At 58.1% G+C, this 57,671-nt stretch carries 40 protein-coding genes (2 of these 40 only partly in view); 17 read left to right on the top strand and 23 right to left on the bottom strand.

What is annotated here, in order from left to right:
• Window positions 1–183 carry the final stretch of a sugar porter family MFS transporter gene (locus tag ACUIAI_RS01325; RefSeq protein WP_445342373.1) on the top strand. It extends 1,188 nt beyond the left edge of the window, so the window shows 183 of its 1,371 coding nt (coding positions 1,189–1,371); its start codon lies off the left edge, out of view; the stop codon is at window positions 181–183.
• A gap of 63 nt (window positions 184–246) precedes the next feature.
• Here the strand turns inward: ACUIAI_RS01325 and ACUIAI_RS01320 are convergent, their stop codons facing one another.
• Together ACUIAI_RS01320 and ACUIAI_RS01315 are read right to left on the bottom strand one after the other, a co-directional pair.
• On the bottom strand, window positions 247–450 hold the full coding sequence (locus ACUIAI_RS01320) for a hypothetical protein (protein WP_015021464.1): 204 nt from the start codon (window positions 448–450) through the stop codon (window positions 247–249).
• 113 nt (window positions 451–563) lie between these two features.
• Entirely contained in the window at window positions 564–1,598 is a 1,035-nt protein-coding gene (locus ACUIAI_RS01315; protein ID WP_445342372.1) for an alpha/beta hydrolase, read from the bottom strand.
• A 153-nt stretch (window positions 1,599–1,751) separates the two neighbouring features.
• On the opposite strand from ACUIAI_RS01315, the gene ACUIAI_RS01310 reads away from it, so the two are divergent.
• From ACUIAI_RS01310 to ACUIAI_RS01300, 3 genes are all read left to right on the top strand, one after another.
• Complete coding sequence (locus tag ACUIAI_RS01310; RefSeq protein WP_445342371.1) at window positions 1,752–2,471, top strand: DUF4391 domain-containing protein; 720 nt, start codon at window positions 1,752–1,754, stop codon at window positions 2,469–2,471.
• A 47-nt stretch (window positions 2,472–2,518) separates the two neighbouring features.
• The gene (locus ACUIAI_RS01305) at window positions 2,519–2,698 is read left to right on the top strand and encodes a hypothetical protein (RefSeq protein WP_445342370.1); all 180 of its coding nucleotides are present in this window, start codon (window positions 2,519–2,521) and stop codon (window positions 2,696–2,698) included.
• Window positions 2,699–2,782: 84 nt separating this feature from the next.
• On the top strand, window positions 2,783–3,913 hold the full coding sequence (locus ACUIAI_RS01300; RefSeq protein WP_445342369.1) for a glycerate kinase: 1,131 nt from the start codon (window positions 2,783–2,785) through the stop codon (window positions 3,911–3,913).
• 135 nt (window positions 3,914–4,048) lie between these two features.
• On the opposite strand, the gene ACUIAI_RS01295 is transcribed toward ACUIAI_RS01300, so the two are convergent.
• A complete protein-coding gene (locus ACUIAI_RS01295; RefSeq protein ID WP_110412512.1) occupies window positions 4,049–5,167 on the bottom strand; it encodes a zinc-binding dehydrogenase in 1,119 nt (372 codons plus the stop codon).
• Between the two features lie 226 nt (window positions 5,168–5,393).
• Between ACUIAI_RS01295 and ACUIAI_RS01290 the strand changes: the two genes are divergently transcribed.
• Together ACUIAI_RS01290 and ACUIAI_RS01285 are read left to right on the top strand one after the other, a co-directional pair.
• Window positions 5,394–6,089 carry an SOS response-associated peptidase gene (locus tag ACUIAI_RS01290; RefSeq protein ID WP_445342368.1) on the top strand — a complete coding sequence of 232 codons (696 nt, stop codon included), beginning with the start codon at window positions 5,394–5,396 and terminating at the stop codon, window positions 6,087–6,089.
• 137 nt (window positions 6,090–6,226) lie between these two features.
• Entirely contained in the window at window positions 6,227–7,303 is a 1,077-nt protein-coding gene (locus ACUIAI_RS01285; protein WP_445342367.1) for a LacI family DNA-binding transcriptional regulator, read from the top strand.
• A 215-nt stretch (window positions 7,304–7,518) separates the two neighbouring features.
• Here the strand turns inward: ACUIAI_RS01285 and ACUIAI_RS01280 are convergent, their stop codons facing one another.
• The 11 genes from ACUIAI_RS01280 to ACUIAI_RS01230 form a co-directional block, all read right to left on the bottom strand.
• Window positions 7,519–8,838 carry an ABC transporter substrate-binding protein gene (locus ACUIAI_RS01280; protein ID WP_445342366.1) on the bottom strand — a complete coding sequence of 440 codons (1,320 nt, stop codon included), beginning with the start codon at window positions 8,836–8,838 and terminating at the stop codon, window positions 7,519–7,521.
• A gap of 69 nt (window positions 8,839–8,907) precedes the next feature.
• Window positions 8,908–9,885 carry a carbohydrate ABC transporter permease gene (locus ACUIAI_RS01275; RefSeq protein ID WP_445342365.1) on the bottom strand — a complete coding sequence of 326 codons (978 nt, stop codon included), beginning with the start codon at window positions 9,883–9,885 and terminating at the stop codon, window positions 8,908–8,910.
• Entirely contained in the window at window positions 9,882–10,718 is an 837-nt protein-coding gene (locus ACUIAI_RS01270) for a carbohydrate ABC transporter permease (protein ID WP_445342783.1), read from the bottom strand. Before ACUIAI_RS01270 ends, ACUIAI_RS01275 begins: the two co-directional genes overlap by 4 nt.
• A gap of 565 nt (window positions 10,719–11,283) precedes the next feature.
• Window positions 11,284–11,937: a peptide deformylase gene (locus ACUIAI_RS01265; RefSeq protein WP_110412507.1), complete on the bottom strand. Its 654-nt coding sequence runs from the start codon at window positions 11,935–11,937 to the stop codon at window positions 11,284–11,286.
• 49 nt (window positions 11,938–11,986) lie between these two features.
• A complete protein-coding gene (glmM, locus tag ACUIAI_RS01260; protein WP_445342364.1) occupies window positions 11,987–13,363 on the bottom strand; it encodes a phosphoglucosamine mutase in 1,377 nt (458 codons plus the stop codon).
• Window positions 13,364–13,527: 164 nt separating this feature from the next.
• Entirely contained in the window at window positions 13,528–14,466 is a 939-nt protein-coding gene (gene rbsK, locus ACUIAI_RS01255) for a ribokinase (protein ID WP_110412505.1), read from the bottom strand.
• A complete protein-coding gene (locus ACUIAI_RS01250) occupies window positions 14,463–15,062 on the bottom strand; it encodes a KpsF/GutQ family sugar-phosphate isomerase (RefSeq protein WP_445342363.1) in 600 nt (199 codons plus the stop codon). The genes rbsK and ACUIAI_RS01250 overlap by 4 nt, the downstream gene beginning before the upstream one ends.
• 119 nt (window positions 15,063–15,181) lie before the next feature.
• Window positions 15,182–15,604 carry an RbsD/FucU family protein gene (locus tag ACUIAI_RS01245; RefSeq protein WP_445342782.1) on the bottom strand — a complete coding sequence of 141 codons (423 nt, stop codon included), beginning with the start codon at window positions 15,602–15,604 and terminating at the stop codon, window positions 15,182–15,184.
• A gap of 82 nt (window positions 15,605–15,686) precedes the next feature.
• Window positions 15,687–16,796, bottom strand: coding sequence for an exo-alpha-sialidase (locus tag ACUIAI_RS01240; protein ID WP_445342362.1), 1,110 nt, complete (start codon window positions 16,794–16,796; stop codon window positions 15,687–15,689).
• Window positions 16,796–18,247 carry an MFS transporter gene (locus ACUIAI_RS01235; protein WP_445342361.1) on the bottom strand — a complete coding sequence of 484 codons (1,452 nt, stop codon included), beginning with the start codon at window positions 18,245–18,247 and terminating at the stop codon, window positions 16,796–16,798. The genes ACUIAI_RS01240 and ACUIAI_RS01235 overlap by 1 nt, the downstream gene beginning before the upstream one ends.
• Before the next feature lie 107 nt (window positions 18,248–18,354).
• A complete protein-coding gene (locus ACUIAI_RS01230) occupies window positions 18,355–19,248 on the bottom strand; it encodes a dihydrodipicolinate synthase family protein (protein ID WP_445342360.1) in 894 nt (297 codons plus the stop codon).
• Window positions 19,249–19,347: 99 nt separating this feature from the next.
• Between ACUIAI_RS01230 and ACUIAI_RS01225 the strand changes: the two genes are divergently transcribed.
• Complete coding sequence (locus ACUIAI_RS01225; RefSeq protein WP_445342359.1) at window positions 19,348–20,364, top strand: DUF4862 family protein; 1,017 nt, start codon at window positions 19,348–19,350, stop codon at window positions 20,362–20,364.
• Between the two features lie 7 nt (window positions 20,365–20,371).
• Here ACUIAI_RS01225 and ACUIAI_RS01220 read toward each other — a convergent pair whose 3' ends face one another.
• Window positions 20,372–21,034, bottom strand: a complete 663-nt coding sequence (locus tag ACUIAI_RS01220; RefSeq protein ID WP_181414864.1) for a GntR family transcriptional regulator — start codon at window positions 21,032–21,034, stop codon at window positions 20,372–20,374.
• Window positions 21,035–22,032: 998 nt separating this feature from the next.
• Window positions 22,033–24,648 carry an aminopeptidase N gene (gene pepN / locus ACUIAI_RS01215; protein WP_445342358.1) on the bottom strand — a complete coding sequence of 872 codons (2,616 nt, stop codon included), beginning with the start codon at window positions 24,646–24,648 and terminating at the stop codon, window positions 22,033–22,035.
• A gap of 696 nt (window positions 24,649–25,344) precedes the next feature.
• On the opposite strand from pepN, the gene ACUIAI_RS01210 reads away from it, so the two are divergent.
• From ACUIAI_RS01210 to ACUIAI_RS01190, 5 genes are all read left to right on the top strand, one after another.
• Window positions 25,345–26,418 (top strand): LacI family DNA-binding transcriptional regulator, encoded by a 1,074-nt coding sequence (locus ACUIAI_RS01210; protein WP_445342357.1) that lies wholly within the window; start codon window positions 25,345–25,347, stop codon window positions 26,416–26,418.
• A gap of 144 nt (window positions 26,419–26,562) precedes the next feature.
• Window positions 26,563–27,900, top strand: coding sequence for an ABC transporter substrate-binding protein (locus ACUIAI_RS01205; protein WP_445342356.1), 1,338 nt, complete (start codon window positions 26,563–26,565; stop codon window positions 27,898–27,900).
• Window positions 27,901–28,010: 110 nt separating this feature from the next.
• A complete protein-coding gene (locus tag ACUIAI_RS01200; protein WP_445342355.1) occupies window positions 28,011–28,949 on the top strand; it encodes a carbohydrate ABC transporter permease in 939 nt (312 codons plus the stop codon).
• 33 nt (window positions 28,950–28,982) lie between these two features.
• Window positions 28,983–29,867 (top strand): carbohydrate ABC transporter permease, encoded by an 885-nt coding sequence (locus ACUIAI_RS01195; RefSeq protein ID WP_445342781.1) that lies wholly within the window; start codon window positions 28,983–28,985, stop codon window positions 29,865–29,867.
• A 208-nt stretch (window positions 29,868–30,075) separates the two neighbouring features.
• On the top strand, window positions 30,076–31,143 hold the full coding sequence (locus ACUIAI_RS01190; protein WP_445342354.1) for a 2,3-butanediol dehydrogenase: 1,068 nt from the start codon (window positions 30,076–30,078) through the stop codon (window positions 31,141–31,143).
• 88 nt (window positions 31,144–31,231) lie between these two features.
• On the opposite strand, the gene ACUIAI_RS01185 is transcribed toward ACUIAI_RS01190, so the two are convergent.
• The 7 genes from ACUIAI_RS01185 to ACUIAI_RS01155 all read right to left on the bottom strand — a co-directional run bounded on the left by ACUIAI_RS01185 (window position 31,232) and on the right by ACUIAI_RS01155 (window position 45,685).
• Window positions 31,232–33,085, bottom strand: a complete 1,854-nt coding sequence (locus tag ACUIAI_RS01185; RefSeq protein ID WP_445342353.1) for a ribonuclease J — start codon at window positions 33,083–33,085, stop codon at window positions 31,232–31,234.
• Window positions 33,086–33,151: 66 nt separating this feature from the next.
• Window positions 33,152–34,057 carry a 4-hydroxy-tetrahydrodipicolinate synthase gene (gene dapA, locus ACUIAI_RS01180; protein WP_445342352.1) on the bottom strand — a complete coding sequence of 302 codons (906 nt, stop codon included), beginning with the start codon at window positions 34,055–34,057 and terminating at the stop codon, window positions 33,152–33,154.
• Window positions 34,058–34,097: 40 nt separating this feature from the next.
• Window positions 34,098–34,835, bottom strand: coding sequence for a 4-hydroxy-tetrahydrodipicolinate reductase (dapB, locus tag ACUIAI_RS01175; protein WP_445342351.1), 738 nt, complete (start codon window positions 34,833–34,835; stop codon window positions 34,098–34,100).
• A gap of 30 nt (window positions 34,836–34,865) precedes the next feature.
• Complete coding sequence (locus ACUIAI_RS01170; RefSeq protein WP_445342350.1) at window positions 34,866–36,173, bottom strand: MFS transporter; 1,308 nt, start codon at window positions 36,171–36,173, stop codon at window positions 34,866–34,868.
• The gene (locus tag ACUIAI_RS01165) at window positions 36,160–36,900 is read right to left on the bottom strand and encodes a GNAT family N-acetyltransferase (protein WP_445342349.1); all 741 of its coding nucleotides are present in this window, start codon (window positions 36,898–36,900) and stop codon (window positions 36,160–36,162) included. Before ACUIAI_RS01165 ends, ACUIAI_RS01170 begins: the two co-directional genes overlap by 14 nt.
• A 128-nt stretch (window positions 36,901–37,028) precedes the next feature.
• Window positions 37,029–41,069 carry a UvrD-helicase domain-containing protein gene (locus tag ACUIAI_RS01160; protein ID WP_445342348.1) on the bottom strand — a complete coding sequence of 1,347 codons (4,041 nt, stop codon included), beginning with the start codon at window positions 41,067–41,069 and terminating at the stop codon, window positions 37,029–37,031.
• Window positions 41,066–45,685: a PD-(D/E)XK nuclease family protein gene (locus ACUIAI_RS01155; RefSeq protein WP_445342347.1), complete on the bottom strand. Its 4,620-nt coding sequence runs from the start codon at window positions 45,683–45,685 to the stop codon at window positions 41,066–41,068. Before ACUIAI_RS01155 ends, ACUIAI_RS01160 begins: the two co-directional genes overlap by 4 nt.
• Window positions 45,686–45,828: 143 nt before the next feature.
• On the opposite strand from ACUIAI_RS01155, the gene ACUIAI_RS01150 reads away from it, so the two are divergent.
• From ACUIAI_RS01150 to ACUIAI_RS01130, 5 genes are all read left to right on the top strand, one after another.
• Window positions 45,829–47,397 (top strand): serine/threonine-protein kinase, encoded by a 1,569-nt coding sequence (locus ACUIAI_RS01150; protein WP_445342346.1) that lies wholly within the window; start codon window positions 45,829–45,831, stop codon window positions 47,395–47,397.
• 185 nt (window positions 47,398–47,582) lie between these two features.
• The gene (locus ACUIAI_RS01145) at window positions 47,583–53,021 is read left to right on the top strand and encodes an Ig-like domain-containing protein (RefSeq protein ID WP_445342345.1); all 5,439 of its coding nucleotides are present in this window, start codon (window positions 47,583–47,585) and stop codon (window positions 53,019–53,021) included.
• On the top strand, window positions 53,014–54,546 hold the full coding sequence (locus ACUIAI_RS01140) for an AAA family ATPase (RefSeq protein ID WP_445342344.1): 1,533 nt from the start codon (window positions 53,014–53,016) through the stop codon (window positions 54,544–54,546). The genes ACUIAI_RS01145 and ACUIAI_RS01140 overlap by 8 nt, the downstream gene beginning before the upstream one ends.
• A gap of 3 nt (window positions 54,547–54,549) precedes the next feature.
• Window positions 54,550–55,797 carry a DUF58 domain-containing protein gene (locus ACUIAI_RS01135; protein ID WP_445342343.1) on the top strand — a complete coding sequence of 416 codons (1,248 nt, stop codon included), beginning with the start codon at window positions 54,550–54,552 and terminating at the stop codon, window positions 55,795–55,797.
• On the top strand, window positions 55,794–57,671 hold the 5' portion of the coding sequence (locus ACUIAI_RS01130; RefSeq protein WP_445342342.1) for a transglutaminase-like domain-containing protein. 537 nt of this gene lie beyond the right edge of the window; only the first 1,878 of its 2,415 coding nucleotides appear in the window; the start codon lies at window positions 55,794–55,796; its stop codon lies off the right edge, out of view. Before ACUIAI_RS01135 ends, ACUIAI_RS01130 begins: the two co-directional genes overlap by 4 nt.

The raw sequence follows: 57,671 nt of genomic DNA, 5'->3' as shown, positions 1-57,671 counted from the left end.
CTGACCAACTTCGGACTCTCCCTGGTCTTCCCCACCCTGCTGGCCCGGCTGGGCGGCACCGGCACCTACCTGCTCTTCGCCCTGATCAATGTGTGCGCCTTGGTTTTCGCCTGGGTCATGGTGCCCGAGACCCGAGGCAAGAGCCTGGCCCAGATCGAACAGGAGGCCCGGGCCCGGGCATGAAAAGAGGGCGGAACCGGATAATGGCCCGCCCTTATGGAATCTGATATCTCAGCTTCTGATGCTTCAGATGTTGAAGACCTGCTTGGCCAGCTTGGCGATGGTGTCGCCGCCCAGCTGTGCGACATCATTCTTGCACTGGTTGATCCTGCCGAAGAGCTGGTCCGCATCGTTGTATGACAGGGGCTGGCCGATCTCCTTGGACAGGTCAACCAGCTGGTCGATGGTCTCCAGGTTGCTCAGCTTCTCTACCAAGGTCTTCTCGTCCATGAATTACTCCTCTATAAGCGGCGGTGCAGACACCGGGGGCCTTGCGCCATCGATGCCCACCTTTCTCTTCCCATCATAGCCAGCGACCGGATGAACCGGGCGCGCAAAGAGGCTTAAATCAGGTCATAGGAAAAATCGTGGATCTGATCCAGGGCCTGCCGACTCTCCTCCAGCCAGGTCATGGCCACCGGATAGACGTGTCCCAGGGTCTGCAGACGGTTGGGCCTCAGGTCGTGCAGCTCGAAGTCACGGCCTTTCCTGCACAGAATCTCAGCCATCTTGAGCGCGTCGCCCTGCAGAAAGTCGTCGGCGCTGGTGTTTAGGAAGACCGGAGGCAGGCGGACCATATCAACCATGGTCGTCAGGTCGGCCACTTGATCGCCCCCAGCCTCCACGAAGCTTCTAAAGAAGGATGGAGCAACTATAGTCAGGCCATCGGTGGGCGAACCAGTCGGATGGAAGCCTTCCAGATCCACCGACAAGTATGGAGTCAGATCGAGCAGGCCTGAGACCAAGGCAGCGCCCCGAGGCCGCAAACCGGCAGGCTTCAGCCCCAGCCTTTGTGCAAATTGGTTATCGGACTCCACTGCCAACGTATAGAGAGCCAGCGTGCCTCCGGCCGAGTCGCCCGTCAGAAAGATCCGATCAGGCGAAACCGGGTACTCGTCCAGGTGGCTCTTGATCCAGGTCAGCGCCGTCAGCACATCACCCAGCTGGCCCATGAAGTCCGTGCTGGGGATCAGCCGATAGTTGACCGAGAAGACTGCAAAGCCACGCTGGGCCAAGTGGGTGCAAAAGTTCCGGTTGAGCTCCTTGTATCCGTACATGAACCCGCCGCCGTGGATGTCGATGTAGACCGGGATCACCCTGCCGTTGCGCAGCAGGGCATCGTGAGGCAGATAAAGATCCAGCTTGTGTGCGCGCAAATCATCGTCCACATAGGCGATGTCGTTGAGACAGTCCACCCCCTCGGGCACCTGCCAGTGACGGGAGCGGGGAGCATCCATACGCCCAAATGTCAACCGGGAGCCCAGAACAGCCCGAGCAATATCCGGACTGCAGCCATCCAGGTCCCCGTCGACCTCGGTCCAGCCCTCCAGCAGTTCGCGTTCCTGGTTGGTTACCGTCATCTCTGAATCTTTGCTCATTATTCAGCCCTCATCGCTCCAACCCGCAGATCACGTTCTCACATCCGGTCGTGTGGGTTTACAGCCAATATACATTACCGGCAAACGGACATTCTTGCCCATGATCGCGCCCCTGTCGGTAGAATAACGGAAACAGCGACAGAAAGGCCAAGGATGACAATCGCAACCTACCAAGGCGTGTCCGCGCTCTCCCTGGGCCTGCCGCCCACCACTGCCATTCCAGCAGCCAAGGGCGAACTGCCCATACGAGCTTTCACTACGCGACCGCCCGTCTCTTCACGGCTGCGCCAGCACTTCTCCACCAGCGTCGACAAGATCGTCATGCTGGCCCTGCTGCGGCCCGGAACCATTCCTGTGACAGACGGCGCGCACTGCCATGAGGTACTGGTCATGGCCATCGGGCTGAAGATCCCCGATGTGCCGGAGGATGTGCTGGAACATATCGCCGCCATGCGCTCCTCAGGCATGGTCTTCATCACCGTTCACCAGGGTGAAAAGGGTCTCGTTTGCACGCCGGCCGTCCGCCGAGCCCTGCCCACCAAAGCAGGTCATGAAACCAGACATACGCTCCACCTGGGTAGGCCTCGCTCAGCCGATAAGACCAATCTGACCCTGGTCGGCGACGATATGGACCAGCTCTGGGACAGCCTGTGCGCGCAGGTAACCTTGGACCAGACTGACGGCAGGGATCTGGACAACCGACTTGCCGTACGCGAGCGCATCGTCCTGCTCAAGGCCCAGGAGGCAAAACTGACCGGAGACCATGGCCGGGCCAGAACCACCCAGGATCGCAACACAGCCTTCGCCAAACTCCAGAAGGTCCGTGCCGAGCTGAATCAGCTTTCCTTCGATGACCAGACAACTGAGGTTTAGACGGCAAAGCCGAGCCAGGCCTAGTCTGACATAGTTCCAGCCCAGACTTGCCCAAGCAGATCGCAAACCTCATCCAAGCCATGTGCGTGCCTGGACCTATGCTGGCACCCATCGCCAGCATTCTCATAGCAGCCGCCATCTCCGCAAGCGCCATCCTGGGCAGCAGCTCCTTCGCCAAGCCCGTCAACATGACCCTGGACGAGCGAATGAAGGTAGTCCCCCTTTGAGTTGCGGTAGACCTGACCATGACACTGGTGGCCATGCTGGTCTATCTGGTCTTCTGAATCGACGAGTCAGGAAAGGTCGCAACCATGAAAATCATCATCGCACCCGATTCTTTCAAGGGCAGCCTGACCGCCAAGGAAGCCGCAAAGGCCATCGAACGCGGATTGCAACGCAGCCCCCTCAAGGCTGAAATGGTCCTGGTGCCCATGGCCGACGGCGGTGAGGGCACGGTCCAGTCTCTGGTCGATGCCACCGGAGGCCATATGATCCAGACCCAGGTCACCGGACCCCTGGGCCAGACCGTGAATGCCAGCTATGGCATCCTAGGCGACGGGCGGACAGCCGCCATCGAGATGGCTGCGGCCAGCGGCATCCAGTTCGTCAACGAGCAGACCCGAAATCCGCTGGTCACCACTACCTACGGTACAGGCGAGCTGATCAGCAAAGCCCTGGACCAGGGCGCGCAGGAGATCATCTTGGGCTTGGGCGGATCAGCCACCAATGATGGTGGCGCCGGCATGGCTCAGGCCCTGGGTGCCCGGCTCCTGGACGCTGACGGACGCGCATTGTCCCAGGGAGGAGCGGCGCTGGCCCGACTGGACCGGATCGACGTCTCCGGGCTAGATCCCCGTCTTGCCCGCACCCGGATTCGTCTGGCCTCAGATGTGACCAACCCCCTGACCGGCCCCGAAGGAGCATCGGCCGTCTTCGGCCCGCAAAAGGGGGCGGACCCATCCATGGTTGCCATCCTGGATGCGGCCCTGGCTCACTATGCATCTGTTATTCGCAAAGACCTGCACCGAGAGGTGGAGACCAAGCCGGGCGCAGGGGCCGCCGGAGGTCTGGGCGCAGGATTCCTGGCCTTTACTCCGGCGGTCATGGCCTCGGGCGTCAATATTGTTGTGGACACCACCCACCTCAAGGAACTGGCCCGTGACGCTGACCTCTGCTTCACTGGCGAGGGCGACATCGACTTCCAGACCGCTTTCGGCAAGACCCCCATGGGTACAGCCCAGGCCGTCAAGGAGTCCTCCCCCAGCTGCAAGGTAATCGCCCTGGCAGGTAACGTGGGCGCCGGGACCGAAGAGCTCTACAAGGTGGGCATCGACGCCATCTTCAGCATCAGCCCCGGGGCCGTCAGCCTTGAGGATGCCATGGCCAAGGCCGCTGACAACCTCGCCGCAGTGGCCGAGAACATTGGTAGACTCCTGGCCTGATCGGCTTTAGGTTGTCAGAACGACATAAGGGACTCCGGATGTCTTTCGCACCCGGAGTCCCCTGTAATCCAGAACTCCTGTCAGGACCCCTGTTCGGCATGACCTTCAGCAGTCATGCCGAACAGCTGGAAGTGATCAGTCGAATTCGGTGATGACCGAACGGACGACCTCGCCATTGATCAGCTGCTTGTAAGCCTCGTCGATCTGGCTCAGCTTGATGTGCTGGCTGACGATGTCATGCATGTTCAGCCGCCCATCCACAGCGAAGTCGGCATACATGGGGATGTCGTGCTTGATGTTGGTGGAGCCCATCAACACACCCTTGAAGCCGCGCTGATGATTCAGCAGGTCGGCCGGGTTGATCTCCAGAGTGATTGTGGCATCCGGCTTGGCCATGCCGATCGCGTAGGCGGTGCCGCCCACGCCCAGTATGTCCCAGGCCTGCTTCATGGTGACGGGCAGACCGATGGCCTCGAATGCCTTGTCCACGCCGCCGTTGGTCAGCTCGCGCACCTTGGCCACGGGGTCCTCATTCTTGGAGTTGATTACGTCGGTGGCACCGAACTTACGGGCGAACTCCAGCTTGTTGTCCAGCAGGTCGATGGCGATGATCCGCTTGGCGCCGCAAATCCTGGCTCCCGAGATGATGTTCAGACCGATGCCGCCGGTGCCGATCACGGCCACGGTATCGCCGGGGCGTACATGGGCGGTGTTGATGGCCGCACCTGCTCCGGTAATGGTGGCGCAACCGATGCAGGCTGCCTCATCCCACTTGACCTGGTTGTTGACCACAGCCAGCTGGTTCTCGTGGACCAGTGCCTTCTCGGCGAAGCCGCCGATGCCGAAAGCCTGGGTGATGGGCCGGCCGTCGGGGAAGGACAGACGGGGCTTCTCACCCGCGCCGCGTACGCACTCCTGCTGCTGAGTGCAGGACTGAGGCTGACCCTTGAGGCAGTTGGCGCAGTGTCCGCAGACCTGCTCCAAGGAAGCCACCACGCGGTCGCCAACCTTGATGGCGGACACCTCGGGGCCCACAGCCTCGACGATGCCCGAGATCTCATGGCCGATCACAGCCGGGAACGGGAAGGCCTTGTCGTCATCCTCCACCAGATGCAGATCCGAATGGCACAGACCCGAGGCCTGCACGTCCACAAGGACCTCCGCGCCGATAGGATCGTCAATGACAACCTCCTCGGGCTGGGCGAATCCCTTGCCGATACCGTAAGCAATCGATGCCTTGATCTTCTGAGGCATAAGCCATCTCCTAATAACCATGTTCCTGTCGGTTCATTCCGGCAGGACAAATGTATATCGTTAAATAATGTACTGTAGCCACGGTGGTCTTCAATGCACACGCCATTGTTGCAGAACACCTTATATTATAGCAGGGAAAGGCCTCAACTGCCATGTAAACTTTTCCCAGTAGAGGCCCTCCGGCGTTTCCTCTACGCTGGCTTCAAACCTCCATAGAATGAGGACCATGTGTGGACGATTCGCGGCTGACCTAGACTACTCCAGCCTGGCCGAGCATTATGGTGCCCAGCAGGCTCCGGGACTGCCCAAGCCCTCCTGGAACATCAGTCCTGGATCGGCCATCGCCCTGGTGGCCCAGGACCGACATGGACGACGGCACCTGCATACGGCCCGCTGGAACCTGGTCCCGTCCTGGTCGGACAGCGATCAGATGGCCTATCCCACCCACAACGCCCGAGTGGAGAGCGCTCTGACCAAGCGAACCTACGCGGACTCAGCCAGGAGTCAGAGGGCCATCATTCCGGCCAGCGGCTACTACGAGTGGACACCTGACCACCAGCCCTACTACTTCCAGGCTCCCGACGGCCACACCCTGAACATCGCCGGTCTCTACTCCTGGTGGCGGGCCAGACCCGGCCAGCCCTGGCTGCTGACGGCCACCATTCTGACGACGCAAGCCACGCCAGAGGCCGCCCGGGTGCACGACCGGATGCCCCTGCTGATCACCGATGAGAACCTGGAGTCATGGCTGGATCCAGGCATGGATGGTAGGACGATTCTGCCAAAGGCTGTGGAGCCTGGCCGTCATGCCTCCGAAGAATTGATCATGCACCCGGTGGCGCCCTTGAAAGGGGACGGACCGGAACTGACCAAGGATATGGCTCTGAATCAGAGTGTCAAAAGGAGTCAGATTTTCAAGTAGCTAGTGCAGGCATCTTAATAAGATTATTCACCGAGCAGTCTACAGTAAGATGGACATATAGCTGAGGAAAGAACCGGCCAGCAGATTTCTTTCGGTTGGATACCGTGTTCGTACTTTCGGTAGACGTTGGAGAAAACATGCCAGCCAAGAGGACCACCATAAAGGATGTTGCCAAAAAGGCTAACGTATCCATTAGAACCGTCTCAAACGTCATCAACAACCGTGATGACCAGATGAGGCCAGGCACTAAGTCACGTGTCGAAAGGGCAATTAAAGATCTTGGTTATCAGGTGAATCGCTCGGCTAGGGCACTGAAAACCGGTAAAACCAAGGTGCTTGGTTTAGCTATGCCAGACTTCGACCAGCCTTTCATCGGATTCCTGGTGAACGCTTTCGACGAGGCTGCTCGCCGGAGGGGATACGCCACGGTAAGCAGTCTTTTCGGCTTCTCCAACGAGAGACGCAGAGACTTCGCTGATAGTATTCCTAGGATCAACGCGGACGGTTGGGCTTACCTCTTTGAAGAGCCCATTCACCCCGACTCACCTCTTTTCCAGCAAAACGTGCCTCTAATCTTGATCAGTGACTATTCCTCCGCCGGCATGTATGACATCATCACTATGCCTAATGCGGAATCCTCTCAATATCTCACCAATACTCTGTTCGACCAGGGGTGCTCTAGCATTGCCTTCATAGGCGCTCCCGAAAGCTTGTATGATGAATCAGCAGCAGATAACGATAAACTCAAGTACCTCATCATGAATGCAACGGACGGGAATGGCACCCTTCGTTTGAAAGGGTATGTGCTGGCTCATCTTCAACGTGGAAAGGAAATCCCCTGGAACCAGGTCATACCCACCAAACACATGACCAGCTTCAGTGGAGTGACAGCTACGTATAATCTTCTTAAAAACAAGGTGCTACCTGATTCTATAGTCTGTGTCAACGACGCTGTAGCTATGGGAGTTATCTCCACACTAACCCGTAATGGTTTCTCTGTCCCTGAACAGATCCGCGTATGCGGTTTTGATAATATTCCTGAAAGTGAGATCTCAGTTCCGCCGCTGACTACGATCAACTTTCATATAGATCAATATGCTCAGCTTGCAGTTGATGCTCTAGTGAGCCGGATCAACGGGAACCATGAGCCCGCGAATACCTTCACGTCCGGTTTCAATCTTATCGAGCGTGAATCGACTAGGATTTTCTCATAATCAATAGGACCCCAGAGGCTTGATAAGCACAGTATCTTTTGATGTGATCTTACGGACTCGTTGCGGTTTACGGCTCCATAATCCTTATATATTCGTATCGATAAGCAGCACTGAACAATATATAAGTGTGGCTCAATATTCTGATCCTCTTCTATTATTAGCAGGGAGGGCTGTTAATCCAGGCCCTCCCCGTAAATAGAGATGATCCTACCTATTTATTCCCTGACTTCGAATCCCTGGTCCTTCCCATATTTCAAAAGGCCTTTACGCCAGTTGTTCAATCCTTCTTTTAGTGTTACCTCACCAACAACAGCTTTACCGGCCGTATCTCCGTAGGTCGTCTGCGCATAAACCTGATAGGGCAAGAATTGCCATTTTGTATCAACGGTATCAGGCGCCTTGGCAAGAACTTCGTTTATCTTTTGGTCGCCGAAATAAGGATCAGAACGATCTAAAAAGTCTTTGTCCTGTAGCGTCCTTTTGTCAGCAGGGAACTGTCCCTTCTCAACGCGTGCTTTGATACCAGCAGAGTTATGGCAAACGAAATCTATGAACTTATAGGCTGCATCAGCCTGCTTGCTTGAAGCGAGGATGGCAAGAGAGGAGCCGCCATCTTCACCATTTGAGGGATGCCCTTCATCAAGCATGAGCATGGGGGCGACGCGCCATTGGCCCTTAGTATCAGGAGCGGAATCATCCAACATCGAACCCATCCACGCCCCGCACAAAAGCGAGGCGATGTGCCCATTATTTAAACTATGATTCCACTCATCTGACCATTGCACGGACTTAGTATCAAGCAATCCTTCGTTGAGCATCTTTTGCCAGACATCCAGTAGCCTGTCCAGGTTAGGGTTATTGTCAAAATTAATACCGAGCGTTTTGTCTTTGACTGTAAATGGATGGCTTCCTACGGCCCACATCATCTCCTCTAAAGGAGCAAATGCACCACTGTCATAGGAGATGTAATAGTCACTGCCAAGCGCATGAATCTTCTTAGCGGCTTCATAATATTGGTCAAATGTCTTAGGAGCCTCAGTCACACCCGCCTTATCAAAAATATCTTTATTATAAAAAAGTGCCATAGGACCTGTATCGACAGGCAAAGAATAAATATCCCCATTCACGTTGACGGAATTCCAAGCACCTTTAGTATAAAAGTCCTTGTACGAGTTGGCCCCATAGCCGGAAAGTTTCTTCAGCGAGCCCTGCATGGCGAACTGAGGAACTGCACCGTATTCTATCTGAGCCACATCCGGGGCTCCGGAACCCGCGGAGATGGCATTGCTTAGAGCTTGGTAATGCTTGTTGCTGGTGCCGACATTCGTTATCTTAACCTTGATAGATGGATTCTTTTTCTCGAAGAGTTTGGCGGCATCCGTATAGGTTGGTTCCCAGGCCCAGACATTCAGAACAACCTGGTCACCATTACCTCCCGCGCTGCTTGAGTTACCGCTCCCGGATCCACAAGCTGACACCGACAGAAGCATTGCACCCGCAATACAACCAGTCACTAATTTCTTCGTTGAAACCAATTTGTTATCTCCTTCTTGCTATTTGCTTCTTTAGAAATGCTAAAAATGCCAATTAATGCCGCCTGTTTATTACTCTTTGACTGCACCGGCAGCCAGACCAGACTGCCAATAACGTTGCAGGGTCAAAAAAGCAATAACCAGAGGTATGATTGTGATTAGACTCCCTGTGATAACAAGGTTCTGGATGGCCTGTCCCCCAGCTGTGCTTGCCTGATCTTTCCATTGATTTAGGCCGATGGTCAGCGGATACCATTGCGCGTCTTTGAGCATGATCAGGGGAAGGAAGTAGTTATTCCAAGTGGCGACAATGGTAAAAAGCGAACAAGTCACAACACCAGGCGCAAGAAGCGGAAGGCTAATCTGCCTGAATGTGCGCCATTCGGAGGCACCGTCCACTCTTGCCGCTTCCAGAAGTTCAGAGGGTACAGCTTGTTCTGAAAAAATCCACATCAAGTAGAGACCGAATGGACTAATCAGACTGGGAATGATCATGGACCAGGGAGTATTGGTCAGCCCGACTTTGGCAAAGAGAAGGAACTGAGGCACAGCAAGCGCTATACCGGGTACGCTGATTGAACCAATGATCACAGCGAATACAGCCCGCCGACCAGGAAACCGGAACTTGGCCAAAGCATAGCCACCCATTACAGCAAATATCGTGGCTCCGCCAGCACCAATGACGACGTACACAAGAGTATTAAGAAACCATCTTCCGAATATGCCATCCTGATACGTGAAGACAGTTCGGATGTTATCCCATAAAGCGAATGAATGCCCTAGACCCAAGCCAAAAGTACCCGTGAAGTCAGACTGGGTCTTGGTGGCGTTGATAATCAAATAGACAAAGGGAAACAGACAATAGACAGCAAATATACCGCAAACTAGCGTCATCCACATGGACCGGCGAGGGTTTGAGGGATTGTAGAAACCTTTAGTCGCCGCCCGTCTCCGCTCAGCTCGTTCATCTTTGGCAATTCTGCGCTGACGTAGCTGTTCCCGTCGCTTAGTCGTTCGGGCGTCTTTGATCAAAGTAATATAACTACTCATCGCATCTGCTCCTTCATGCTGTTCAGCTGGACCACGTATGCGATGGCCATAGTTATAGCAGCCATCACAATAGCCAAGGCTGCCGCATAGTTGCTTTGATTCCCCGAAAAACTCAGATTATATGCATACATGTTCGGGGTGAAATAAGAAGTGATTGAATTCCCCGGCACCATGCTTTGCATAACACTAGGTTCATTGAAAAGCTGGAAGGACCCGATAATACTGAAAATCACGGTGATTGCAAGCGAGCCGCGCAGCTCAGGCATCTTAATATTTCGCACTATCTTCCACTCAGATGCTCCGTCGATAGCTGCAGCCTCATAAAGGGAATGGGGAATGGTAGATAAGGAGGAGTAGAAAATCAGCATGTTGTATCCCGTAAACTCCCAAGTCACGATGTTGCCTATCGAGGCAAGAAGGACCGAAGGCTGCAATACATCTATATGGGTCCCAAAAAAGGAGTTGAATGTACCCACGAGGCCATATTTAGCCCCATACATGAAGCCCCAGATCAGAGCTGAGACCACAGCCGGAACCGCATAAGGGAGGAAGGTCGATATCCGGAAGAATTTGGTCCCATGCAAGCGCATGGAATCTAGCGCAAGGGCCATCAAAGCCGACAGACAGAGCATGATGGGAACCTGGACGATGGTGAATACAACGACCCTACGAACAGAAGACCAGAACTGGGCATCACGGAAAAGGCGGGTGTAGTTTGCCAAACCAACAAATGAATTGCCACCAACTAGACGTTGCTGGTAGAGCGAAAGCCAGATTGCATAGACGATGGGAATGACAAAGACCAGGATAAACATAACTGCGAATGGCCCCATGAATTTCCACCCGCGCCAATCTTTATGGTGACTTATTTCACCAACCACATGGCCCTCGCTACTTTCTCCCCTGGGAATCGTCGGTGAGGTGCTGACCCTATCCATCACGTCCTCCTCTTTGAAGGAAAAGCCTACAGTGTTGTAAGCACAACAACGTTATAGAAGTTAGAGCAGATTATTTATCTTGAATCAAAAGAAATCGCTTGATTCAAGGTAAAAATATCTGTCTTTGTTTCTATAACGTTATAGTTATAACACCTGCTTCTCAGTTTTGCAAAGCACATGGTCGTTTATAAAATCGTTAGGCATCGTTGCATAGAAGAATAGGAACGTCCTGAATAGATATTCTTCGGCCTTCGCGCGTCTGTGCGTTCAATGCCCGCTTACCTGGTCCAAGTTGGACATTGCTCTCGACTATGACACGAGTATTCGCAGGAACTGAGGTCGCGGCCAGTACAAGATGAGATGGATCTAAACAACCTAAAAGATAGGCTGACTTAAGAACGTAGTGATTTTGCTGTACCCTCGTACCGACATGTAAGAATATTCCGACTAGTAAGTAAATTTAAAACGAAAATCCCAACTCCATAGCAGCCTCGGTAGGTACCGGATCAAAAGCCCAGTATTCACTCAGGTTATCGTCTGAAGAGAGGCTGCGGATCTCAGCCTGGTCTATATACACCTCTCCTGAAAGATGGTCGGTCTCATGTTGAAAGATACGGGCCGGCCATCCGTGCATGGCCTCCCGATGCTTCTTGCCAGTCTCATCCTGCCAGTTGGCGGTGATGTCAAGCCAACGACCGCGGACAGCCTGGTACCCCTCCAGGGAAAGGCATCCCTCATAGAAGGCCTTCCTGGCAGTACCCACAGGTTCATATGAGGGATTAATGATGGCCCTAAAAGGTAGTTCTGCAATCTCGCGTGGGTCGTCTTCGTCATCACGCAAGTGGTCCTCAACCACCGCAATGGCTAGACTCAGACCGATCTGGGGAGCAGCCAATCCCACGCCCGGAGCCTCAAGCATTGTCCTGCGCATGGCCTTCACCAGACGGTTCAAGGTCTTTCTGGAGAGTTGACCAGTATAGGTTTGCGTCTTCTGACGCAGTACCGGCTCTCCCATCTGGACAATGGGTAGGGTACCCTGTCTCCCAGCGCTAGAGAGCATGGTATCGACCTGACGATTCAGGGAAGTGTCTATTCTGCCGTTTCTTTCGAACATGGTGTCCTTCCTGGATTCCAGACAGGCGAGTCATTGGCCCTACTAAGCTTTAGATGGCCAGCTCGTCGGCCACAACTGATGCCAGCCGCTGGCAGACCTGGTCGGCCTGCTCCTGGGTGGCCGCCTCGACCATGACCCTGACCAGGGGCTCGGTGCCCGAGGGCCGCAACAGGACCCGGCCGGTGCTGCCCAGCATCCGCTCCTCCGCCTCGACCGCATCCTGAACCTTGGCATTGGTGCGGGCCGCGTTCTTGTCCACGCCAGGCACGTTGATCAGCTGCTGAGGCAGCTGGGGGAAGTCAGCAGCCAGCTCCTTTAGGCTCTTGCCCGAGCGCACGACCTCCTTGGCCAGGGTCAGAGCCGTCAGGGTTCCGTCGCCGGTGGTGGCGAACTCCCGGTTGATGACGTGCCCGGACTGCTCGCCGCCCAGGGTGTAGCCTCCGCGCAGCATCTCCTCAAGGACGTAGCGATCGCCCACAGCCGTCTGGACAGTGACGATGCCCATCTGCTTCAGAGCCAGCTTGAGTCCAAGGTTGCTCATGACCGTGACCACCAGGGTGTCGTTGGCCAGCTTGCCCTCGCGTTGCTTGGCGCGGGCCAGGATGCCCATAATCTGATCGCCGTTGACCATGTTTCCCTCTTCATCCACGGCCAGACAGCGGTCGGCATCCCCGTCGAAAGCCACGCCCATGACCGCGTCCGAGGCCTTGACCATGGCCTGCAACTGCTCGGGGTGGGTGGAACCGGCGTGCTTGTTGATGTTGTATCCGTCGGGCGAAGCATTGATGACCACAACATCCGCACCGGCCCGGCGCAAGGCCTCGGGAGCTACCACCGAAGTGGCTCCATTGGCGCAGTCGGCCACGATCCGCAGACCGTCCAAGGGCTTGGTTTGGGTCTTGTCAGGGGCTACAGGGGCCACGGCCTCCACCAGATGGTCGATGTACATGTTGGTGGCGGTCACCGTGTCATGGGAGACGCGGCCCACACCTTCGCCCACCGGGCGCTCCCAGTCCTGGCCCAGGACCGATTCGATGTCGTCCTCCTTGGAATCCTGGAGCTTGAAACCACCCCGGGCGAAGAACTTGATGCCGTTGTCGGGCATGGAGTTGTGGGAGGCGGAGATGACCGCCCCCATCTCCACGTTGAGCACGCTGGTCAGGTAGGCGATGCCCGGAGTGGGAATGATACCCACGTCGATCACGTCAAAGCCACCCGAAGACATGCCGGCGGCCAGGGCCGAGGCCAGAAAGTCCCCGGAGACCCTGGTGTCGCGGCCGATCAAGGCCCGTCGGCGGCCCGCGGACCGATCCGCGCCACGGCCCAGGACGCGGACTGCTGCATCGCCCAAATCCAGGGCCAGTTGAGCAGTCAGGTCTCTATTGGCTAAACCGCGTACACCATCGGTACCGAATAATCTGGGCATCGCTCTCCTCCAGCTTCGCGCAAAACCGGACCTTCTAGGACCAGTAAAGATATACGCAAACCAGCTTAGTCTAAGCCTGTTCATTAGATCTCACAGAGCTAAGGGTCTGCCGAAGTTTTCACTTGAAGCCATCACCCAGAGTATTGGGACCGAGAATCCAGTGACTACTTAGGTATTCTATTTTCATTCAATTTCACATATTTCTCAATATCACTCCAAGAAGGCAGAGACGGCTGAGCTCCACGCCGGGTAACTGTAATACCAGCAGCCATCGATGCGATACACATGTTTCTTTCGAGTGACCAAGACTTGCTGAGCCCATATGCGAAAGCCCCGATGAATGAATCTCCAGCTGCCGTAGTATCGACTGCCGGTCCAAATGAAATTGCAGGAACCCGAAACTCTTCGCTACCCTTACGCGCATATGATCCTAGGCCGCCCATGGTTATTACAACACCACCATACCCAGCGTCCAAAAGATACTCTGCAGAAACGCGAGCCGAGTCCATATCAATAGGATGTATTCCGCTAAGTCCTTTTGCCTCGTGCTCATTCGGTATGATCCAGTCCACCATGGCAGAATAGGCCTCATCAATACGCTGGAATGGCGCTGGATTTAACACAACTGTCGCACCAGAGGTCTTCGCTATCCGTATTGCTTCATAAGTAGTTTCCATAGGAATTTCGAGCTGCAGCACAACTATGTCGCTATCCTCAATGAGAGTTCGAACATGACGTATATCTTCAGGGGTGAAAGTCATATTCGCACCAGGAACAACAACTATACGATTGTTGCCTGCCCTATCAAGTTGAGGATTACCGACACCAGATCCCACCTGATCAGTGAAAAATACATGAGAGCAATCAACCCCATTAGCCCTCAATGATGTCATCTGCTGCTTGGCGAATTCATCCTTACCCAATTTTCCCAAGATAGTGACACTGCCGCCCAAACGCGCTGCAGCAACCGCTTGGTTCGCCCCTTTTCCTCCCGGATATTGGCTAAAGGAGTCACCTTGTATAGTTTCTCCTTCCCGCACAAAGCGAGATGCCGTCACTACTAGATCTGTCATGAAACTGCCGATTACCAATATGCGTTTCATGACTGTGCCTCCTTAAGTACACCCTTTGCAATTAGTTTTTTACCGAGGGCCCCACCAGGATGATTGAGACCAAAGCCCTGCTCGTCAAAGCCCAGCAAGCGCGAAGCAGTCAAAGCTAGCGCATCACCGACTACCAAAACCGAAGTAGATGAACTCGTAGGCGCCAGGTTAAAATCGTCAGCCTCACTATTAACATGCACCTTCAAACTAATATTGGCAGCCTGAGCTAAAGGCGAGGAATCGTCGCCCGTAATCGACACCATTTTTATTTTCTTTGCATGCAATACCGGCAGAATTTTCAAGACCTCGGAGGTCTTGCCACTGTTGGAAATAGCTATCACCAAATCCTCGCTGGTTACCATCCCTAAATCCCCATGCACCGCCTCAGTAGCATGCATAAAGAAGGAAGGAATACCAACGCTAGCGAAGGTCGCCGCCAGCTTTTCAGCGATATGTCCTGACTTGCCGACACCAGTAAACACAACTTTTCCGGAACAGTCGACGATAAGCTTTATTGCCTCAACGCAGTTCTGCTTAGGCAATAAAGCCGATGCAGTTCGAACGGCTTGTATCTCATCGCTAATCACTTGATCCATCGACTGAACAATCTGATCGTTCGTATAGGTTATATTCATGATTTTTTCAACTTCGTTTCAAATAAATATTACAAATAAATACCCGGAAAAAGCAGTACGCTATTAATTCGTTTTGGTTTCTAGTGTTCACGCACACCGACTGTCAGCAGGATGTTGCCAAAGGTACGCATATCCCCTGTGCCTACTGCAACAACCACATGAGGATCGTTCCTGACTGCTCTATAAAAATCCGTTCTACTTAAACGCAGCAATTCTTCATAATTGAGCAGAGGTTTAAATTCATCGTAGATAGGCGGTTCCGCCATGGAATCACTTGGTTCCATGACCTCGACTTTTTCTACCGGTATCGCTGTTAGAACCACTTCCAATACCTCAGTGACTGTCGGTAAATTGGGTCGCAACGCCAGGTATACCCGATCTGCATTAGGCATGGATTGTGTCATCAGAGGATAGTTGCCATCTGCAATTAATACCTTATCGCCATGTCCACACCTAGATAAAGCTGATATGAGAATTGGATTAAGCAAAGTCATACGAAGCATCACTGCACTCACTCTTTTTTCAAAAAAATCCGCAACAAGGGTGGCGCATCTTTGAGATGCGCCAGTGCATCAATTGGTTAGGTCAGACACCTAAAACGGAACGCGGCACACGAGCTACGACAATCGCGCGACGTTGCCATGTGTAACTCACGAGCAATGATCCATCAACTGAAACAATCATCGTCGGATAAGAATATTCATTAATTCCAGAAGTAGCGATACCAGCATCGCCTGGTTCATATCCCTCAGAGGCATCTGTAGACACCTGAAGATGAGGCATCATTACTCCCGTCGGCAACAGGGGAAGACGCTTACCGTCCTCAATCGTGACCCTACTTTGCCAAGTCACACCGTCATCATCGCTTGTTGATACGATCAAAGGACACCGAGGTCCCCATGGGTTTGATCCTGGATTATGGGCAAGAGCGACTTTAGAACCGACCTCGTCCAGCCCGGCAGCGCAGAAACCTGAATTGTTCTGTGCCAGCCTAATGGCTTTAGCCGGCGACCAATGCTCTCCATCATCGTCAGAAGTTGTACGATAAGCATGCCCCTCAGAGGACCTGCATATGGCAACTAAACCATTCCGAGAACGCCACAGGGTGGGCTGAATTATACCCGCTCCTTGCAATGCTGCATGATCCAGCGGCACTTCGGTAAGCCTCCAGTGGCGGCCACCATCGCTGCTGAGATCAAAACGACAATTCCAGATAGGATTCTCGCCACCGGACTCCACTGAATTAGGGGCCACCCATAAACCCGACTTAGTGATTATTGGCGGATTCTTCACCGGGCCACGACCTCCTCGGTCGTCACCCGGCACCAGCTCTCGTTCTGGACTCCAGGTCTGCCCCCCATCTTGCGAAACTCTAAACCAGGTCTTCCAACGAGAGATCTTCGGCCCATTCTTAGCGAACAACCAAAGGGCTCCATCAGGCGCAAACGCCAGAACGGGGTTCCACCAAGAACGCTCATGACCTCGCAGTATCACCTTTGGCGGATCCCAAACCCCTCCAAGAGTTCCTCTGGTCACCCATATAGCATTGTCAAGTGCACCCTCCTTGTCACCAGCGAACCAAGCTGCTGTAATGACACCGCTATCAGCGGATTGAACTATGGTTGATGCATGGCATTGACGCCAAGATGCACCATCACCTGAAACAACCCAACGTTCAATCTCAACGTCAGCCATCAAGACACATCCTTAATAGAATTCAAATCGACTCTGTAGGTCTCAGGGGTCTTCCATAAAGCCACAGCCGTAATCACTGCGCCAACCATGACGTATGCGGCTACAAGATACCAACGGGCACCATTCGCTCCAGCAAGCGCCGTAGCGATGAAGGGCGTCAACCCGCCAGAGAGAATAGAAGCGACCTCACGACCAGTTGCAGCGCCGGAGTATCGACGATCTGCGGGGAAGAGTTCAGCAAAGAAAGCAGGTTGGACTGCATTGATCGCATTGTGCCCTAAATTAAGCACGACAATGTACGCCAAAAGAATCAATCCGAAAGATCGCGTCTTAAGCATCATGAAGAAAGGAAAAGCGGTTACAAATACCACAATTGTGCCAATTAGATAGACGGGTTTACGCCCAATGCGGTCAGACAATGCAGCAAAGAGCCCATGAGCAGGAAATGCTAGAACAGATGCAATAAGAATGGCCATATTCAGCTGCTCTTTAGGAACTCCTAAATGCTGAGGCCCATATGAGAGCGCAAAAGTGCAAAGAAGAAAATAGGGTAAAGATTCAGCGAAACGCAAACCCATAATTCTCAACAGATCGCGCCAATCTTCCACAAATACTTTATATAAAGGCCCATGTTCTTTAGTGTGATGCTCTTGAACCGCCGCCTGAATGTGTTCGTCCTGCCCCTCTTGCGCCTTAACCGTCGCTTCAAAATTCTCAGCTGTCAGAGCACGGTTTCTGGTTCTCTTCTCCTCAGCGGCCTTAGCGTTTGTAAAGACGGGGCTTTCTTCGAGCGAACGCCGCATCCACACGCCCAAAAGCATGACCACTGCCGACAGCCAGAATGGAACTCTCCAGCCCCAGCTAATTATGGCATCCTTAGGTAGCGTGTAAACCCATGCGAAAATAAGGGTAATAATAATTTGCGAGGAGAAGCCGCCTGTATTGGGCCAAGCGGACCAAAATCCTCTGTGCTTGGTTGGAGCGCTCTCCAGTACGATGATCATAGAACCGCCCCATTCACCACCAACCGCAAAACCTTGAATCAGACGCAAAATTATAAGGATAATTGGTGCCGCCAAACCAATAGTGGCAACCGAAGGAATGCATCCGACCAGAAATGTTCCCACCCCCATGATCATCAAGGTCATAATCAAAGTGGACTTTCTGCCCGATTTATCACCTCTATGCCCAAAGATCATGCCTCCCAATGGCCTGGCTAGGAAGCCGACGGCGAAGGTAGCAAATGACGAAAGCGTAGCCACAAAGGCACTTTCATGGGCGAAGAAAACCGTCGGAAAAGCGATGGCGGATGCTGTGCCATATACAAAATAGTCATAGTACTCCAACGTGTTGCCGATGAAGCTTGACGCTACGACCTTGAATAGGTTTTTTCTTTGTTCTGGACTAGACTTCTCTTGCGAAGCTTCTGCTTCACCAATTACCTGATTCATAGATCCTCCTCGATCTGTAATCGCTACGGTAATTGACCCTCCATCCCATGGTCGTGCATGGGATGGAGACTCATGCTTGTTGGCTGTTCACCGTCCCGTCAACATCATTAGGCGATGTCGCCGTGTTCCAGCACCTGCCGTATTTCCTCCTTCTCAAATTCGGTGGGTTCGTCTATGGCCATTCTGCATTCCCCAACCGGCATACCCAGAAAATCGAGAGCGTACTTAAGCCTCCCGATGCTTGGGCCTAATACTTTCACCAGCTCTTGCACACGCTGTTGTGCGTTGACCATTGCATTTTCTTCGCCTGCTGAGTATGCATCACGCAGAACCGCCCAAGCCTTCGGAGCAACGCCAGACACGCCTGAAATGACACCAGAGCCTCCAGCGTCCATGACATGCGGTAGATCTGCATCATTGCCCGACCACAAGGAGATTTCTGGGGCTGCTCTCCGGTAGATCTCAACCCTCTGAGAAGCAACGCCGGATAGCTTTACCCCATTAATTCCTATATCTGCCAATTTCGCTAATGTCTCAGGCTCCAGATCAGTATTCGCGACATCCGGAAATATATACACATATAAATCCCCATCAATAGCTTCTCGAAGCGATTGATAGTAAGAGTAAATACCCTTCTGCGAAGCTCGAAAATAATAAGGTGTGAGTGCTGCAAATCTTGTAGCACCTGCGTCTACAGCATCTTGGGCCAACCGAAGAGCTTGTCTTACAGACGGGGCACCTACTTGAGCGATGACACGATCGGTTCCGAAAATATCAATCGCCAAAGAAACTAGCTCTTTTCGTTCATTAAAGTCCAAGGATGGGAACTCGGCATTGGTGCCAACCGCAAGCACTCCGTCAACGAAAGGCTCAATTCGCTTCAAATAAGCCTTGTTGCGACCAATATCCAACCCTCCATGATCATTGAAAGCCGCGATGGATGCAGTAATAATTTCCGGCTTACGCAACATTTCTCCTCTGTGATGATTGTTAACCGTCAACTGTTGACTGATAACTGTTGACCGTTATAACATATATCTATCGTTCACGCAAGGAAGCACCTGCTTGAAGCCAATCGGAATAATTAGAGAGGAATTCAGATGGGATCCAATCGAAAAGAAACTAGCAGGCCGGTAGAAGCCGAGTATAAGACCAATTCCATTCCTTACCGGATAATAGGGCTTTACCCCCTTGCTGAGCCAGATCCAACCCAGCAAATCGAGCTAATTCAGGCCGCTTTCAATGAACACCTCTGCAATGGGCTTGAAATTCCTTATCTGTCAAACAGCTATCGAGCTAATCAGGATCGGCTCTGGTCCTCGCTCCCCACAGGTACAAAACATGTGTTCACGATGATTACAGCAACCATGGAATGTATAGCCAACAACCCCCAGTTCGGTCTGGCTTCAATCGATAAAGAAGGCAGGGATGCCGCCTTAACAATGATGGAAAGAGCATGCCAGACAGTCAAGGCAATTAATACAGCCGGCAATCACAAAATCCTCGCCGTGGAAATCCAGAGCGCGCCAAGTAATTCGGTGCAGATCCAGGAATCGATTTTGGCTTTCAAACACTCACTGGAAGAAATCACGTCCTGGGACTGGTCAGGTGCAATAGTCTGCATCGAACATTGCGATGCAGCCGTTAGATGGCACCTTCCATCTAAAGGCTTTCTGCCCCTTAATATGGAATTAGCAGCGCTATCAGCAGTCTGCGGTACCAGAGTAACGACACCAGCTGCAATGTCTATTAATTGGGCAAGAAGCGCAATCGAATTACGAAATCCAAATTTAGTTGAGAACCAAATACGCCAATGCAGCATTAATAATGTTCTGCGGGGAATGATGTTCTCGGGGGTAGCGGACGAACCAACCAAGTTTGGACCTGCATGGTCTGATTCCCATTGTCCGCCAAATTTACATCGTTCAGTCGATTTAGATGAACCAAGGTCTTTACTCACTGGGCAGCGCATAGCCGCAGCCAAGAGGGCCGTCGGGCCCAATCTATTGTATGAAGGCGTAAAAATTTCTGCACGCCCGCTAAACGCTCCAATTGGAAAAAGAATAGCCTTATTACGTAGGACAATAGAACTACTCGATAACGCAAACAGCGAGTAAGCCACGCTCAACGCTTTAATTTCTTCAACGCTCTTATCATTCTATTTAAAGAGCCATTTAAATGGCGGTCGACCAGGCTTTTCACATCCGCAGGCTTACCTGATTTCAATGATTTTAAAATTTCTTCATGGTCATGGAATGAAGGATTCAGATCAATATCTTGTGCATTAGTGACCTGTAGCATAACGGAGAAGGTTGGCATGAAAGTCGACCAGAAGTCAATCACCCGCCTATTATGAGAATTCTTGATCAATGCGTCATGAAAATCTAAATCCTGCTGTGCATAGGTATCGGAATTCCCCACTTCAAGAGCTTGCCTCATACCAGCTATACATTGTTCCATACCAGCCCAATCGGTCTTATCTGGATCCCTGACCACATGATTAGCTGCTATCTCTTCGAAAGCTGCACGCACCTCATACATGTCTCGTACGTCTTTTTCTGATAGACCGCGCACCACACAGCCACGTTTCTTACGTACGACAAGCCCTTCATTCACAAGGCGGTTGAATGCATCACGAACTGGACCGCGACTAACCTCATATTGGTCAGCAATATCGGTTTCAACCAAATGGGAGCCCTGAGCAATCTCACCGTGAATTATCTGTGTCCTTAACTCATTGACAATTTGTTCACCCAAAAGTTGAGTATTCAATGGGCGTGCTGCCATACCTTTTCCCTCTCTCATCTCTCGTAATAATATGAGTATGATTCTCCAATACGCTCAAACTACCAGTCACGCCGCATTTCCTCCATAAATCTACTTTGCTCTTAAGCTTATAAATCTGATTGATTTCCAAATGCTATGGTCTTTACCTACAAGAATGAGGTTGTCTGTTGAATGCCGCAAAGTAGGTTAACCGCAGCTTTGAGGGCCTGCACCAATAACTAGATCACTGCAGCCTTCTCACCACGTCGAAGATCTGCATGGCAATGACCCTGTCAATCTAGAGAAGTTATCCCACAGATTGTAATAGAGCATGAGAACCGGTTAATGTTCTTTCAAAATCGTCAATTTTAATCACAGCTATTTGGGCTCAGATTCTTCTTGTGGCAACTTGCTTCCGATCATTCAGACCTTGTTTTATGACTGAATTTCTTTCTTAGAACAGTCTTCAGAGTGACAAATTATCCCTAACATTGTGTCGATCGTTAAGGCTTACAACCACAGACAGAGCTATCGGCCTATGGACAGTATTTAAAAATTTATTTGAACGTTGCCCAAAAGTCAATAAAAACAAAACCGGCAAGAACTTTTAGAATATCTTAAAAGTTCACAGAGGTATATGCGCATTTATATATATAAATATCACAGCGTTAGGGGTGACTATACCTCAATTAGCCACCCCGCGAGAAGCAACGAATTTATAATAACCGAACTTTTCTAATGAGAATTATTAAATTCTATCAACTTCCAACCGGATAGTCCAGCCTCTGCCCCCCTGTTCGTCTCTAACTTTACCGTTAGTTGCTTGTTCACTCTCTCAAAATCAACGTTAAAAAGACCACTGGAAAGTCCACTCGCGGAGAACTTCGAATTCCCAATCCAATCAAAATCAGGATCATGATATAAACGGTAGACCAATACAACAGCATCACGTACCATCGACAGATTCGTTATGGCCCGCCCCTTACCCATCGCCACTCTGGGCGGGGCGGGCAGGGCGCTCAGCGCAGACGCTCGTTGTATTCGCGAACCTTGAGGATGCGCCTAGAGGACTCCGTATTCTGGATGATCATCCCGCGCAGAGCCTTGGGAGCCTCGGCGTGGTCGGCCAGCCAGGCGTCGCCCGCCTTGACCAGGGCAGCCGGATCAGCCTTAGTCGGGTAGAGCCCGCCTGCCGACAGGGGGTTGAGCAGGGTCTCAGCGATGTGGAAGGTCTTATGGGCCCAGACCTCGTCTACGGCCGCAAAGAAGCGGTTTACGTAGGGTGCGAAAAGCTCCTGGTCCCCGGAGCCGGAGAAGCCGTCGGCCAAGGCCTCGATCTGCGAGTTGGTCAGATCCTCGTTGTGCAGAGCCTGATCCCAGGCCCAGGCCTTGGTCTCAGCCGTCGGACGGGCGGCCCGGGCGCCCATGGCGAACTCGCGGTTCTCCGTGGTGTCTTTCGCGGCCAGCTCCCGGTCGATCTCGCCGTCAGCCAGCAGGTCGTGGGCAGACAAGGCGTGGATGATCAGCCAACGGGTGTTGTTGTCGATGGTCAGCCCCTCCAGCTTCAGGTCGCCGCTCAGCAGACCCCGGGCATGATCCTCGAAGTCGGCATCGTCCCCGTAGCCCAGGTAGGCGCGGACCAGCTGGAATTGCTCGTCCGAACCCGGTTGGGCCTTCATGGCCAGATCCCAGAGCGTGCTGGCCACCAGCTGCAGCATGGGCTGACGGCGACGGGTAGCGGTGAAATGGTGGGCGGCCGTGGAAATCTGGGACAGGGCGTAGCGGAAGGTGGTGGACTGGTGCTCAGTGGCTAGTGCCTTCAAGCTCAGGCTGATGAAGCGCTCAGCAGGGAACTGCGCATCCCTGGTCATGTCCCACAGGCTGAGCCAGACCACGGCCCGAGCCAGACGGTCCTCGATCCGGTACAGGTTCTGCGTGGCATACTCCAGGGAGTCCTGATCCAGGCGCAGCTTGGCGTAGGTCAGGTCGTCGTCGTTGATCAGAATCAGGGCCGGTCGCTTCTTGCCAACGACCTGGGGCACTTCGGCTCCCTGACCGTCCAGATCCAGCTCGAACCGGTCTGTACGCACCACCTTGCCGGACTGATCCTCGTCATAGAAGCCCACAGCCAGGCGATGCGGACGCAGGACGGGATGCTCCTCGGGAGCGGTCTGGTCGATCCGCATGGCGGTGATGCTCCCCTGCTCGTCGGTCTGCACCTGGCTGGTCAGCGTGGTGATGCCAGCCTCCTCAAGCCAAAGCCGGGACCAGTTGCCCAGGTCGCGGCCGCTGGTCTTCTCCAGCTCGGTCAGCAGATCCTTCAGGGTTGCGTTGCCGTGGGCATGGGCCGTCAGATAGTTGTGAATGCCTTGGAAGAAGCGATCACGGCCCACGTAGGCGACCAGCTGCTTCAACACGGAACCGCCCTTGGCATAGGTGATGCCGTCGAAGTTGACCTCGGTATCATGCAGGTCACGGATTGGGGCCACCACAGGATGCGTGGTGGGCAGCTGGTCCTCGGTCAGGGCCCAGCTCTTCTCCCCGGAGCAGAAGGTGGCCCAGTCGTCAGTCCACTCGGTGGCCTCGGCAGTGGCCAGAGTCGACATGAACTCAGCGAAGGACTCGTTCAGCCACAGATCATTCCACCACTTCATGGTCACCAGGTCGCCAAACCACATGTGGGCCAGCTCGTGCAGGACGGTCTCCACACGGCGATTGATCTGTGCCCCTGTGGCCTTGGACTCGAAGACGTATGAGTCACGGAAGGTGACCAGGCCGATATTCTCCATGGCGCCCGCGTTGTATTCGGGCACGAAGATCTGGTCGTACTTAGCCCAGGGGAAGGGCAGGTCCCAGGTCTTGGCGTAGAAGGCGAAGCCCTTCTTGGTCACATCGAAGAGGTATTCGGCATCCCCGTCCAGGGAGTCCTTCAGCGCCTGGCGGCAGTACAGGCCCATAGGGATGGTCCGTCCATCCTCGTTCTGATACTCGCTGGTCCATTGGGCGTAGGGTCCGGCGGCGAAGGCGGTCAAATAGGAGCTCATGACCGGGGTGGTCTGGAAGACCCAGCGGGTCACGCCCTCGGTGCGGCCGCCCTCCAGGGTTCCCTCGGCGGTGCGGCTGTCCAGGTCCTGATGGGAGGCGGGAGGCATGTTGGACAGAACAGTCCAGGATGCAGGGGCATCCACGGTGAAGTCGAAGACGGCCTTGATGTCCGGCTGGTCGAAGACGGCATAGACCCGGCGGGCGTCGGGCACTTCGAATTGAGAGTAGAGGTAGACGTTGCCATCCGAGGGATCCACGCTACGATGCAGACCCTCGCCTGTGCGCGAATAACGGCAGAGGGCCTCTACCCGCAGCTGGTTATGCTCGCGCAGGTCATTAAGCTCAATCCGGTCGTCCCGGAAGGCCAGGGCCGGGTCCAGACGCCGACCGTTGAGCTCGATCATACTGACCTGGTCAGCAATCAGATCCACAAAGGTGGACTCCCCCGGCCGGGCATCAAAGGCGATCAGAGCCGTGGAAGGGAAGGTGGCAGGCCCCTTGGTCAGGTCAAGATTGACCTTGTAGCTGACATTGGATACGACGACGGCTCGCTCTTCGGCTTCCACACGAGTCAAATTTGCTCCAGGCATAGGTTCCTTTCCTTATTATGCGGTTGGTTCCGCTAGGCGTACGGACCGACAAGGGGGCCGAGGCTCCCCCGAGCCAATCACTGCTCATGTAGAACAAGTTTAGCTAACCGTATCGAGCGAGAAACAGCGCATCAGAAACTAATTACTGATCCTTAAGCATCGTTGAGTATCGGCACTTTAAACCTGCTTAAAGTAAGAAACTTCAGGAAAGGCATAGTTTTGACTTTGTTGACTGAAAGGGTCTTCTGTATATAGATGAACTCCTGTACGCTCAAAAGAACATTGAGGTTAAAACTTGAACTTCTCGATACGATCCTCGCTGGTCAGGATTCATCAGTCTGAGATCCTGCTAGGGCTATTTCTTACTCACCTGTATCAATTAATTTGCTCATATCATCTGGTTCAAGCTTCATAATGAGATCTTGAAATCTCACTAAATACATCAATCTCTCAACTGCAACTAAAAGTGCAAGGATTTGGCAACTGGATCAAATCTTTGAAAAATACCTGGTGAAAAAATACTGACAGTCGAGTAGACACCGATCGGGTAAATTATACGTATAAAATTGTTTAGCAGCGCGGAATGTTACAGTTGGCAACTCCACTGAACTGGTATGCGATTGATCTATCCTGCATTCCTCAAAACACAATCTGACCATTATTGACCACATGAATTAAGTATGCTATCGTCGGTGGTTGAAACGTTTCGACGGATCTTTAGAGGTGAAGATGCCTGGCATAAAAGACGTAGCTCAACTAGCTAACGTATCAGTAAGCACGGTCTCATATGTCTTTTCCGGCAAACGTACCATTTCTCCGAAAACGGCTGAAAAAGTTCGGCAAGCTGCAGATAGACTCGGCTACATACCTGATGCTAGCGCGCAGGGCTTGCGAGGGGGGCATAACCGGATCCTCGCCTTAAGCGGACCTATTCACGATGGCATGAACCAGGACCAATACAATACATATTTCCTGGAAACAGCCAAGCGGGCAAAAGATGCTGGGTACGACGTACTCATGCTGACCAGTGAAGATGCGGTATTCGACATTCAGCGAGTGACAGGCAGCAACTTAGTCGAAGGAGTGATTCTCCTTGATTTGAAACACCACGACTTACGCGCTGCCCTAGCTAACAAGTACAACAAACCATGCGTGGCCATCGGTTACCCAATGGAGCATCAAGACTGCGCTTGCATCGACATCAATTTCACTAAGATGGGGCAGAAGGCCGCTCGCACTCTCTACGACCTAGGCCACCGGTCTATCGCCTTCCTTAGAGGACCGGAAGATGGTTATAAGCGTGGAGCCGGGTATATGATTCTTTTCTATAGAGCCCTTTTTCAAGAGACCGAACGCTTAGGCATTAAGTTAGTTGAATCAGGACCCGTGGATTACAACAACTTCGATGCCGATCAGTTTACCCAAACCATTCTCAGAAGTCCGGCGCATCCCACAGCCCTCATCAACCAGTCTGGATCGGATGTACTCAACGCAGTGCTTGATTCCATGGAAAATGCCGGAATTTCCGTTCCTAATGACTGCTCTATTCTCTCCTGCGGAACCACGTTAGAAAAAAAATTAATTCGACTGCCCATCAGTGAAATGCCACTCACCCCAAGTCGGCTTTGTACAGAAGCTGTGCATCTACTTCGCGAAGCTATAGAGAAAAAACGCGACATTAGGGGCTTGGTTCGTCTTTTCCCGCCAGAGTTAGTCGATCGTGGATCCTTGGCCAACATGAGATCTTTGCAGAATGGAGGTTCAATATGACATAAAACTATGATTATGCAAGCAATAAAAGGCGAAGCAACGATGCTCGTCATACTTCAAACCGAAATCCATCAGTAGCGCAATCTAAGTGAACAAAACAGATAATAGATGTTTCACTATCGAAACGTTTCAATATTTGAATCAATGCATTCACGCGAGAATAAGGGAAAGAGAAAGATGAAAATAAGAAAAGCACTGGCTACGATACTAGTTGCCACGTCAGCGGTAGCCACCCTGACTGCTTGCGGCAGCAATGGGAGCCAGCAGGAAGAGGAAAAACCTGAGAGCATCTCGTTCTGGCACTATGATAAGGAAACCTCCGCCCAAACCATAGCTTGGAAGCAAGCAGCTGCCGATTTCACCAAGAAGACCGGGGTTAAAGTTAAATTTGAAGTGAAGTCCTTCGCTCAGATAGCTCAAAATAGCAGCCAGTTTCTGAATTCGGACCAAGCTCCAGACATCATGGAATCCAACAGAGGCAACGGCAGCGCTGGGATGCTATCCTCTATGGGCCTCCTGACAGACCTAAGTCCCTATGTCAAGAAGTACGGATGGGACAAAAGAGTAACCCCTGCTGATGCATCTATGGCCAAGTATGACGATAAAGGAGTCATGGGTGGCGATACCTGGTACGGTGCCCCTAACTACGCCGAGTATCAACGCGTGTTCTACAACAAAGACATGTTCAAAAAGTACAATATCAAAGAGCCTACCACTATGGCAGAGTTTGAAGAAGCCTGCCAAAAATTTAAAGATGCCGGGGTGACACCGATTGCTGCTGACGCTGGCGAATTCGGTGTGATGTGGCTCTGGTGGCAACTGGTTTCAACTAAGGCCGACAAAGGTTTCATCCAGGATTGGCAAATGTACAAGCACCCGGTAAATTGGAAGGACGAATCTCTTACATACGCTACAGAAACCCTGAATGACTGGCTCAACAAGGGTTACATCTCCCGCAATGCCACTGGTCTAAAAGGGGAAGATACCACTGTTTCCTTCATCAAAGGCGAGTACCCGATCTACCAAACCGGCACCTGGGATCAAGGCCGTTTTGAGGAGCAAATCAAATTTGACTGGGATGGTTCTATCCTGCCTGGTTCTAAATTCGCTCAAGGATGCACCGGCAATCTGCTGACTATTCCCGAAAAGAGCAAGCATAAGGAGTTAGCCGCCCAACTGATTGATCTCGTACTCTCCAAAAAAGAGCAGAATGGGATCGCCAAGCATGGGGGAATTCCTGTGGCAGCGGATAACGGCAGCATCGACAACCCCAAGAACAAAGCCATGGCTGAGGAGTATGCAAAGTTCTCCAAGAAGAACGCACTCTCCTATTACCCTGACTATCCTGCCGCTAATCTGACTGATGCCATACCGGCTGCTTTCCAGGAGCTTGTCAATGGCACCAAGAACCCGGATCAAACCCTGAACGCCATCAAGGATGCCTATATTTCAGGCGTCAAAGACATGGACGTCAAGGACTAGGCTCCACGCAATCCAATCATTATCTGGGCTGGACGGTGCTTGTCTTGCGCGGAAAGCACCGTCCATCCTTTTCAATACCAACTAGCTAATAAGAAGATCGGGAGGCTGCCATGTCACAAGGCGCTAGCAGTAAACAGTCGACAGCGTCAAGACTGCCCGGCAACAAATCGACTAAGTTCATTCCCTATCTGATTCCAGGAATATTGTCCTTGGCCGTAATCATCATTGTTCCCTTCATCTGGAATATTTACCTCAGCTTTACACGCTGGCGTGGTGTCGGTCCGGTTCGATTCGTGGGCCTGCACAACTGGCAACGGCTGATCGGTGACGCGACTTTCTGGAAATCATTCATCAACTCTTTCTGGATCATCGTGGCAATAGTCGTCATCCCCACCATTTTGGGTCTACTTATTTCATCTGTCCTGACAGATGTGATTCAGAAAAAGTTCAACTCCGGCAGTGCCTCTTTCATCCGGGCGCTCTACTATCTACCCCAGTTGCTTCCAGTGGCAGTGGCTTCCATCATTATGGGCTGGATCTTCCGGCCGGACGACGGCGCTTTCAATGCAGTCCTTGAAAGGATAGGACTTGGCGGTCTCCAGCACAACTGGCTGGGAGACCCAGGCAGCGCATTGCCCGTACTCATGTTCATCTTGATCTGGATACAGCTGGGCTACCCAATTGTCATCTTCATGTCCGGGCTGCAGCGCGTTGACCCCGAACTCTACGAAGCCGCCAGCCTAGATGGGGCCAACTGGTGGCAGAAGTTCAGAGTAGTAACCCTCCCATCCATTATCCCAGAACTCCTGGTAGTCATTCTGACCGCCACCATTGGAGCCTTGAAAACCTTCGGGCCAGTCTACCTGCTGACCAAGGGCGGACCCGGCACAAGCACCATTGTGCCTTCCTACTACTCCTACAATCAGTTCTTCCAACTTCATCAAGTGGGTTACGGTGCTGCAATCTCCACAGCCCTGACCATTGTGATTATCGTCTTTTCTATCGTGTTCACCCTGATTCAGGGACGCGTCGAAAAGAACATGGACTAGAGAGGGGAAACCATGACACAAGCAAATGCGGAAATGGTAACCGAACAGTCAGGCTCCAGACTTCCAATCACATCCAATGACAAGAAAAGCAAGCATATTCGTAGTTGGGGCAACTGGCTGGCTCTGATCCTCCTTGTTCTGGGCGCGGTCATCATGCTCTTCCCTCTGCTCATCTTAACCATGAATGCCTTTAAGACCATCGGAGACTATAACGCAACAGGGCCGCTCTCTCTTCCAGCGCACCCGACAATGAGCGGCATCACATCTTTCTGGGTCAGCAGCAACTTCCCCATGAAATTTGTCAACAGCTTGGTCATCTCTCTTGTAGTCGCAGTGATGGGGGTTGTGCTCTCGGTTCTCAACTCGTTCGCCCTGGGCATCGGGCGCGTCAAAGGTAACCGGTGGATCATACTCTTGATCATGCTGGCCAATATGCTGCCTCAAGAGTCCTTGCTCTATCCGCTCTATACTGTCTTTAAAGACATCGGTCTCTACAACACTCAGCTCTCCATAATCATCATTTTCACCGTGATTCAGAGCGCATACGGCACCTATCTTCTCTCGGCGGTATATGGCACTTTCCCACAAGCCATTCTTGAAGCAGCCTCCATAGATGGCGCCAACCGCCGACAGGTGCTGAGCAAGATCGTCCTTCCCATCTCGTGGCCAACCATCAGCGTACTGTTCGTGTTCTTCTTCGTATGGACCTGGAACGAGTACATGATTCCCATGGCTTTCCTTATGGACGACTCAGTGCAAACCGTCCCTCTGGCCTTGGCCACCATTCAAGGACAGCACACCATGGATGCTACTTCCCTGGCTGCAGCTTCACTGCTCAGCATCATCCCAACCATCATCTTCTACGTGATCTTCCAGCGCAAGCTCAACCAAGGGATCGTAGCAGGCGCAGTCAAGTAGACGACGCTTCTTCTGTTGCATTTTGGGACGATCCCCCTCATCGGGAACCGTCCCAAAACTCCCCTTACTGCGGCAGCGTATCAGCGGTAATATGAGAATCGGGCGGTCTCCAACGAGAGAGCGTCACCCGCCCGCAGGGATGTGTCATGTTTGGGTATTCAACTTCGTCCATGCAGGGCATACACGCATATCAGAGAAGATATACGCTATGAGAGCATTGATGTACTACGGCAAGGAGGATGTACGTCTGGAGGACATTCCCGCGCCTGAGCTCAAACCGGGAACCATTAAGATCCACCCCGCTTTCACTGGCATTTGCGGTTCAGATGTTCATCTTTACTACGACGGAGCAGTCAACGGGGGCGGGAATTCGCCTGACCATCCCCATCCGCTCACGGGAGAGACCCTACCGGTAGTCTTCGGCCATGAGATCTCGGGTACCATCGAGGCCATCGCCGACGATGTGCACACGGATATGAAGGTGGGCGACTCGGTGGTCGTCGAGGCTGAAATCGCATGTGGCGAATGCCCGGCCTGCAAGGCCGGCAGCTACAATGACTGCGACAAGCTGGCCGGTATCGGTATCAACGGAGGCGGCGGCGGACTCAGCGAGCATATCGTGGTTCCGGCAGAGCATGTCTTCCCCGTGGGTGACATCCCCCTGGATCAGGCTGCCATGATCGAGCCCTTCGCCGTGGCCCATCACGCCATCCGCGCCATGGAACCCCGCGAAGGACAGACCGCAGTGGTCGGCGGCGCCGGACCAGTGGGATTGCTCATCGGCACCATTCTGCGCGCAAAGGGAGTCCGGGTGATCATGTCCGAACTCTCCACAGCCCGCAAGGAGAAGGCCCTGCAGTCGCATTCGGCCGACATCGTGGTCGATCCCAGCAAAGAGGACCTGGCGGAGAGGGTCCGCCACGAGACCGACGAAGCCGGGGCTGACCTGGTCTTCGATGCAGCAGGAGCCGAACCTGTTGACCACCAGCTTTTGGAGGCCTTGAAGGCCACTGGCGGACTCATGGTCGTGGCCCTGCATGGCAAGCCCATCACGCTGAACCTGACCAAGGAGCTGGGCTTCGGAGAGAAGTTCGTCAGAGGCAACATGGGATACGCCAACGATCATGCCGATGCCATCAAGCTCATCCATGACCGGAACATCGACCTGTCCACCTTCATCACCGACCGGATCAAGGTCGAGGACATCGTGGACAAGGGTTTCCGTCAGCTGCGTGAGGACGCGGAAAACCACGTCAAGATCATCGTGAGCATGTAAGCGTTACTGTCTACTGATAACACTGAAGGCTCCGGCCGTCCGTCTGGGCGACCGGAGCCTTCGGCATCAGTACGCATGCAGCGACGGGTCAGTCCTGCGGCTGCACGTCGGTGGCGATGTCGGCCACCACGGGCACGATCATGGGCCTGCGGTGCAGCTTGCGGGAGATCCAGCCGCCAAGGGTGCGGCGCATCATCTGCTGGAGCTGGTAGGTGCCGGTGGTTCCCTTGGACATGGCATCCTCAAGCTGATCAACAATCTGGGCGTTGATGGACTTGAACTCGCTCTCATCCTCAGCCACGGCGTTCAGGTAGAGCTTGGGGCCGGAGACGACCTTGCTGGTCTCGGTGTCGACCACGGCGAAGGCGGAGACGAAGCCCTCGGTGCCCAGAATCCGACGCTGCTCCAACTCGTCGTCAGTCAGCTGGCCCACGGAGTCGCCGTCCACATAGACGTATCCGCAGGGCACGGACCCGACCACGGCGGCCTGGCCATGATAGAGGTCCACCACATCGCCATCCTCGGCAAGGACCACGTTCTGCGGATCCACGCCGGTCTTGACGGCGATCAGACCGTTGGCCACAAGGTGCCGGTTCTCGCCGTGGATAGGCATGGCACACTTGGGCTGCACGATGTTGTAGAAGTGCAGCAGCTCACCCTCGTCGGAATGGCCGGAGACGTGGATGGCCGCGTTGTCGCGGTTGACCACCTTGGCGCCAAGGCGCACCAGCTTGTTGATGACCTTGTAGACCTCGTGCTCGTTGCCGGGAATGAGCGAGCTGGCCAGGATGACCGTGTCGAACTCGTTGATGGTGATGTCACGGTGGGTCCCGTCGGCGATGCGACCCAGAGCCGCCATGGGCTCGCCCTGGGATCCGGTGCACATGTAGACGATCTTCTCGTCCGGAATGCTGTGGGCATCCTTGAGGTCGACCACAGTGTCCTCAGGCAGGTGCAGGTAACCTAGGTCTGAAGCAATGGACATGTTGCGAACCATGGATCGGCCGGCGAAGACCACCTTGCGGCCGAACTTGTGGGCGGCGTCGACCACCTGCTGCACCCGGTGAACGTGGCTGGAGAAGGATGCCACAATGATCTTGCGCTGGGCCTCGGCGAAAGCCTTGTCCAGGGCGGGGGCGATGGAGATTTCGGGCTTGACGAAGCCGGGGACCTCGGCGTTGGTGGAATCGACCATCAGCAGGTCCACGCCGGACTCGCCAAGCTTGGCGAACTCGCGCAGGTCGGTCAGGCGGTGATCCAGAGGCAGCGGGTCGATCTTCATGTCGCCGGTGTCGATGATGTGGCCTGCCGGAGTGCGCACAGAGACGGCCAAGGCATCGGGAATGGAGTGGGTGACCGCCACGAACTCAAGATTGAAGGGGCCTACCTTGAGCTTGTCGCGGCCCTTGACCTCAACCTTAGTCGGCTTGAGATGATGCTCCTCGCACTTGGCGTCCACGAATCCCAGGGTCAGCTTGGATCCGATCAGGGGGATGTCCGGACGCAGCTTGAGCAAGTAGGGCACACCACCAATATGGTCCTCATGCCCGTGGGTCAGAACCAGGGCATCCACCTGGTCCAGCTTGTCCTTTATGTAGCTGAAGTCAGGCAGAATCAGGTCCACACCCGGCTGCTCCTCCTCGGGGAAGAGCACGCCGCAGTCAATCAGCAGAATGTGGCCGTTGTACTCGATCACATTCATGTTGCGGCCGATTTCGCCCAGGCCACCCAAGGGAACGATGCGCATGGAGCCCTTGCGGTACTTGGGGGGCGCCACCAGATGCTGCTCGGTCTGGGTGCCCTTGCCGCGGGCGATGGCGCCATTACGGCGGCTGCGGGATTCGCCCCGGGACCTGCCTGACCCCTGCTTGCCGTTCTTGGATGAGGACCGACGATTTCTGCTCTTGCCGTTCGTGTTTGATTCTTCTTGTTTTCTTGCCATTGTCACTTGTGTTTCTATCATCTGTGCCCCTGCCTATACAGGGGCGACGTTGCTTTCAGGACTGATTCAGATCAGTCCGGCAGCCTTCATGCCCTTGCGGGCGAGCGCCACCTGGTCCTCATCTGGACCCAGATTGGGTAGCCTCATGGCGGTCTGGTCCAGCCTGCCGGCTGCTTTCAGAGCAGCCTTGGCCATGACGGCCTGCTGGCCTTGGCCGTTCAGAGCCTGGACCAGTGGGTCCAGACGCACGGCCAGATCCCTTGCGCCATCCAGGTCACCAGCATCGAAGTCGTCGGCCAGGCGCTTCATGGGTCCGGATGCCACATGGGCGATGACCGAGATGACGCCCACTGCGCCCACAGCCAGGAAGGGCAGATAGAGCCCGTCATCGCCTGAGTACCAGGTCAGGCCGGTCTCCTGGCGTTTGCGGGGCATGGAGGCCAGGTCGCCCGTGGCGTCCTTGACGGCGGTGATCGCATCCAACTCGGCCAGGCGCCGGTAGGTGTCCAGCTCGACGTGCAATCCGGTCCGTCCGGGCACATCGTAAAGAATGATCGGTCGCTGAGCCGACTGGCATACCGAACGGAAGTGGGCCACCACCCCATCCTGGGAGGGCCGCGAGTAGTAGGGCATGACCACCAGCAGGGCATCGGCCCCGGCCTCCTGGGTCATCTCCACCATGCGTACCGTGTGCGCCGTGTCGTTGGATCCCGCTCCGGAGATGACGGGCACATCGACGGCATCCTTGACGGCCCTGACCAGGTTGACCTTCTCCTCCATGTGGGTGACGGGAGACTCGCCTGTTGTGCCGTTGACCAGGATGCCGTCGGCCCCATCGGCCACCAGGGTGCGGGCCAGATTGGCGGCAGCCCCATAATCCACGGATCCGTCCTTATTCATAGGCGTGATCATGGCGGGGATCACCCGTCCGAAGGGTGCGGGAGGAAGCAGATGGGTAACGGTCTCAGTCATACCTTCACGCTACTTGCAGATGGGGACGCTCTTGCGGATATCAGAATAGGTAGTGGTCCAGGCCAACGGTCAATCCTGGAATGCTTCCAACACGGCGCACGGCCAGGAGGACTCCGGGCATGAAGGAGACACGCTCGAAGCTGTCTGCGCGAATGGTCAGCTGCTCGCCGGGGTTGCCCATGAGCACCTCTTCATGCGCGTTGAGTCCCCGCAGCCGGACGGCATGGACGTGGACACCGTCAACCACCCGACCCCTAGATGCATCAGGCTGCTGGGTTGCGTCGGGCATGGGACCCATGCCAGCCTGGCGACGGGCTTCGGCAATGGCGGAAGCGGTCCCCAGGGCAGTGCCGGAGGGGGCGTCGACCTTATCGGGATGGTGCATCTCGATCACCTCGGCCGACTCGAAGTAGCGGGCCGCCATGGCTGCAAACCGGTCGGCCAGCACTGCAGAGATAGCGAAGTTGGGAGCGATGAAGACGCTGAGCCCAGGATGCTCGTCCAGTGCCTGCTCGACCTGGTCCAAACGCTCCTTGGTCCAGCCGGTGGTGCCAATGACGGAGTGGACGCCCTGCCCTATCAGGGTCAGAGTATTGCCCAGGACGGCATCGGGGCTGGTGAAGTCGACCGCCACATCCGTGTTACTCGGATTAATGGCCGCCGGATCGTCATCCGGGCCCAGCAGCAGGGCCGTCTGCATATCCTGCGCGTCATTCAGAGCATGCACCACCTCGGTTCCCATGCGTCCACCTGCACCCAGCACCGATACGCGAATCATCGGCTGCCTCCTTCTCCACTGTTCATTTCACTATGCATTTTCGCTCTTTTTCACGACGATACCTCTCCCGCGGCTCCTGGCCCAGCCCAGCAGTGCCAGGGGGACAGCGCAGCAGGTGACCACCGCCGGAATGGTCATGCCGCCGTGGGGCCCGAACTGATCCAGAGCGACTCCGGCCAGGGTCGATCCCAGGGAGGTGCCAATGGACCCGCCGGTGGACAGCCAGGAGAGTCCCTCGGTGAGGGCCCGGGCATCCACGTTCTCGCGCACGATCAAGTTGCCGGTAGCAAAGATGGGCGAGACGCACAGGCCAGTCAGCACCTCGGCCAGACCCAGCAGGACCAGGTTGTCCATGACCAGGCGGAAGACCACATAGCCCAGGGTCAGCAGCACCAGGAAGGTCGTCAGATAGCGCCAGCGGGATCCCTTGAGCCTGACCGAGCCGAAGATCAGCGCCCCGCACAGGGAGCCCAGGGCGAACAGGGCCAGCTGCAGGCCCACCGCCCCCTCGCGGCCCATGGACTTGGTCAGGGCGGTCACCGAGACGTCCACCGCAGAAAAGCTCATGTTGAAGACAACGAAGATCACCACCAGCAGGAGGATGCCCGGGTAGACCAGAGCCGAGCGCGAGCCCTGATGGCCTTCAGTATCATTTGGCAGGACATCTCCATGGGCATCCACCGGGGAGTGATCCGCTGCCGACTGGTTGACCGCCTCCATGCGAACGACGGCCGGAGGCTCGGTGGAACGCATGGCGAAGAAGGTCAGTCCGCCGATCAGCAGGGCCAGGGCAGGCAGATAGAGCTGGGAGACCGGGCTGACCGAGGTGGCCAGGTAGGCGGAGAGGATGGGTCCCAGGATGAAGACGCACTCGTCCAGCCCTGACTCCAGGGCGTAGGCGGTGTTGAGCAGATTGGTCTTGTCGTCGCGCAGCACCCAGGCCCAGCGGGTGCGCACCAGGGCTCCGAAGGCGAACTGGGTCAAGCCCATCAGAGCCGCCAGCACAAAGAGCACTCCCAGGGGAACCCGGCGCATGGCGCCCACGGCAAATCCCAGGATGGCCAGAGCCTGCACGATCAGGGCGGTCACCCCGACCCGACGTTGGCCGAACCGATCGAACAGGCGGGCGTAGAAGGGGGTGACCAGGGCCGCGCAGAGCGTGTAGACGGCACTCATCAGCCCGGCCGAAGTCCAGTTGTCATAGATGTGGTTCAAGGCCAGCACGATGCCCAGACCCATCATGCCCAGGGGCAGACGGGCCAGAACGGCCGACAGGCAGAAACCGGCGGCGCCCGGGTAGGTGAACAGGCGCAGGAAGGGTGATTTAGCGGCCGCCATGATCACCATCCTTGCCCAGCTGGTCGCTCACACGGCCTCCGTAGATGAAGATGTCGTCAATACCCTCAAAGAACTGCGGATCGTCCGAGGGGTCGCGCCCAGCGAAGGCCGCATGGTCCCGCCCCTTGAGCTCGGCCAGCCGCTCCATGCCCTGATGATCGTAGAAGCCCACGTCGCAGGAGGAGTCCGTATGCAGGTAGAAGCGCTCGATGCCCGCCTGGTCCAGATGCTCCAGAGTGTCCCGCCACAGGGCACCACCCACACCGCGTCCCCGGGCACGACTGGAGACCAGGAATAGCCTCAGTTCAGCCTGGGGCGGGACGGCCAGCCCGCACTGCTTTTCCAGCCTGACCTCGGTCAGCTGCCACTGACGGGCCCGGTCCAGGGTGTGGGCACCCAACGTCGTTGCAGACAGTTGCCGGTCCACTCGCTCCAGCTCCTCTTCAGCCTTGGGGAAGCAAAGTTCGCCACGCCCCTCGGCCAGCAAAGTTACCCCTAGAAAGTCCTGCCCATCAACAGCTATCCGAGCCCTGGTGGCATCTACTAGATAATGCAGGATGAAATGCGCGGCGCTCAGCCGGGACACGGTTCCCTCGGGATCCTCCTGCACCTTCCAAGTGGCGTCGAAGGTCCCTACCAGGTCGGGCATATCCGCCCAGACCATGGGTCTTATTGCCACGCTCCCCTTCCGCTGGAAGACCTGGTCGTGATTACTGGACGTTGTCATCTGTCTCATTGCTCCATTCGGGCGTGCCCGGCCCCACGACGGCCCCTGGCCGTCTGCCGATCGCCTGCTGTTCATGATTGCCGATGCGCGGCACCCATCGCCCTTATCTGGCGGGGTCTGTCGCAGACTCAGTCCTCGTCCGACTGCTCGGGTACGCCCTCGGCTAAGGTTGCAAGAATTTCTTCTTCGGTCCTGGCACGGGCACTGATGAGTCGATCCTGGGGCTGGTCTTCACTTACATAATAAAGGCAGGCGTCGATGGTCGACAGGCCGATACCCTCCAAGCGTGACAGGAGCAACCGGTAGAAGTCCAGCTGGACCAGACGGCGGTTGGTCGACTCCTCTCCATGCGGTCGGGCTCCGGTCTTCCAGTCCACGATGGTGTAGCGCATATCGGTGCGCTCAGGGTCCAGCCCACCTGCGAAGACCGCATCCAGCTTGCCCTTGACGATAGAGCCAGCCAGCACCGCCACGATGGGCCGTTCCACCCAGACAGGAGTGCGCTGGGCCCAGTCAGACTCAGCCAACCTCCGCTCCCAGGTCAGCAGACGGGCCTGTACGGGATCGGCCTTGGAATCCAGGGACTCCCGCTCCTGGTCAAGCCCGGCCAGCATTCGGGCTCGCTCAGCCATGGCCCCGGGGCCCAGCGGACCATCGAGCAGGTTCGGTGCTTCCGCCTGGTCAGGCAGGTCTACCAGTCCTTGAGGGGCAGAGATCTCGGGCAGAATGAAACGCCTGGCCCAGTCGTGGAAGCGGGTGCCCGCCTCGGCCTGCGGAGAAGCTACCTGAGGTATGGGTCTGACCAGCCCCTGCCAGTAATCCCTCTCCATCTTGGGATCGCCCCCTGCCGAGCTGGCCTGGATGGCGGTGACGCTGCTAGCCCCATGTCCCAGGATTCGGCGGCCGGTGCGCCGCAGCAGATCCAGATCCGTGAGCAACTGGTCGTCAGCCACCCCTAGGCGGCCTGTGCTGACCTGCAGGACGCGGACCGCATTGGCGTAGAGCCCGTCATCGCCCTCATCAGGGATTTTGTGGTCGTCTGGTTCCCCGGCGCGCACCCAGGCGGCCGAGCGATCCAAGGCTTCACGGGTCCGCGCACTCAGAACAGGAGGCCAAAGCGCCTGCTCACGCTCACCGTCTCGGGCGGCGACCTGGTCCACCTCCTCCAGGGCACGGTCGACGACAGCCTGGCGGTAGGACTGGGCGTTCTCACCGACAAAGAGCCCCAAGGGTGGCGTTGGCTCGCCCTCATGTGTATCCTCTGCGTGCTCCAGCTTGACCGCATCGGGCTCTTCCTGGAAGAGCTCCACCAGTTCGGTCCAGAAGTTGGAAGCCTTGTCCGGGTCCGGTGCCGGCGTGTTCAGGGCCGCAGACTCCGCTTGGGAATCCTGGCTGAAGGTCAGCAGCAGGTCATGCCGGGCCCTGGTCGCCGCCACGTAGATCAGCCGCCGCTCGTCATCCAGCAGCCGTCGGCCATACTGCTCTCGCTGAGAGGGAGCAATGGCATCGGCACGCACCTGGCGGGCCTGATCGTCCAGCCCGCTCTCACGAGACAGGCCCATAGCCTCCTCCTCCAAGCCCGCCAGGTCCATCCGACCCAGCAGATCCTCAGGGTCAGCTCCCAGGGGGGCGTCGTGTGGAAAACGGGGCAGGATCATGGCATCAGCCCGGACCGGCACCGGCACGGACTGGGGATCGACCAGCCAGGTACGGGCCGTGCAGCTGTACTGGTAGACCGGGCCGTCCGGGGATGGGACCACCGGCTGGTCCAAGGCGGGCTTGACCGTGAGCCGGTCGCCCTGGCTGCTTGGGAAGGCTCCACGCTTGAGCCCGACAACCGCCACAGCATCCCACTCCAGTCCCTTGGCCTGGTGGACGGTCATCAGGGCCACGTCGGCCCGGCGGTCGTCCCCGTCAGTGGGCATTTCTGGACTCTGATCCAGGGAGGACAGCCAGGAGACGAACCCGCGCAGGCTGGGCCCCAGGCCCTGGGGCAGCTCAGACAGGTAGACATCCACCTGATCCAGCAGGGCCTGGATGCCCGCCTTGGCCTGGCTGGGCTCCAGTGGCCGTTCAGGATTGGCCAGGGAGCGGGCCAATACCAGGTCCACGTCCAGGTCCAAGGCACGGATGGCGGCGATGACCACCTGGCGCAGGGGGGCCGAGGACTCGGCCTGGACCTGGCAGATGACCCGGGCGGCCTCGGCGGCCAGGACCCGTCCCCTGGGGGAAAGCCCGGAGTTCTCCAAGAGATCTGGCAGATCGTCACGCAGCAGCAGGTCCACCAGGAAGACGTCGTTGGGGACCTGGTCACGGTAACGGTGCAGATCCTCACGACGACGGCGAGGATCGGAATCGGACTCGACCAGACCGGCACGGACCAGGGCCCGATACTGGCTGTCCTCGTTGACCTTGGCGGCCAGGGAGGCCAGGGCGCTCAGGTCGGCCGCGTCCATGCCGAACCGGGCCGAGGCCAGCAGACGCATCAGGGAATCGCTGTCGGTATGGTCGCAGATCAGGGAGAGCAGGGCTCTAAGGTCCATGACCTCGGGCCTGTCGAAGAGGGAGGAGTACCCGACGACCTGGCAGCTTAGCCCTGCGGCCTCCAGGGCCTGACGGCACCTGGGCAGGGCGGCCTTGGAGCGGAAGAGAACAGCCACGTGCGGTGCGTCGCCCTGATTGCCATAGAGCTCGCGGGCCCTGAGGGCGAACCTGACCACGCCATCGATCTCCTGGCCGCCGGTGCTGTAGCCCAGGAGGCCCACGGTACCCGGGTCGGCATCCTCACGGGGACGGAGCCTGGCCACGTCCACCTCGCGCAGTTCCGTCTCCGATCGGCTCTCCTGGCCTCGATGGCGCAGGGGGACGGTCAGCTGGTTGGCGGCCTTGAGCACCCAGCTGGAGTTGCGGAAGGTGCGCGACAGGGTCAGCGGGTCCTGGTCCTGCGAGCGCCCAAAGGCTGTCACGCCAGACAAGGGGCCGCTGCCGGAGTCGGGTCGGTCGGCCAGCATGCCGAACTGGGCCTGGAAGGTGCGAAAGGCCCCGGGACTGGCCCCGCGCCAGGCATAGATGGACTGGAAGGGGTCGCCCACGGCGGTCACGGCCGACCTGCCGGGAGCCTGGTCAGCACTCCCCTGATCCTCCTTGAGACGCTGCGGATGGAAGATGGCCGCCAGAAGCAGGGCCTGGGTGGTGGAGGTGTCCTGGTATTCATCCAGAAAGACGTGGCTGTAGCGGCGTCGCAGCTGGGCGCTGATGGAGGGGAAACGCTCGACCAGCTGGAAGGCGGCCAGGGTGAAGTCGCCGAACTCGGCCATGTTGGCCTGACGCTTGGCCCGCTGGTAGTCCTGGACCAGGGTCAGCAGCTTCTCACGCGTCAGAACCGCCCGTCGCATGGTATCCACCCGGTAGAGGCGAATGCTCCGCCGTTTGTCTCGGAAGTCCTTGATTTTGCCCTGGTAGTGCTCGTCGGTCTCCTTCTTGCTTCGCTTGGGCGGCGAGGTGCTGACTGTGGGCTCGGTGGCCGGCACGGGCTGGTCGCCAATGAGCTGGTCCGCACGATCCACAAAGGCGCGGTCCCAGGCACGGATCCGCTCCACGGCCTGGTCGAAATCTGGGCAGTCGCTGCTGATCATGGAGGTGGTCACCGCCCCGGTCAGCCCCAGGACCCGGTTGACGGTGGTCGAGAAGGTCGCGGAGCCCAGGTCGTCGGATTCGCCATCCTGCGCCAAGGAATCGGCGGGAAAGATCAGATCCAGATGGTCGGCGACCACCTGGGAGGCCAGCTGGTAGGCCCCCGCCGAGCTCAGGGGACGGGTGTCCTGGTCCATGCCCACCAGCAGGCCGTACTGGCGCACGATGGACTGGAAGAAGGCGTCATAGGTGGACACGGTCGGCTTGAGGAAGTTGCGCTCGGGGTCCACGCCCGAGGCTCCTCTGCCCTGGTCGCGTCGGATGACCGCCGCCCCCACCCTGGACTGGAGCTCGGAGGCGGCCTTGCGGGTGAAGGTCAACCCCAGAATCTGCTCGGAGGGCACTCCCCGACGGATCAGCGCGATGATCCGGCTGGTCATGGTCATGGTCTTGCCCGAGCCGGCCCCGGCCACCACCAGAAGATCCTCGTTGACATCCGCATCGACGATGGCGGACTGTTCGGCAGTCTGCTTCATTCCTGATCCTCCAGTAGATTGGGCGCCACCAGTTGCCATGCCTGACATTCCTGACCATTGCCGGCCCGATGGCAGCGGGCAGGGTCGAAGACCGCGTCATCCCGGCCAGCCGTCAGCTTGACCCCGGCAGCGAAGAAGACCCTGGCTATCATGGTCAGCCCCCACACAGCCTGGGAGGAGACCCGGGCGGCCCGGACCATAGCCCACAGGTCCGCATCCACCCCGGGCGGAATTTGTTCGGACAGGTCCGCAGGCTCGGCCTTGGACTTGAGCGGGGAGGGCATGCCGGTTCTGGGCTGGGCGATGGTGACCAGCCTGTCGCGCTCGAACAGTGGAGGCTGGTAGGCCATCTCCTCCCGGCGCAACCCCGTTTGCGCATCCTTGGGCGGGGTCTGCAGCTGCAGGAGCAGGGACTGGCTCAGTTTCATACCCTCGGTCCTCTCCAGGTCGGGGGCCTGGGGCAGACTCCAGGCCGCCCCCACCTCCGGGCTGCTGCCGGGCGTGGGTGGGAAGGCCAGGCCCAGTTGATAGCAGACCAGCTGCAGGTCGTTGAAGAGCTGCCCCTGGGTATAGGGGACTCTGCCGGTCTTGTAATCCACCAGTCGCAGACGGATGCCCTCGGGCAGGGACCTGACCTCCAGACGGTCGATACGGCCGGTCAGCCTGACCGTCGTCCTGGCATCCAGGGCTGCGGGGAAGCCGTCGACCAGGCCGGACATCAGGGCGAAGAGCCCATCAGCATCCAAGGGCCTGTCAGGGAAGGTGGCCTTCCAAAGAGGGACCAGGTCCTCCACGGACAGGCTGACATCGAAGGAGCGCTCGCTCTGCACCCCCAGCAGGTCGCCGACCGGGACCGGGCTCTTGCCCTCCAGGCCGTATTCGGAATCCGAGGAGCGGACGAAATAAGAGGCCAGGTTGTCCAGGATGGACTCCACCCGGCTGCTGCGGCCGCGCTGGTCATAGAGCTCGTCCGGGTCCCGCAGGCGTTGTTCCTGGGGAGCCAGATCCTGGTAGATGCCCAGAAGCGCATCCCGCACCTGCTGCTGGCGGGCGTCCGGATCACCCTGGCCTGGACGATCCAGGCCCTGGGCTGTGCCCTCGCTGGCCACCTTGTGGATCAGGGAGCCGAACTCCGTAGGCACCCTGGATGGGGATGGGCCGGAGAACTGATCGCCCAAGGCCCACTCCAGCGGACAGTTCCAGATGGCATCGACCGCCGAGGGCGAAAGCAGAACCACCTGGCGGTCTGACCGGTGTTCATGGCGCTGCTCATGACCCCGGTCACGGTCTTGTATTCGATCTGCCTGTCCGGCTTGATTGATGGAAGCAGGCGCGGGCCGGGAGGCATGGTCTCTTTCAGTAACCGATGCGACGCCCGCGGCAGCGGCCACAGTCCTTGACCCGGCAGCCTGTTCAACCGAAACCTCTTTATCCGGGACTTGGCCAACTGCGGACTGTTTATCTGGGGCATGCCGATCCGAGGCCGGCCCAACCGTGGACTGCTCGTCTGGGACATGCTGATCCAATGTCGGCTCGGCGGCACCCTCCTCACCATTGTTGTAGAGGAAAGGCCAATGCCGTGGATCGGCCGAATCCTGGCCCTGGTCGGCCAGCAGCCGCAGGGTTTGCACGGCATCGTCTACTCGGTCACGGTCGACCTGGTCCTGCGGAAGCAACGCCTGGACAGCCAGAATGGACCGGGCGGCCGCAGTTAGGCCCCTGGGAGACACCTCCAGCCCTCCGTAGCGCTCACTGCCGCCTGAGCCAGCGCCGACCATGCTGAACTCCGCCTGGCTCATATCGGCGGTGCGTGGATAGCGTTCGGGCAGATAGCCGTAAAGGAAGTCCGATGGAACCAGGTCATCGTTCCAGACCGCACTGATGCGCACCTGGGTCCGGGCCCGAGTCAGCGCCTCCAGAAAACCCTTTTTCTCGGCGTAGAGGATGGAGCGCAAGGCCGGATCGTGGCTGAGCGTGTCCGCCAGGGGGTCGCCGATGCGGTCGTGCAGAACCAGGTCGGCCAGCTCTTCGGCCCCGAACATGGTGTCGCGGGGAATCAGGTTGGGCCAGACCCCGTCCTGAACGGCGGGCAGCCAGACCAAGGGCCAGTCAGTGGCCAAGGCGGCAGCGCCGGCGGGCGTGGTCAGAGTGACGGCATGCTCGATGGGCCCGATCCGCGCCAAGGAGTCGGCCTCGATTTGCATGGTGCGCACCTGGTCCATGAAGGCCTCAACCGTGGGGAAACGACGGGAGCCAGCAGCGTACTGGAAGAGCCGCATGAGCGCGTCTAGACGGTCGTTGGCCTCCTCCCCCTCCTGGGTGGCCATCAGGGCTCTTCGCTGCCAGTCATCGGCCAGGTCCAGGCTCCGCCAGGCCTCCCAGAGCACGTATTGAGGCTGACGGTCCTCCAGGGCGCTGATGCGGTTGGCGGTCAGTCGCAGAACCTGCAGGGCCTTGTCCAGAACTTGAACGTCAGGATCCTCCCGGCGACCTCCGGCGATGGCGGTCATGACCTCCAGGATGATTCCCGAGGATCGGCCATCCGGATCCAGAACCAGCAGGGTCTCCAGGGCCTGAACAGACAAAATGGCTGGCCGTTGGGCATCCCGGTCGCCCAGATCCACTGGCTGGTCGGGGGCCGAAGCAGTCGAAAAGAGATCTGACCCGCCCCTTTCCTGGGAGGAATCATGCCTGGTCAGCAGGGAATCGTCGACGCTGACGCCGGATGAACGGTCCCGCTCAGCACGCCGCTGGGCCAGGTCCTCGACCCAATTCCGCCAGGCCTGTCCCAGGAGAGGCAGGTCGTCCAAGGAGCCCGATGAGTCCGCCCCGCTCCCCTGCTGACCGGACAAGGGGGCCAGGGCGGCCATGGTCTCCATGATGGACTCCAGGCGCTCCATTCTGACAGGACGCTCTGCACGAGCGGCAGTAGCAGGAACACGGAAGAGCGGGCCGGCCATCAGGGTGCGCAGGCGCGAACGGATCCAGGCGGCCACCTGGGCAGGATCGTCCGGGGCGCTGCCAATGGTGTCAGGGGCCAGTACCGACTGGGCCAGCTCGACCAGGGCAAAGAGACCCTGGATGGCAGGCTCCTGGCTGAGCGGACGGGTCACTGAGGAGTAGCGCACCGGCACACCTTGGACGCGCAGCTTGCGGCCCAGGGTGCGCAGGGTTGTGTTGTCGTGAGCGATGACGGCCATGTCGTTCCAGTCATGCTTGTTGGCCAGGAACTCATGCTTAATCTGCCAGACCAGATCGTCGTCCTCCTGGTCGGGGGTATGGAAGAGCCTGGTCTGCACGCTGCCGTCACTGATAAGACTGTTGTCGGCAGTCAGGGGTGCCACCGGTCCGGCGCCGGGCCAGGCGGGCAGCTTGCCCGGTCTGTCAGGCAGGGGGGTGTCGCTCTCCTCAACCCCGGCGATGCCCAGGCTGACCCTGGCAGCCACCAGATCGGCGTAGGAACCTGGAGCTGCCGAATCGGAACCTTGGACGCTTTCGGTATGTTCTGCGGCCGCTTCAGGAACCACCATCCTCCGGGGTTTCAGGGTCACTTCGGCGGCATCCAGGCAGGCGAAGTCCTGAGCCAGAAGGGGGGCAGCGGCGCCTGGCATGGACTTGGACAGGGCGGTCAGGCGCGTGGCCAGAAATTCCGGATAGGAGCCGCGGAAGGACTGGACCGACTGGTCGGGATTGCCCACCAGAAGAAGTCGGCAGCCGGCCTGATTCAATCCCTGCAGCAGGCCCATCCCGGCCAGGGTGATGTCCTGCCAGTCGTCCACGACCAGCAGGTCAGGCAGGTCGTCATCAGCCAGCCCATCCAGGCTTCGAGAGGCTTCGACCATAAGCATGGAGGGGTCCAGACGGAACTCGTCCGGATAGCTCTCGGTAATGCTCTGGCGGTATTCATCTTCCAGGGCGAAGGCCAGCCTCCACTGCAGGCCCAGCCGGTCGCGGCGATCAGGGTCCATGGGCTGGACGGCCAGAGCATCCAGAAGCTGGTTCCGGTCCCCTTTGTCAAGGCCCAATTCCGTCATGCGGGCGAACATGTCCCGCAGCTGGGCGATGAACCTGTCGGCGACCCCTACGACTCGTCCCTGTCCATCGCCGACCAGGACGGAGGACCAGCCCGCCCCGTTGCGAAAGTAGCGCTCCAGAAGTCGGCAGACCGCGCAGTCGTCACCGGCCTGGACATGCTCCAGATGGACGGTCATGACCTGCCTGAGCAGGGCATCCTCTTCAGCGCCGTTGAGCAGTCTGGGCAAGAGCGGATCGTGACCCCCTCGGGCCAGCCGAGACCTCGTCAGCAGACGAAAAGCCAGGGCTTGCAGTGTGCCCACAGGTCGGGTGCGGTCGGACCTGCCCCGCTCCAGAATGACCTGGCGGCTGACCTGGTCGGCCGCGGTACGACCTGATACAGCCATGCTGGCTCCGTCGCCGAAGCGTTCCATGCCTGTCAGGAGGGCACGAGTAGCCAGCCTGGTCTTGCCGCTGCGGGGAGGACCAGCCACCACCAGGGCCCGGGTGGACCGATCCTCTTCGTTCTGGAGCCGATCGCCGATAAGGGCGCGGACCGGTTCCATGGCCTCTTGCGGATCCACCGGTGGCTGCTTGCTCATAGCTACAAGAATAGGGTCCGGCATGGTCCAGCTGCAGGCCCTGGAACCCGCTGGTCCGGGACCGCCTGCAGGAGGCTCAAAGGAAGCCTGATCAGGAACGGCGTGCTGTTATCGTGGATAGCAGTCCTAGGAGGTGATGGCCCTTGCAGCAGAATGGTTCCCAGACCCAGCGCCCGGGTGCGGTTCCAGCCATAGACCAGGCTCCGGCGCTGCCCGGATTGCGGCCCCTTCGCCCCCTGGACCTGGGAGGCACCGCCGCCGTCTACCTGTATGAGCAGGAGGGGCTCAACCGACCTGTAGCAGTCAAGGTAGCCCTCCAAGGCAACGTGGACCAGCAGACCCATCTGCTCTTTCTGCGGGAGGCCAAGGCCCTGGCCAAGCTCTCCACCCACCCCTGCATCCTGAGCATCCACCAGGCCCTGATCAGCGATGACGGACGGGATTGCCTGGTGCTCGAATACGCTCCGGGCGGCAGCTGCAAGACCATCATGCTCAAGGGGGGCATGGACCAGGAAGGCGTGCTGGACCTGGGAGTGCGCATGGCCTCGGCCCTCTGCTGCGCTCATGAACGGGGAATCCTGCACCGGGACGTCAAACCCAGCAACTTCCTGATCACCGACCAGGGCCTGCCCGTCCTGGCCGACTTCGGCATCTCCTCAGGCATCTATGGAAGCGAACAGGCCGGCGGACTTTCCGTACCCTGGGCGGCCCCAGAGGTTCTGGCAAGCCGCTCGGGAGGATCTGAGGCCAGCGACATCTACTCCCTGGGTGCCTCGCTCTTCGGCATGCTGGCCGGCCGTTCCCCCTACGAGTACGCCTACCGGGCCCGGGATGAGAATCACCTGACGCAGCTGATCCTTACAGCGGAAACCCCGGTTCTGCATATGGGCGAGGCCTCCCCGATGCTGGCCGCCGTCCTGGAGAAGGCCATGACCCATGACCGGGACGATCGCTACTGCTCAGCACTGGAATTCGGTCGTGCCCTTCAGGAGGTCCAGCAGCAGCTCTACGGCCATGCGACACCCTTCATCGGCGAGGGAATCGACCCCTACCCCACGACGGATACACGCTCGCACGCCCAGACCGGAGCCATTGCAGGCCGAAGAGAAAATCGAACAGAAACCGGGGACTCCGGCCACTCTTGGACCGAGGCAGAGGCTGGTTCCCAACCGCGTCTGCGCCCAGGCAGGGAGGCGTCCGCTAACCATGAAGGCAGCCGGGCCAAGCGGGTTTTCGGCGGCCGCCGCCGTGTGATCCTGATGACACTGATTCTCGCTGCCGTCCTAGCCCTAGTCCTGGCCTGCGCCCTGGTTGTCGGCCTGCCGAACGGTTTCAGACGAGATTCACAACAAACTACAGGTTCCTCCCAGGCACAATCCCCACAGGTACAGTCCCCGGACCCGACGGATTCGAGCGACCCCCAGGATCTGCAGGAGGGACCGGTTCCCTCGCCCACCCAAGGTCAGGGCCGCTATCAGGGCACAACGGCCGTGTTCACTTGGACCAATCCCGACCCCAAACCGGCAGACAGCTATGTTTGGCATCCCCTGAACCAGGATGGCACCGGAGAGCGTGGACGCAGCGTGCAAACCCGACAGCCGACCGCCCGCATCGACAACCCACAGGGAAGCCAGACCTGCATCAGCGTCGCCCTGGTTCGAGCCGATCGGAGCATGTCCCAGGAACCGACCATCATCTGTGCTGTTCAGTGAACCCCCTGTGGATGAATTTGCACACTTGACCACCTCGACTTTCACAGAGCGCCAAGACCCTGCAAACCGGTTAAAATCAGTCGTCAGAGAAAGCAATGACGGCGGTCCGGGACAAGTTAAAACGCAAAAACATAGGTCAGGCATCCTGGCCTATGCGGCAGGACAGGAAAGGAACCCAGGGGATTATGGACTTGCAGGGACGATTCCTGCGGATGCGCCGGGCCGGGCTGCATCTGCGGCATGCTCTGGCCGTCCGCGCCAAGAGCCCTGCCGCCATCCTGACCGTCACACTGACGGCGCTGGTCCTGCTCATCCTGGGCGCCTTGTTCATGCATGGGGTGGACCGCCGTGCCGTTCAGGTGGACGACGGCAGCATCTGGATCACCTCCCAGAACGAGCGCAAGGTCGCCAGGTTCAAGCCCGACATCGGAGAAACAGACGTGGCCCTGTCGACGGGCACCGACCACTTCGACCTAGCCCAGAGCGGATACGCGGTCATCCTAGGCCATGAGGGAGGCATGGCTCCCATAGCGGCCTCCACCGCCACCCTGGGGGACACTACCCGGTCGGATGCCAAGGTCCAGCGGATGATCAACGGGCCCACACTGGTCCTCTTCCAGGCTCGGACCGGCAAGGTCTGGGTGGGTCAGGCCACTTCGCCTGGGGATTTGGATCCGCAGCGCCGAGACCCTGTGCTGACCCTGGGCTCTGGGGCCGCCGTCACAGTGGATGCCTCCGGAGCTGTTTACGCCTACCGGCCCTCGGACGGGGTTGTGCTAAGGATCGACGGACCGGACTCCCGGGCCCACCGTGAACTGGACTCCCTGACGGACCACGCTCCCGTCCGGGCCACTGCATTCAGCGTCATTGGCGGAAGACCCGTCCTTCTGGCGGGCAATCGGCTTTACTGGCCCCAGGGAACCACCCGGATACCGCACCGGGGAGACCTGCAGCTTCAGTCCACTCCAGTGGATATGGACCGCCAGGGACCTTGGGTAGGCCTGACCGATCAGGAAAGCGTCCACCTGGTTCAACTGGATCACCCACGCAATCAGATCGAGACCGTACGTACCGGCGGCAGCGGCCAACCAGCCCAGCCGGTCTCCTCGGGTGGATGCCTTTGGACGGCTTGGGCCTCCTCAGGGCGGAATTTCCTGCGACTATGCGCAACAGGGTCAGCCGCGCCCAAGGTCCAACCGCAGCCGAGTCCCACCACCCTGGAGGCCATCAGCCCCACCTCGGACCTGGTCTTCCGGGCCAACCACCGGAGGGTCATCCTCAACGACGTGCTGACTGGCGATGTCTGGAATCCCAAATCATCTACCAAGGTGATCCGGCCACAGTGGCAGACCATGGAGGTCAAACACACGGACAGCAACGATCAGCGTCAGGACTCGGCCGACAACCGCCAGCGATTCGCGGCCACCTGTCGATCAGAATCCCAACCCATCCAGGCCGAGGACGACAGTTTGGGCATTCGGGCCGGATCCAGGACCCTGCTGGATCCCTTGCGCAACGATCGCCAGACTGACTGCTCGGTTCTGCGAATCGAGGATGCCCGCAGCTCGCAGGGGAATCTGCGCCTGACTCCGGTCATGAACGGCCGCTACCTGCAGGTGGATGCCAGCGACGCACCTACCGGCCGGACCCGAATCAATTACTCAATCACCGACGGACGCGGCCAGGTCTCCTCGGCTGGCATCGACCTCAACATCGCCCCGGCCAAGATGGACCGAGGCAACCAGGCGCCGGTCCAGAACGATACCCCGCCTGAGTACGATGTGGAGCGGGGCGCCACGACCACCGTCAACGCCCTGGTCGGCTTCGAAGATCCAGACGGGGACCCGCTGACCCTGGTCGGCGCCGAATCGGTCAACTCCGATCGGATATCCTTGTCCACCAGGGCTGACGGACAGCTGACCATGAGTGCTGGGTCAGCCACCTCCGGACGAGTGGCGGTCAAAGTCACTGTCTCGGACGGAGTCATGAGCGGTCAGGGACTCATATACTTCACCGTCAGGCCCGTCAACACCCTGGCCCCACTGGTCGATCCGGTCATTCGCCAGGCCACTCCCGGCCGAGAGGTCACCGTTGACCTCAGCAGGAGTGTACATGCCAATGCCGTTCAGCCCCTCCGCCTGGTCCAGGTCGACAAGCCCGATGGAATCCGGGTGGAGGTCAACGCTGAGAGCTTTTCCTTCAACGCCACCGCAGTTAACCCGGGCACTTATTATGTGCCCTACCGGGTGGCCCAGGGTGACCAGGAGACCCAAGGTCTGGTCAGGCTGGAGGTGGAACACGATCATGGCGGATCCGCACCGCCGGTACCCGTCAACGACGTGGCCCTGCTGGGGGCCGACCAGACCGCCATCGTCGATCCGCTGGACAACGACCTGGATCCCATGGGCGGTGTACTGGCACTGACGGATGTACGCGTGGATCCGAACTCCGGCATCAAGGTCGGCATCGTGGACCACCGACGGGTCTACCTATCCGCCAGGAAAATCCCCACACGTCCACTGAGTATTGCCTATACGGTCACAAACGCCGAAGGCAGCGCAAAGGGGACCATCGTCCTTCAGCCCCCTTCCTTGAGCAGGGCAGCCTCGGCACCCAAGGCTCCGAATCTGACGGTTGGGGTCCGCTCATCGGGCCTGGTCACGGTTTCAGTCATGGACAAGGTCGCCCATGCTGACGGGACCAGCGTCACTTTGGACCAGCAGCTGACTACGGATCAGCAGACTTTTACGGGCCTGGCCTTCGTGTCCGAGGATACGGTCAGGTATCAGGCCAGCGAGCGCACCGGGGACTTCCCGGCAACCTATACGGTCAGGGACGATCTGGGCAATACGGCCTCTGGCACCATCACCTTCAGGGTCCATGCCTCCGACCCCGCCAGCAAGCCCGCACCCACCCCCAAGGATCTACGGGCCCAGGTGGCTGCCGGAACCAAGGTGCGCATTCCCGTCCCGCTGACCGGCATCGACCCCGATGGAGACTGCGACACCTTGTCAGGCTTGGGCAACCTGGCGCCAAAGCTGGGCAGGATTGTCAAAGCCGGAGCCGACTACTTGATCTACGAGGCCTATCCTGATTCGCACGGCACCGACGAGTTCACCTACGCAGTGGAAGACTGGGTTGGGCAGCGCGCCCAGGCGCGCGTCCGCATCGGCGTCTTCACCGACTCGTCAGTGGCCGGGGTCTTCGCCCGGGACGACAGGGTCAGGCTACGGCCTGGAACCGTTGCCGATGTGCCGGTCCTGCTCAACGACATCGCCGGGGATGACGATCCCCTGAGCCTGGACTCCCACCTGGAGCTCCAGGGCTTGGACCGGGCCAGCGTAGAGGACGGCATGATCCAGCTGACCGCCCCTTCGCAGCCAGGCACCTCCTATCTGGTCTACCGGACACACAACCGAGCAGGACTGAGTGATCAGGCCACCCTGACCGTGGTCTCGGATCCCCAAGCCCCTATACAGCCGCCCATAGCGCAGGATTACCAGGTGGCTCCGGAGGACACGGTGGACAAGCGCAGCGTGGAAGTTAATCTGGCCGACTCCACCAGCAATCCATCCGGCACCCTCGATGACCTGCACCTTGGGATACATCCCAGCGCCCGTGCCCATGCCAGAATCGTAGGCGAAGCCGGCTCCACCAAGCTGGTCATCGACCTGACCGACCAGGCCAGAGCCGTGCCCTACACCGTGACCAACACCCGGTACAAGATCACTTCAATGGCCTTTGTGAAGGTCCCCGCCTATGGGGTGTTCCCACCGGTGCTAAGACCCCGGGCTCCGGCCCTCAAAGTGCAGGCTGGGCAGAGCATCACCATCGACATCGCCGACCAGGTCAGAGTGGGTGCAGGCAAGACCGCGCAGATCGCCTCGCGCCAGTCTGTCTCGGCCACCAAGTCCGACGGATCCGATCCCTATGTGGACGAGCACACCCTGAGGTTCACCGCAGCCAAGGATTATGCCGGTCCTGCCTCACTGACCTTTGCCGTCCGTGACGGGGATCCAAGCGGACGGGCCATCGTCAACGAGTCGGTGCTCACCCTGCCCATCACCGTGGTAGGCGGCAAAGCATCACCGCCGATCCTTACGGCACCGGTCATCGATCTGGTAGCCGGGGAACCGGCGCAGGCCATCTCCCTGCCCGCCATGACCCGCTGGCCCCAGGGAAGCGATCCGGCCGACAGCACCTTCTCCTCTGGAGACCCTCATGGGCCGATTCATACCAAGCTGAGTCCTCGGGGCCAGCTGAAAGTGGCCGCCGACAAGACCGCAACACCGGGCACCAAGGCCAGCCTGCCGGTGGCCATCACCAGTCCATCCGGCGATGTGCATACGGTCCTGGCCTTCCGCATCATCGCCACCACCCGACCTCTGGCTTCGGTCCCCTCGCGCCAGGTGGGGCTCAAGGCTGGACAGAGCCTGGAGCTGAACCTGTTCGAGGGTGCCCTCAACCCCTTCCCCGACACCCCGCTGCGCCTGGTCGGTCTGGTCAGCGATGACACCTCACGTCTGACAGCCACCAACCTGGGCGACGGAAAGATCACCATCAAAGCCGATCGCGACATCGGCGCCTCCACCAACACCATTATGGCCACGGTAGAGGATGGCAGCCAGGATCCGGGACGCCGGGTCAGCGCCACCATCACCGTGGGCATCATCGACCGCCCGCAGGCCCCCAGAATGCTGTCGGGCGCCGCTCAAGCAGGCGACGGAACAGTTCTCCTGGCCTGGGAGCCAGGCGCAGCCAACGGCAGCCCGGTGGACGAGTACCGGGTCTCCTACTCCTCATCGGCAGGCTCGGGGCAACACTCCTGCGGCACTGCTGCCACCTGCCGAATCGACGGGCTGGCCAACGGTCATGACTATTCCTTCACCGTTCAAGCCCACAACCAGGTAGGATGGTCCCCCGCCTCCTCGCCGGCCGCAGCCAGACCGGACGCGCTTCCCGGAGGCGTGCAGGCACTGACCGTGGATGGCGGCAGCAAGGAAACCTTGACCGTCACCTGGCGCCCGCCGGAGAATCACGGCTCGCCCATCCAGGGATATATGGTCCACGGCGAAGGTTCCGGCTGCGGTTCGCCACGATGGCGCGCGCCCACCTCCACCAAGGCGGTCTTCGACGTAGGCCATGACGAAGCAGGAGGCATCTGCACAGTGAGCGTGACCCCAATTGATATGACCGGCTCGGGGCCCGAGGTCTCAGCCTCGGGCTCTACCTGGTCGCATCCGGATCCTCCCGCGTTCCTAGCCATTGAGTATCTGAGAAACAGTCGAGCCAAGCTGGTCCTGGCCCCCGGGGTCGAACACGGTCGACCTTGCGCAGACATCCAGGTGGGCATCAATGGCCTTGACCCTGACAAGGCCTCCTGGACCCTGCCCTGCAATCAGCCGGAAGTGAGTGAAGTCATCACCCTTCCCGCGCAATCTGCCAAGCCGGGCACCACCCTGAACTTCTGGGCGGTCGCTCGCATCCAGGGGGTAGGTTCCGAAGGCCATTCGCCCGCCGCCACCAAGAATTTGACCCTGCCCAAAGAGGCCGACAAGCCGCGCGATAAGACTCTCGCTCGTCAGGGGTCCTCTCAGCAGAAAAGGATGAACGACCATGGATGAACGAAACGCGCAGGAACCCCTCCAGCAGGACGGCACCATCCCGGATGACGCGACCAGAAGGAACAACCCCAAGTCCGCGCATAAGACGAACAGCGAAGGCCGCCAGACCCCTACCGACCGATTGGATGTACTGAAGCGACAGCGCCAGGCCCTCATGGCAGGTCTGAGCCAGAAAGAATCCGCTTCGGCGGCGAGTGATGACCGGACCCTGCCCGGCCGCATCCCCGTGGCTGCCAAGCAAGGAACGAACCAGGAGTCCGGGGCGGAATCCGTCCCATCGGACAGCACCATGGTGGAAGACGTGACCGTCCGCGGCCGCCAGCCGGTCCGTGACCGGTTCGCCCGGTTCTCATCAGATACTGCAAGGCCCGAGGTCGTCAACCTCACCAATGAGTCCCGTCACCCCCGGCTGGAGCAGACCTCGGCCACCACTTACGAAGTCGGGACTAACGAACCTGGGGATGAGGAAAAGACCGGGCAGGACCAGTACTCTGCCGTCGAATCAGGAGACCAAGCAGCAGAGACGAAGCAGCAGAGACGATCAAAACAGGCCGGAAGCAGCAGACAGGCCGCCGTGGATGTATCTACCTTCGCCAGCCTCTTCCGCTCCATCGTCGACAACGTCGGCCAGGCGGTGCTGGGCAAGGAGGAAACCATCACCCTGTGTGTTACCGCCCTGATTGCAGGGGGCCATGTGCTCCTGGAAGACAATCCGGGCACCGGCAAGACCCAGCTGTCACGCGCTCTGGCTGCATCCATTGCCGTGGACTGCAAGCGGATCCAGTTCACCCCCGACCTGCTACCCTCCGATCTTCTGGGCGTGACCTTCTATGACCAGTCCCAAGGACGATTCTCCTTCCGGCCCGGTCCAGTCTTCGCATCCCTGGTTCTGGCCGATGAAATCAACAGAGCATCCCCCAAAACCCAATCGGCCCTGCTGGAGGTCATGGAGGAAGGCCAGGTAACTGTAGATGGCCGCACCTACCATCTCCCCCTGCCATTCATGGTTATAGCCACCCAGAATCCCATCGAGCAGCTGGGCACCTATGCCCTGCCCGAGGCGCAGATGGATCGCTTTCTAATCCGCACCTCTCTAGGGGTACCGGGGCACGATGCCAGCATGCGCATCCTTGAAGAGGCCGACATCCGCGACCGGGCCGGCCTGGTCGAACCGGTGGTCGACGCCGCCCAGGTGGGGGCCATGGCCGCCTGTGCCTCCAAGGTCTTCTGTGATCCATCCATCATGGAGTATGTCATCCACATCATCGAAGCCACACGGCACAGCCCCGCCATCCGGGTGGGCTCATCCATCAGAGGCGGACTGGCCCTGGTCCGTTGCGCCAGAATCCGGGCCTGCGCCCAGGGTCGCGACTACGTGATCCCTGACGATGTCAAACAACTGGTCGATCCCATCCTGGCCCACCGACTGATCCTGACGGCCCAGAGCAAGCTGGCGGACATGGATGAACACCAGGCGCTGGCCGAAGCCCTGGCCAAGGTCCCCGTCCCCACAGGAGAGCAGTGAGCCATGACCGCCTTTGCCCGCCGACCTGCCCCGGAGGAAATACCGGCATCCTCGGCCGGATCCAGACAGGGCATGCGAGCCCAGACCGCTGACCTGTGGAAGTCGGTCACTGCCCTGGGCCGAGCCATGGCCCTGGCCGCGCTCTTGTGCGCTCTGGCCTTCGTCCCTACAGGCTGGCGTGAATTGCTGGCAGGGGCTCTGCTGGGCGCGGGCATGCTACTTCTGGGATTGCTGATGAGCCTGGGCAATCTGTCCTGTAGCGCTGAAACGAGTCTGGACCAGGGACATCTGGAAATGGGTGGCCAGGCCGAGCTGATCCTGGTTCTGACCAACCCAGGCAGCCGCTCCACCCGCCGCGGCCGAATCGGTCTGGCTCTAGGCCAGGGAGCCGTCATGGCACCTTTGCCTGCCCTGGCTCCCGGCCAGAGTCATCAGATCCGCTTGAAGCTGGAAGCCAGGTCCCGTGGTGTGATTGACCTGGGCCCGGTGACCATGGAGGCCGGGGATCCGCTGGGAATCATTCGCCGCCGTCGAATCCTGGCAGGCGCCCGAAAACTCTATATCCATCCCCGCACGGTTGCCTTGCCGCCCCTTGAAGCCGGACTGGAACGCGACCTGGAGGGGGATCCTGGTCCCGGCATTGTCGACGACGACCTGGAATTCCATGCCCTGCGCCCCTATGCTCCGGGCGACGACATGAAACGGGTCCACTGGTTGTCCACTGCCCGGGCCGGCACACTGATGGTCCGTCAGTACGAGCCCACCTTGCGCACTAGGACCGAACTGATCCTGGACGGCCAAGCCGCCTCCTACCGGAACGCGGATGAGTTCGAGCTTGCAGTTGCAATCTATGCCTCCTTGGGTTGCCGATGCCTGCTTGATGGCCATCGGTTGCAAGCGCTGGCCCCGGAACCAGACAATTCCGATACCCATGGAACCATCCTGCCCACGGAAGATCCCCGTAGCTTTCTGGACGCCTGCAGTGCCATCCACCCCCGCCAAGACGGCTATGACTTACTTGACCGGACTGATGCTTCCAAACAGATCAGTCTGACCATTCTGGTGACCGGTTCGCTGAGCGACTGCCAACCCTCAGCGCTGATGGGTGAATCGGCTCAGAGCGCCTCCCCAGTCATGCTGCTGGCTGCTGACCTGGATGCTCATCCAAGCCTGCAGGCACAGCCGGGCCTGGTCAACGCCGTTTTGGGTAGTATTCGGGACCTCCCCATCCTCTTGGAGAACCAGCCATGAGTGCATCATCTGCATCATGGATGGATCGAGCCCAGAGGGAGCCGATTCGTCTGATCGACCGGACTGGTCTGCAATCCAGAGTCGACCCCACCAGGCGCCGCTCCCCTATCATTCTGGTCGCCGCACTGGCGCCCCTCGATCTGCTGGCCGGACTGCAGCTGCTGCCGGTCTACGGCAGCATGTCCTTCTGGCTGACAGTGGGAGCCGCAGCTTGTCTGACCGGACTGCTGATCGCCATGCTCCCTCGCCGTAATATTGCTACAGCCCTCCTCCAGCCTCTGCTGCTGATCGCGGCCCAGTTCCTGCTCGGCCCCATCTTCACTCTGAACGGGACCACCTTGGCACACGTCCTGCCCACCAGGACAACCCTGGCACAAGGTTGGTCATCCACCTTCGGCGCTTTCAAAACCTTGGTAGCCATCGATCCGCCTCTCGGACAGGAAGCCTGCGGACTGATGGCCCTGTGGACGCTGATGCTCTGGACCTGTTGTCTGGCCGTGCTGCTGGCCCGCCATGGCCTAGGCCGCAATCTGGGACGGCCGGCACACCCAGTGGCCGTCCTGGCAGCCACCCTGCCCATCCTGGCCACCATGGCTGTGTCAGCAGCCCTAGGGACCAGCGGAGGCCTCTATCCGGCATTGACGGGCGGCATCCTCTGGCTGCTTCTGCTGATTTGGAGCGCAAGTGGACTGGGTCTGCTGCGTCTGCAAGGACTCGCATCCACTCTTCTGACCCTGGCCCTGGTAGCCGGAATGATTTTCTCCGCTGAAATCTTGCCCGCTCCGACCCGGCTGGTTATCCGCGACCATTATCAGCCCCCCATGGACCCCTACCAGTTCACCAGCCCCTTGAGCGATTATCGTGCCTATGTCAAACGACACCGCGACGATACCCTGGTCACGGTACGCAATCTGCCCGCCGGCACGCCGGTCCGAATGGCAGTCATGGACCGCTATGACGGCAAGGTCTGGAATCTGTCCGACTCCTCAGGCGCAGGAGCCGCCGACTACCGGCGCATCGGCGCCCAGATCCGCACAGAAAGGCAGCAGGAGAAGACCAAAGACGGCGAACAAACCGGACAGCCCTTTACCGCAACCTTTCTAATTAGGGAAGGATTCGACCACGCCTGGCTGCCCTCCGCCGGACAGGTCGGCAGCATCGATCCGGACCAGGACCTGCAACGGAAAGACCTCTACTTCAACAAGGCTACGGACACTGCTCTGACCGATCAGGCCCTACAGGCAGGAGCCAGCTATACAGTGCACGGCGTGGCCCAAAACCGACCCGCAACGCGTCGCATAGCCGACAGCGATCCGGGAGATGCGCAGGTGCCTCCCCTGTCGGATGCCCCTGAAAGCCTGCCCAAAGCGGCTGCCTCCATGACCTCCATGCAGGTGCGCGGCGGCGCCAGGGCACTGGCCATCGAGGAACGGCTACGCAAGGAGGGATGGTTCTCCCATGGTCTGGCCGGCGACTATCCCTCGCCCTCCGGCCATGGTGACTATCGAATCAACCAGCTCCTGCAGGGCCAGGCCATGGTGGGCGACAGCGAGCAATACGCCTCAGCAATGGCACTCCTGGCCAGGCAGATGGGTCTACCATCCCGGGTGGTCTTGGGATTCCTGCCCAAGAACCATGACGGTTCCATCAGCCGAGCACGGACCAGGACCCAGGCGGACGGGAGCACCCGAGTCGACTTCACGGGACGTGACGCCCAGGCCTGGGTGGAGGTCAATCTGAAAGGACTCGGATGGGTTCCCTTCTACCCCACACCACCAGAGACCAAGACCCCGGACAAATCCCTGGACTCCACACCGCCCGATCCGCGCACCTTGGTCCGCCAGCCACCGCCCCCGCTGGTCGACCCTCCCCAC

Source organism: Bifidobacterium sp. ESL0827 (genome assembly GCF_052606685.1).
The sequence above is the reverse complement of the archived record's forward strand: the minus strand, read 5'-3'. Positions and strand labels throughout refer to the sequence as shown.

What these genes read in the sequence shown, in the direction of transcription:
- ACUIAI_RS01320 (WP_015021464.1), bottom strand. Translation starts at nt 450, where the DNA reads ATGGACGAGAAGACCTTGGTAGAGAAGCTGAGCAACCTGGAGACCATC.
- ACUIAI_RS01315 (WP_445342372.1), bottom strand. Translation starts at nt 1,598, where the DNA reads ATGAGCAAAGATTCAGAGATGACGGTAACCAACCAGGAACGCGAACTG.
- ACUIAI_RS01310 (WP_445342371.1), top strand. Translation starts at nt 1,752, where the DNA reads ATGACAATCGCAACCTACCAAGGCGTGTCCGCGCTCTCCCTGGGCCTG.
- ACUIAI_RS01300 (WP_445342369.1), top strand. Translation starts at nt 2,783, where the DNA reads ATGAAAATCATCATCGCACCCGATTCTTTCAAGGGCAGCCTGACCGCC.
- ACUIAI_RS01295 (WP_110412512.1), bottom strand. Translation starts at nt 5,167, where the DNA reads ATGCCTCAGAAGATCAAGGCATCGATTGCTTACGGTATCGGCAAGGGA.
- ACUIAI_RS01290 (WP_445342368.1), top strand. Translation starts at nt 5,394, where the DNA reads ATGTGTGGACGATTCGCGGCTGACCTAGACTACTCCAGCCTGGCCGAG.
- ACUIAI_RS01285 (WP_445342367.1), top strand. Translation starts at nt 6,227, where the DNA reads ATGCCAGCCAAGAGGACCACCATAAAGGATGTTGCCAAAAAGGCTAAC.
- ACUIAI_RS01275 (WP_445342365.1), bottom strand. Translation starts at nt 9,885, where the DNA reads ATGAGTAGTTATATTACTTTGATCAAAGACGCCCGAACGACTAAGCGA.
- ACUIAI_RS01270 (WP_445342783.1), bottom strand. Translation starts at nt 10,718, where the DNA reads ATGGGGCCATTCGCAGTTATGTTTATCCTGGTCTTTGTCATTCCCATC.
- ACUIAI_RS01265 (WP_110412507.1), bottom strand. Translation starts at nt 11,937, where the DNA reads ATGTTCGAAAGAAACGGCAGAATAGACACTTCCCTGAATCGTCAGGTC.
- glmM (WP_445342364.1), bottom strand. Translation starts at nt 13,363, where the DNA reads ATGCCCAGATTATTCGGTACCGATGGTGTACGCGGTTTAGCCAATAGA.
- rbsK (WP_110412505.1), bottom strand. Translation starts at nt 14,466, where the DNA reads ATGAAACGCATATTGGTAATCGGCAGTTTCATGACAGATCTAGTAGTG.
- ACUIAI_RS01250 (WP_445342363.1), bottom strand. Translation starts at nt 15,062, where the DNA reads ATGGATCAAGTGATTAGCGATGAGATACAAGCCGTTCGAACTGCATCG.
- ACUIAI_RS01245 (WP_445342782.1), bottom strand. Translation starts at nt 15,604, where the DNA reads ATGCTTCGTATGACTTTGCTTAATCCAATTCTCATATCAGCTTTATCT.
- ACUIAI_RS01240 (WP_445342362.1), bottom strand. Translation starts at nt 16,796, where the DNA reads ATGGCTGACGTTGAGATTGAACGTTGGGTTGTTTCAGGTGATGGTGCA.
- ACUIAI_RS01235 (WP_445342361.1), bottom strand. Translation starts at nt 18,247, where the DNA reads ATGAATCAGGTAATTGGTGAAGCAGAAGCTTCGCAAGAGAAGTCTAGT.
- ACUIAI_RS01225 (WP_445342359.1), top strand. Translation starts at nt 19,348, where the DNA reads ATGGGATCCAATCGAAAAGAAACTAGCAGGCCGGTAGAAGCCGAGTAT.
- ACUIAI_RS01220 (WP_181414864.1), bottom strand. Translation starts at nt 21,034, where the DNA reads ATGGCAGCACGCCCATTGAATACTCAACTTTTGGGTGAACAAATTGTC.
- pepN (WP_445342358.1), bottom strand. Translation starts at nt 24,648, where the DNA reads ATGCCTGGAGCAAATTTGACTCGTGTGGAAGCCGAAGAGCGAGCCGTC.
- ACUIAI_RS01205 (WP_445342356.1), top strand. Translation starts at nt 26,563, where the DNA reads ATGCATTCACGCGAGAATAAGGGAAAGAGAAAGATGAAAATAAGAAAA.
- ACUIAI_RS01200 (WP_445342355.1), top strand. Translation starts at nt 28,011, where the DNA reads ATGTCACAAGGCGCTAGCAGTAAACAGTCGACAGCGTCAAGACTGCCC.
- ACUIAI_RS01195 (WP_445342781.1), top strand. Translation starts at nt 28,983, where the DNA reads ATGGTAACCGAACAGTCAGGCTCCAGACTTCCAATCACATCCAATGAC.
- ACUIAI_RS01190 (WP_445342354.1), top strand. Translation starts at nt 30,076, where the DNA reads ATGAGAGCATTGATGTACTACGGCAAGGAGGATGTACGTCTGGAGGAC.
- ACUIAI_RS01185 (WP_445342353.1), bottom strand. Translation starts at nt 33,085, where the DNA reads ATGGCAAGAAAACAAGAAGAATCAAACACGAACGGCAAGAGCAGAAAT.
- dapA (WP_445342352.1), bottom strand. Translation starts at nt 34,057, where the DNA reads ATGACTGAGACCGTTACCCATCTGCTTCCTCCCGCACCCTTCGGACGG.
- dapB (WP_445342351.1), bottom strand. Translation starts at nt 34,835, where the DNA reads ATGATTCGCGTATCGGTGCTGGGTGCAGGTGGACGCATGGGAACCGAG.
- ACUIAI_RS01170 (WP_445342350.1), bottom strand. Translation starts at nt 36,173, where the DNA reads ATGGCGGCCGCTAAATCACCCTTCCTGCGCCTGTTCACCTACCCGGGC.
- ACUIAI_RS01165 (WP_445342349.1), bottom strand. Translation starts at nt 36,900, where the DNA reads ATGACAACGTCCAGTAATCACGACCAGGTCTTCCAGCGGAAGGGGAGC.
- ACUIAI_RS01160 (WP_445342348.1), bottom strand. Translation starts at nt 41,069, where the DNA reads ATGAAGCAGACTGCCGAACAGTCCGCCATCGTCGATGCGGATGTCAAC.
- ACUIAI_RS01155 (WP_445342347.1), bottom strand. Translation starts at nt 45,685, where the DNA reads ATGAGCAAGCAGCCACCGGTGGATCCGCAAGAGGCCATGGAACCGGTC.
- ACUIAI_RS01145 (WP_445342345.1), top strand. Translation starts at nt 47,583, where the DNA reads ATGGACTTGCAGGGACGATTCCTGCGGATGCGCCGGGCCGGGCTGCAT.
- ACUIAI_RS01140 (WP_445342344.1), top strand. Translation starts at nt 53,014, where the DNA reads ATGGATGAACGAAACGCGCAGGAACCCCTCCAGCAGGACGGCACCATC.
- ACUIAI_RS01135 (WP_445342343.1), top strand. Translation starts at nt 54,550, where the DNA reads ATGACCGCCTTTGCCCGCCGACCTGCCCCGGAGGAAATACCGGCATCC.